The organism is Persicimonas caeni, assembly GCF_006517175.1.
Lineage (GTDB): Bacteria > Myxococcota_A > Bradymonadia > Bradymonadales > Bradymonadaceae > Persicimonas > Persicimonas caeni.
The window spans coordinates 1,152,873-1,200,000 of record NZ_CP041186.1; the positions used below are offsets into that span (position 1 = coordinate 1,152,873).

Genomic DNA, 47,128 nt, shown 5'->3' on the forward strand with positions numbered 1-47,128 from the left:
GTTGTCGCGCACACCGTTGCAGTCATCGTCGACGCCGTTGCACACCTCGGGCATCGGCTCGAGTGGATCGCACTGCCAACTGCCACCGGAACAACTGCGTATCCCGATATTGCAACGATTGACCTCGCGTTTCATCGCCGCTTGCTCGGCCGATCCAGGGTTGTCTTCGTAATCGACGTGGCACAGCGAGCCGTCGCTCAACCCCTCGTCCACCAGACCGTCACAATCATCGTCGATGCCGTTGCACGTCTCGGGAGACGGATCGCCCGGGGTCGCATCGCAGGCGATGGTGCCTTGGTTCGTGCAGTACTCACCTCCCTGACGCTCACATGCGCCCACACCCGCCGAGCAGGTGCCGCCCTCGCCGACCAGATCGGTTGGGCAATTGCGTTCCGGACGACAGATGTCCATGCCCTGGTTGCAACGCCAGCGGCCCACCGGGCACTCGCATGTGCGCGCCGGCGGATTCATGTCCGAGCCGCTGCAGCCCGAGTTGGGCTGCTCACGGCACAGACACGCCAGCTGAATGGAGACGTCGTTGCCATTGGGGTTGGTGACCAAACCGTCTCGAATCAACTGGCAATAGTCTCCCGAAGCCCCATCCGATCGGTCCAGAATTCGGATCGAGTTGTGCGCAGGAGACGCAAAATCCCAGCCTCGCGGACCACGCGGCGAGTCGATGTGGTAGACGCGCGTCGTCCCTCCCAGGTTGATCTTGAGGCAATCGTAGTCCGAACTCTTGCAGCCCTGCCATTGTTCGTCCCACGGCTGCGGACTGGTGGGCTCGGCGAACGCCGAGAGACTGAACGTGCACGAGATTTCGCGGGCAATGCCCGCCAGTGCCACCTTCAGAGCAGCCTCGTTGTCGGCTTGGTAGCTGCCGTCGCAGTTGCCGTCGAAGCTGCTCCAGTTGCCGGGATTGCTGCAGGGATCGCCGTTCGAGCATGTGCCGGTACCACCAGCCGCTGCGACCACGTCGTTGAACTCCTCGTCGGTGCCACCGCCAAAGCCCACCACGTACAACGGCGCGATGGCTCGGTGCTCGCAGGCTTTCTGGATCGTCTCGGTGTGGGCATCGGAGCCGAACGAAGCCGTCGTGGGTGCGCCGTCCGTAAGCAAGACGCCCGCCGAGCCTCCGGGAGCGTTCTTCACGGTCGCACTGTTCAGCATGCGGTGAATTGCCAGCGAAGTGGGCGTGCCCCCGGCGGGTCCGAGGCTGTTGAGCGTATTCATGATCCGCCAGTTGGCGTTTGCACTCGCCTCGTGACGAATATTGGCCTGCGTCCCCTCGTACGTACCCAACCCAAACTCGACGGTGTCGGGGCTACTCGCGGTCATATCGCGAGTGACCACGTCGATGGCGTCGACCGCAATGTCCCACTTCGAGCGAGTGACATTGGAGCACCACCAACTGCTCTCACGGTAATAGTCGACGCTGTCGAGCGAGTAGTTCGAGTAACGGGACGACAGGTAGTTGTCTAGACGGTCCCGGCACTGGTTGTCATTCGAGCAAGTATCGCAGTCGACATCACCGCTGATCGATTTCGTGTTCGAGTAGGACATCGACCATCGCCTGATACCGCAGTAGTCGCCCCAGTGCTTATCCTCTGCGTAGTCCTCCAACAGACCATCGGCTGCATTGCGGCAGTCATTGCGACTGCGGCACCAACTGCAATCAAAGGTCTTGGTCAGGCTATGCCAATCATCCCACCAGCCATCTTCCTCACAATATTGTCCGCTGAATCGGCACGTGTGCTTGCCATAGAGCGTGGCGTCGTAATCGCATTGATTACAGGTGTTGCCCACCGTGACCTGACCGCCCATCGAGCCCGAACGGTCGAGCATCAACATCGCCTGGGGCGGAGGCAGCGTCTGAATATCGCTACCGGAGTCCGGATTACACATTTGGCCGCCGGAGTTGGTCCAATGCCAGGCGTGAGCTTGCTGCCCTCCCACCATCAGCGCGGCGACTCCCAGACAGGCTGCGAGCAGCACATGAATTCGTTTTGTGGGTTTCATTGGCTATCTCTCATGCACAAACAAACAAGGAAATTACAAGTTCGTCTGGCTCTCACATGCCGATCGAGGGCCGTTCTACTTATACTCGAAGCTGTACTGGAAGGTCTCTCCACCGCTCGTCAGCTTGTCGACGACCACATAGTAGGTACCGTCTGCCGGAGCCACCCAATCGCCTTTCTCTGGAGACACGAACACGTCCACGCACTGGTAAGGATTCGCCCCACATCCGTTGAGAATGAACACGGCGTTGACATTGGAGTCGCCCGTCTGGGCGTCAATGTTGATGGTCTGGCCTTGAACCAAATTCGGGAAGCGAAAGACCACCTCACGCCCCGGCGTGGGTACCGTCGAGCCGTCGCCGAGCGCGCAGAACGTCTCGCCGTCGAAGTCGATGCTATTCGTGTAGGCTTTGAGATCGCCGGTAAACGTAGCCGTTGCGGTGACATCGATTGCTTGGTCGCAGAAATCGCCCAGGCAGGCCGATCCATCCGCACAACTATCGGCGCACGCAAATACCTGGCTCTGATTGCCTCCGGTGCAAATCTCCATCTCGCCGTTGGTGCACACACTTTGGCCCAATGGGCAGGATTCACCTGAAGCACTCAGCTCGATCGTAAAATCTGAGCTTCGGCCCACGTCTTGCTCGACGACCATCCATACATCGGTATTCGCCGGCACGAAGAGGCTCGATCCAGCGTCATAGCAGCGCTGCTGCGATGCCTGTTGGGTGCACGTGCTGCGAAATTCAATCTTGCCATCGGCCTGGCCCACCCACGTCTCTTGGAACTGAACGAGGCTATCCTCGGCCACGGTGAACTTGAAGATCTTTTCGGGCCCCGTATCCCCCGAGCATGAGGCGGCCAAGACATCGGATTCGCCCAGAAAAGAGCCTGTGGCGGTCAACGTGTTCGAAGTCGTCAGCGTCCCCAGATCTTCGGCCAACTGACACTTGTTCTCCGCGGTGGCTTCAACGCATGAACCATCCATGCACAACTCGCCGACCGCACACGGAGTCTCCGGACAAGTGGTCGGAGTATCACCGCCGTCACTGCCGTCAGAATCCGCGGCGTCTCCAGCGTCATCGGGGGTGTCCCCGTCCGTGCCGTCGGTGGCATCGGAGGCATCCGGAGTCGTCACATCTCCTGCGTCGGTCGCGCCTCCATCACTCGCGCCCCCATCGGTCCGGGAGTTGTTCCCGTTGTTATTATTGCCGCCCACAATGTTACTGGCGCCCCCCTCGGGACCGTCGTCGGATCCGCAACCGGCGACCAGTGCCATCGCGAGGAGCGTTGCGGTAATGACCTTCCAGTTTTTCTTCATGATATTCACTCGAGCTTCGTCCGAGGTGCAAAGCGTTGAGGAGACGAGAAAGAGGCTCCCCCGGCGAACGCCGTTGACCATAAGGAACAACCTTTCGGTCAAACAGCTACATTAAGCTTACAAAATCGCACATCAATCTTCAACATAATGCCTGAGAAAACCTGCGCTGTATTCTCACGCCGGAGTCTCTTGATTTCGTCGAGATGAGGCGCCATGACGCCTGTGAGTAGACTGAGCCCCCCTCCTCGACGCTGCCCTTCAATAAAAAACCGGGAACGGACATCCAGTCCGCCCCCGGTCGAGGTGATTAGTTATACAGACCTGTAATCACGGCCGAAGCCCCTCCCCGCACACGCAGGTGGGATCGGGAGGGTTACTGCCGTTGGCCCAACCGGCCACATAGCTCGAGAAATCGGTCCCCTCGATATCGTCGCGAGCGCCGTTGGGACACGAGCACACGTCGCGCTCGTAACAGGCCGCGGCAGCGTATTCTGACGGCAGCGTGTAGGGGTCGCCGTTTTCATCGACGACGAGATCCCAACTCGTACTCAGGTTGTCGACGCTGCCGTTGCAGTCGTCGTCGAGGCCGTTGCACACTTCGGGCATCGCGCCAAACGGCGCGCACGCGGGCGTGCCGCTGTCGCACAAGAACTCGCCCAAATTGCACCGATTGACCTCGTTGGAAATCATCAACTGTTCATCTGCGCATGCACCACCGACGCAGTCGACGTGGCAGAGTCCACCGATATCGAGCCCGCCCGGTGTGTTGTCATCGGCGCCGATCGCCTCGTCGGCTGCGCCGCCGCAGTCATTGTCGAGCCCGTCGCACACCTCCGGCTGCGGCGTGCCGGCCACCGCGTCGCACTCGGGTAGTCCGTCGATGCACTGGATGGTGCCGGTATTGGCGCACTCTCCGACGCCCACAGTGCACGCATCGCCCTCGCCGGTCTTGTCGGCCGGGTTGCCGTTGTCGTTGACGCAGGGCTCGCGCGGCTCGCACACGTCCGTTCCCTGTACACATACCCAATTGCCAACCTGGCAATCACACGCCCCCGGCGGCGGGACCATATCGCCCGCCGAGCAGTTCCCACCCGCCGTTTGAGTGCACATGCACGCACGCGTAATCGAGATGTCGTTTTCGTCGGGATCGCTCAAGTAGCCACTCTTGAGCTTCTGGCAGTAATCGTCGGCGGCGCCGTCGGCCATGTCGAGCAGTCGGATCTGGGTGTGATTCGTCGACGCCCAGGCCCATCCCACGGGCGCGTTGGTCGAACTGGTGTGGTAAATGCGTTGGTTGACCGCTCCGTTGAGCTGAATCTGCAGACAGTCATAGTTGGCGCATCCCTGATTGGGATCGTCCCACTCGGGATTTGCCGGATCGGTCGCCAGCGCACTGATATCGAAGGTGCACGCGATCTGGTTGCTGATCTGGTTGAGCGCGTTCTGAAACTCGGTCTGGTTTTCCGCCTGGTAGCTGCCCGTGCATTTACCCGTCCAGTAGGTCGCATCGTACTGGTAGGTGCCGCTCGCACAGGGGTCGCCGCCATTGGTGCAACTGCCGGTGCCGCCGGCCCCCGCCAAAACGTCGTTGAACGCCTTGTCGGTGCCTCCGCCAAAGCCAATCACGTACAGCGGCGCCGTCGCGCGGTGCTCGCACGCAGCCTGAATCACAGCGCTGCGTGCGTTGTCGGGCTCACCGTCCGTCACCAGAATACCGGCCGCACCGGTGGGCGCGCTCTGAATGGTGGTGCTCAAGTGCGCGGTGTCGATCGCCGTAGCCATGGGCGTGCCGCCCCCCGGCGACGTGTTGTTGAGCACGGCCATGATGTCGGGGTGGCGATCCTCCGCCGCCTCCAGATGAATCGTCGCCCCAGTGCCGTGGAACAATCCCAACCCAAAGCGCACGTCGTCGGGAAGCGCTTGCGTCAGATCGAACGTAATCGCGTCGATGGCCGCGACGGCAGCCTCCCAGAGCGATTGGACCCCATCACAACTGCGCCAACCCAAATATGCGGTGCTGTTGATGGTGTATGTCGAACCCGAACCGCTCAGGTAGTCGGACAGCATCGTCTCGCACATCAGCGCGTCGGTGCACCCGTCGCATACATACTCGTAGCCAACATAGGTGCGCCCATCGATGGAGCCGTCGAAGCTGCAAATATCTCCGCCGCAGGTCTGCGACGGGTTATCCATCGAGCCGCTGCGGTCGAGCATGATCATCGACTGGGGAGGCTCGGCCACGCCGGTCTCGAAGCCGGCCGCCGGCGCACATGTCCCGTCGTCAAAGTTCCAGCCCAGCGCCGGCGAGACGACCAAGAATGCAGCCACCAACGAGAACCAAAAGATCTTTGTGTTCGCTTTACGCCTCATACCGCCACTCCAAGCCTTCGAAAATTCACATTCACTCATCACTCGACACAGGCACTTGCGGCCGCGACCGCCGAAGCTCAGGGCCCGGTGATATCGAACCCGTAGCTAAAGCTGCCGGCTGTGGTCGATTGCTTGTCGATGATGACGAAATAGCTCTCATCACTGACGCCACTCGGCACCGTCCACGCGACCGAACTGTTCGTCCCCGACGCCACGAAGGCTTCTTCGCAGACGATCGACTGCGAGCAACTCGGAGCGATGAAGATGCCGACGTTGGGCCCCGTGTTGATCGTCACCGTCTGACCGGCGTCGAGTCCCTGCAGCTCGAAGATCACTTCACGTCCGGGGGTGGACACCGTGGAGGTATCGACGGTGCACAAACTGTTATTCGAAAAGTCGATATTGGCCTGGTAGGCGCCGAGGTCGCCGCCGAAGCTCGCCGAGCCCGAAACCGCAATGGCGTTCGAGCACAGGCTCCCGGAGCACACTTCGGCGTCGGCGCAGGTGTCGGCACACGCGAATGTCTGGCTGCTCGTGCCGCCGGTGCACACCTCGAAGGTGCCGGCATCACAACGCTCGACGCCCGCCGGACACGTCTCTTCGGCCGCGCTCAACGTGAAATCAAAATCGTTGCCGCGCCCGAGCGTCTGCTCGACGACGAGGTAGACGGTCGTGCCAGCCGCCACTGACAAGTCGTTGTTGCCATCGAAGCAACTGACATCCTCGTCCGCCGGGCTCTCACAGGCGTTCTGGCGGAACTCGAAGACCGCGTCGAACTGTTCGGGGAAATCGCTCTCGAAGCTGACCAGGCTGTCCTGGGCGACGTCGAACTTGTAGACGACCTCGTTGCCACCGCTCGAGCAGGTTGCCGTCAGCACATCACTCGCCTCGGCGGTCGTGCTCGAGACGACAATCGGTGAGTCGAGCGTAAGCGTGCCGAGATCTTCGGCGAGTTGGCATTTGCGCGCAGGCGTCTCCTCCAGGCAGGTGCCGTCCACGCAGACCTCTCCGGCTTGGCAGCTAACCTCTTGACAGCTCGTATCGCCGGGGTCAGCGTCGGCGTCGGGCGCATCCGTCGCAGCGTCACCTTCGCTCAAATCACCGTCGGTGACCGAAGCATCGGCGTCGCCGGTATCGCCGACATCGGGCGCATCGGCATTCCCGGCGTCGAGGCTGACGTCGTTCTCGTTATTCGGCCCTTGCACGCCGCCATTGCCGGGACCGTCTTCCTCACCGCCACATGCGGCTGTACTGCCGACAAAGAGCAACGCCGCAGCGACGATCATCCACCTTCTCGTCATGGATTTCACTCGAGCCTCATCCGAAGCAAATATCTGGTTAGCCGGCAACGCCACGCCGGCGACACTGAGCAACCGCTTTCTCAGAGCAGAACAAACACTCAGGCTCTACTAAACAATTTGTCGAGAACGGGGGTCGACCCCACAAACGAGTATACAGATCTGCCAGTCGCAATGCCAACCTTTGAGGCAAAATATCCCGCCCTGAAGGCCATACAGGGCCACTTCAACGCATCTCCCGCCCCTCTAATTTGAAGAAAAAATTTTATCTTCAGCTAACAACCAAAGACGGCCTTGTATACTACTACAAGATTAGAGGCCAACAATGTGATTCGTGAAGAAAAGGTTCAATTGGAGGTGGGATCGACGTCGAAGAACTCGAACGTTTCACCGGCCCAGTTACGGAAGACGACGTGCTGTCCCCCGTCGGCCGCCTCGCGCGACACGATATATTGGGGCACCAACTCGACCTTTCCGCCGCCGCCGGGCAAGTCGACCACGAAGTCGGGCACGCCCATGCCTCCAATGCGGCCGCGCAGATGGTCGAGGATGGACAGGCCGGTCTTCAGGGGCGTGCGAAAGTGTGTGATCCCCTCGGACATGTCGCACTGCAGGATGTAGTAGGGACGACAGCCATGGGTGAGGAGCTTTCGGTTGAGCTCGAGGACCGTCTCGGGGTCGTCGTTGACGCCTTTGAGGAGAACCATCTGATTGCCGAGCACACAGCCGGCGCGCACGAGTTTGTCGAGGGCGCGACAGGCGTCCTCTCCCAACTCACGCGGATGGTTGAAGTGGGTATGCAGGTAAACGGGCGCGACGTCGGCCAACAACTCGCACAACTCGTCGGTGATGCGCTGCGGCAGCGTCACCGGATTGCGCGTGCCCAGCCGAATGACCTCGACGTGCTCGATAGCGCGCAGGGCGCGCAGAATCTCGGCCAGGCGCGCATCGCTCAACGTCAGCGGATCTCCGCCGGAGACGAGCACGTCGCGCACTTCGGGGGTGTTTCGAATATAGGTCAGCCCAGCTTCGATCTGCGCACGGGAGGCTGCGGTGGTCGGATCGGAGACTTTGCGCTTTCGGGTGCAGTGGCGGCAATAAACCGGACAGTTGTGGCTCACATAAAAGAGCACCCGGTCGGGGTACCGATGAGTGAGCCCCGGCACCGGCATATGGGCCTCTTCGGCGAGGGGGTCTTCGAGCTCGAAGGGCTGCGTTTCGAGCTCTCCCGGCTGCGGCAAGGCCTGCAGACGCACCGGACACCCCGGGTCGCTCGGGTCGATGAGCGAGGCGTAATGCGGCGTCACCGCCACCCGGAACGCCCCACAGCTGTCGGCAAAAGCTCGACGCTCCTCATCGGTCAGCTCGACGACCTGCTCCACCTGCTCGAGCGTGCGCAGGCGGTTTCGCTGCTGCCAATGCCAGTCATTCCACTGCTCACGAGTGACCGACTTCCACAGGGCAGCTCGATTGTCGTAGGTCGAATTCGCCATGAGGCTCAACTCAATGCACGATACGCACACTCGCCACGGTGGGGACGAGCTGTGAGCGAAGGTGGAAGCGCAAGTCGACGTGGCCGACGACCTCTGCGTCGTGGCCGGTGATCGGCCCGTCGACATGGGTCACCCACTCGACCGGGTGCAGCGGGTCGACCTTGCTGCACAACCGGATGCGGTGGGGCGTGCCATCGGCAGCGTCGAAGCCCATCTCGTACTCGATGCCGTCCTCGGAGAGCAGCCGCACGCGGATCGTTCCGCGCACCTCGGCGTGCTCGACCAGGCCCTCGAGGGTGAGCGTGCCGTCGATATTGCCCTCGAGATCGCGCGCCAGGCGCCCCACGTTGGGGAACTCGGCTTGCAACGTCAGACGTGCGCGCCCCGCCTTGCCACTCGTGTCGTCTCGCTCGGCGTCCCGCCACTCCCCTTCGAGCACCTGGCGGAACCCAAAGCCCACGTTTTGCTTGCGGTCCTTGAGGCGTACGCGCGTCTCGGTGTCGAAGCGCGGCGCCCAGCCGTGATCTTGATACCAACGAATCGTCTCGACGATTCCCTGGCGAAAGTCGGTGTATTTGGCCTTCCAGCCGAGCGCCTTGAGCGCGTCTGCGCCCAGGATATTGTCCTTCTCCACATAGAACAGCGCGTTGCGGTCGACGCGCGGGCGCAGCGGGCTATGCAGCTCGTACTGGTGCTGGACCCGATTCCACAGCCCGCGCAGCAGCTGCCGGGCCAGATCGAAGATCCACTCCCGGTCGATCAGCGGCGACAGCGCCGTCCACAGCGCCGTGTTGGGAAACGGCACCAGCGGGCCGACTTCGAGGCCGTAGGCTTCGGTGATCGAGGTGATCACCTCGCCAAAGCCCAGCGGCGTGTCGTCGGCGACGTTGAAGGTGCGCTCGAACGCCTCCTCGTTGCCCAGCACCCACAGCGCGGCGCTGGCCGCGTCTTCGACGTAGCACCAGTTCGTGCGCGGCCCGCCGGTAATCCCCGGAAGGTAAGGCATAAACCCGCGGACCAGCGGCGGAAGCGTGGCGATGCTCGCCCCCATCTTGGCGCAGTGCGGCCCGTAGATGAGCGCGGGGCGCAGCACCGTCCAATGCGTCTCGCCCGACGTCGAGGCGAGCACCTCTTCGCTGTCGATCTTGGTCTGCTCGAAGGCGTTGCTCGCCTCGACGGGGTCGTCTTCGCTGCGCAAGCCCGACTGCGGCCGATAAATCGCCCCGCAGCTAAAATGAACGAAGTGCTCGAGCCCGGCGCGATCGGCGGCTTCGTACAGCTCGCGGACCAACTCGACGTTGACCCCGGCCAATTCCGGATAACTTTCCGACAGGCTGACCAACGCAGCGGTGTGCACCACCGCCGCACAGCCGTCGACGAGCGCGTCCAAGTTGGCCGCCGACAGCTCGGCGTAGCGCCAATCGACGTCCTCGTGGGGGTCAAACAGACCGTGCAGCTCGACCTCGGTGGCCGCCACCCGATCGATGGCGCGCACGCGCAAGCCTGCGTCGAGCGCCTTTCGCACCACGTGGCGCCCCACCCCGCCGGCGGCGCCGGTCACCAAGACCAGCGTTCCCGGCTCGAGATTCGTTTTGAGACCCTCTTGCGTACTCATGGCGACACCGATTCCTGTCTATGTCCTGACACTGCGCGATGGCTAGCACAGTAGAACGGCGTTTGTCAGCTTTCGGTGTCGCCATGCTCGGCGTCAATTACAAAGACAGATTTGGCGCGATGACGTTGTCCAGCGCAGGGTTGAACCGCACGCGCACACTCCCGACACCGGCGAGCGACGACAAATCGACGGTATGGAGCAGATCGTTATTCTCGATGAGGAGCCTCATGTCGATCGAGACGAGCTGCGCTGCCGAGACCATCAGCAGCGCGTCGTTGCCCGCGATGAGCAGTTCGCCGGCCGATACCAGCGCCGGAAGATCGATCTGCTGCAATGAGGGGTTTCCAAAAATATGGATGACCCCGTCGACCGTCTCGAGCGACCCGAGATTGTCTAGCGCCACCAGCGATGGGTTCCCCTCGACGACCAAGCCCTCACCGATGGACTCGAGCTCGTCGAGCCCGGCCAGGCTACGCAGATTGGCGTTGTCGGCGACACCGACGAAGCCGCCGACGGAGCGAAGCCCGCTCAAAAACCGAAGGTCGGTGACGTCGTCGGTGTTCTGAACGAAAAGACTCCCGCCGATCTCGACACAACCGTCGGAATTGCCGATAGCATCCGCATCACTCGCGCTATTGATGACCACGTCGCCTTCAATGATAGCGCAGGGCTCGTCACCGCCATCATCGCCGTCGCCGTCGTCGACACGCTCGACGAGCTTGGCGATGACAGAAAATTGAGCGGCATAGATCGCATCTCCATCAACGGCGACAGCCGCCCCGAAACTGAGGGGCGCGTCCCCGAAGAGAAACGTCCAGGATTCAGCCCCGCCCGCTGTGTATTTTCGAATATAGGTGCGTTGCCCAGTCGCAGGGTCTTCTCCCCCGAGTGTGGGTCCGGCTTGGAGGGCTACATAGATGTCGGACATTCCCGCCGCGATCGCGTCGGCCGTATCTGCGATTGGGGTCCCGAACTGAGTGGTCCACTGCTCGGCGCCGTCAGCGCCGTAAGTCCGCACGAAGGCGTCGCGATCGCCCAAATTACTCTGGCCGGAAAGCGCCCCGTCGGTCCATCCGCTCACGTGGACACGTCCCGCGGTCACGGCCACGTCGGTCGCCAGGTCGTTGGCCGTGCTGCCGAATTGGTCGAGCCAGACGCGTGTCCCGTCGGTGTCGAAGTGAGCCACGAACGCGTCACGGGCGCCCAGATTGCTCTGGCCGGAGAGCGCCCCGTCGGTCCAACCGCTCACGGACAGGCCGTCATCGTTGATCGCGATGCCGGTCGCCTCGTCGTCGACGTCCGGATCGCCGAAGCGCGAGCTCCACACGAGGTTGCCATCGAGGTCGAACTTGATGACGAACGCATCGAAGGGCAGCGTCTGCCGGCCAGGTGCGAAAGGACTGCCTGTGGAACCGCTTACGTAGATGCCCGTGTCGTCGATGACGGCATCGCTCGGGTCCGTGACCCGTTGATCCGCGAACGCGAATTCTTCGGTCCAGAGCACTGTGCCATCGTGGGTGTACTTTCGGATGAAGAGCCCAGCTCTCGCCCCCTGCATCGCCGAGGCGAAACCAGCCTCGCCGACGGCATATACACCGGTCGCGTCCACCAAGATGGCGTCGACAAACTCGAGCTGGCGCAGGGCGAACGCATCGGACCACAGCTCGTTTCCATCCGCATCGTAGGCGCGAATGAAGGCATCTGGCCCTCGACCGACGTCCGGAAAGCCCGGCAGTACGCCTCCCCCGCCGAGCAAGCCGCCGACGTAGACGTTGCCGTCGGCGCCCACCGTCCTAATGCGCGCGTTGGCACCCGCTTCGATCTGTCGTGTCCACTCGAGTTGCGGCTCATCGCCTGCCGTCTGCGCACTTGCGGCTGTCCTCGACGCTCCGGGGCTCGTGCCCGGTGTGTCACCTGGGCTGACATCGCCACATGCGATCGAGCAAACGAATGATAATACGATTGGAAAGAGCAATCGTCTCGTCATGAGGTCCCCCTTGTCGATTTGCATCCCCCACAACTCCGACCAAGTCGGGCCAAACGGCACCCGGCGTCAGTCACCAATACGGGGCCCCTACTCACGAGGAGCTGCGCAATCTACCCTAACCCCTTCAAGATTAGTCATTTTATGAAGGCATCAAACACTCCTTGAGACGAACACCTGCGCAGTTAGACTCGAGCCCGGGCAATGCGACTCGTCGAGGTTCTTTTCAAAACGTCGACAAGAGCCCCCTATCTTGCAGCGAGGTTAGGGGGCGTGCTAATCGTCGCCCTTGTCTGAATGCTGTTGATTGAAACACTACATCAAGGAGCCACACGCCATGGCCGAACACGTATACATCGAAGACATCGCCGACCACGTAGGCGAGACCGTCACCATCAAAGGGTGGCTCTACAACATGCGCTCGAGCGGCAAGCTCCACTTCTTGGAGCTTCGCGACGGCACCGGCTTTATGCAGGGCGTCATGTTCAAGGGCGACGTCGATGAGGAGTTGTTCGACAAGACGAATTACCTGCGCCAGGAGACGAGCATCATCGTCACCGGCACCGTCAAAGAGGACGAGCGCGCCCCGTTCATCCCCTTCGAGATGGGCATCTCCGATATCGAGGTCGTCGCTGAGCCGACCCAAGAGTACCCGGTCACCCATAAAGAGCACGGCGTGGCGTTCCTCATGGAGAACCGCCACCTGTGGATGCGCACTCCGCGCCAAGTCGCGATCATGAAGGTGCGCCACGAGATCATCAAAGCGATCCGTGGCTTCTTCGACGACCGCAAATTCCAGCTCGTCGACGCGCCTATCTTCACCCCGGCGGCCGTCGAGGGCACCACCACGCTCTTCGAGACCGAATACTTCAGCCAGAAGGCCTACCTGACCCAGTCGGGCCAGCTCTACATGGAGGCCGGCGCGATGGCCTTCGGCAAGGTCTACTGCTTCGGGCCGACTTTCCGCGCCGAGAAGTCCAAGACTCGCCGTCACCTGACCGAGTTCTGGATGGTCGAGCCGGAGGTCGCCTATATGGAGCTCGACGAGGACATGGACTTGGCCGAGGCCTTTGTCCAGCACATCGTCAGCCACGTGCTCGAGCACTGCAAAGACGAGCTCGAGACCCTCGAGCGCGACACCGCGCCCCTCGAGAAGATCGCCCAGCCTTTCCCGCGCATCAGCTACGACGAAGCCGTCGAGATCATCAAAGAGAACGGCGGTGACATCGAGTACGGCGCCGACTTCGGCGCGCCCGACGAGACCATCCTGGGCGAGCACTTCGACACCCCGGTCATGGTCCACCGCTACCCGGCGGACATCAAAGCGTTCTACATGCGCAAAGATCCCAACGACGAGACCAAGGCGCTGTGCGTCGACGTGATCGCGCCCGAAGGTTACGGCGAGATCATCGGCGGCGGCGAGCGTGAGTGGGACGTCGAGAAGCTCGAAAAGTCCATCGAGGAACATAACCTGCCGATGGAAGCGTTCGAATGGTACCTGGACGTTCGCCGCTACGGCTCGGTGCCGCACGCCGGCTTCGGTCTGGGCCTCGAGCGGACCGTCGCCTGGATGTGCGGTCTGCACCACGTGCGTGAGACGATCCCGTTCCCCCGCATGATGGACAAGATCATCCCGTAATTCCCGTAGGACCGGTTCAAACGTGTCCGAAGACGGAAAAAAACCATCGGGCTCCTCCGAGAGCCCCGAAGAAGCGCCACAGGATTCACTGCGCGGCAGCGTCGAGCTGCCGCGCGTGATCCTGGGCAGCGACGACGGCGACCGCGCAGCCCCTCGTAAACGGGTGTTGCCGGGACTGGTCGACGTTCGCTGGCTGGTCTACCCGGCCTATATCACCTGCTTTATCGCCGGGGGACTGGCCGTCGACTTCGCCATCGAGGGCGGCGAATGGTCGGCCGCGCCCGTGGCGCTCGCCTGGCTGATGCTCTTCTTCTGGGAGTGGATTTACGGCGTCGCCTACCGCTACCGACGCACCATCCTCAAATACTTCTCCTTTCTGCTCGTCGCCGGGCTCAGCGCCGGCCTGGCCGCTCTATGCTGGGAACGCGCCGAGCCCCAGCTGGTGGCCACTGCCGCCGAGCTGGTCGACCGCGACCACGCCACCATCCTCGACTATGCCGCCATCACCACCCTCCTGAGCGGCGCCTTCGTCACGATCCACGTCGTCGTCGCGGGTCGTGGCTATCGCGAGAAAAAAGTGCGTGGTAAACCTTGAGCCATGAATATTGACGCAATTTACTGGATGGGAGCTGCGTTCGCCTTCGTCTTCGGGGCGGTGGTCGGCAGCTTTTTGAATGTGGTGATCTACCGCGTGCCCGCCGGCCTGAGCGTGGTCAGCCCGCCCAGCCGCTGTCCGGTCTGCGAGAGCCAGATTCGATGGTACGACAATATCCCGATCATCTCGTGGGCGCTCCTGCTGCGCGGCAAATGCCGTGACTGCGGCACGCCCATCCCGGCGCGCTATGCGCTCGTCGAGGCGCTGACCGGCGTGTTGACCGCCGCCTTGTGGTTCAAGGTCGCCCACCCCTTCTTTACGAGCGTCGAGGTCTTCACCCAGACCCCGGCGATCAACTACCTGTTGCCCTTCGGCCTCTACTTCTTCTTTTTGTGTCTGATGGTCGTCATCACCTTCGTCGACCTCGACCACACGATCATCCCGCACAAGTTCACGCTGCCCGGCATGGCCGTGGGCGTCGCCGTCCCCTTCTTGTTCAACTGGCTGCTCGAGCCGGGCGCTCTGGCCGACTTCTGGCCGAAGGTGACCGTCTTCGAGAGCGTCGTCGGCCTGATCGCCGGCGGCCTGGCGGTCATCGTCATCTTCTACGCCTACTTCGCTCTGCGCGGCATCGCCGGCATCGGCGGCGGCGACGTCACCCTCATGGCGGTCGTGGGTGCGTGGCTCGGCTGGCCTGCGCTGATCTTCGTCTTCTTCGCCGCCAGCATGCAGGGCACCTTGGCCGCCGTCGCAGCGATGATCTTCGGGGGCAGCAGCCTCCTTCGCGACCACGGCGAGTTGCTCGCCGACGAAGAGGAGCAGGAATTGCGCGAGGAGGCCGCCGAACGATTCGAAGCCGACACGGTCGCCGAACTCGAAGAGCCGAGCGAACCTGCTGTAGAATCGCCTGATACAGAATCGCCTGCTGCAGACGAACCGGCCGAGGACGAACCGGCCGAGGACGAGGCGACCGACGAAGACCAGACCGCCAGCCCCATGGCCGTCCCCTTCGGCCCGTTCATCGCGCTGGCGGCCGTCGAGCACTTCTTCATCGGCGACCTGCTCCCCTCGGCCCTGTCGATGAGTTATCTGTACGAATTCGGACACTGGTAATGGTCGGCCCGCCCACTCAACGACGAGGCATCCCCGGAGGCCTGCGCGCCCAGCTTTTGATGGGCCTGTGCCTGCTCATCGTCGCCGCCTTCATTCTGGCCGGCGTCGTCGCCGAGCACGCCATCCAGCGCCAACTGCCCATCGAAGACACCCGCCGTCTGCTCGTCGTCTACCTGGGCCTCGACGCCCTGTTCATCTTGCTGGTGGGCTACGCCTTTTTGACCTACGTGGTCATGCGCCCCTTGCGCGCCATCGGCGTCGCCAGCGAGCGCGCCGCCCGCGGCGACCTGGCCAGCCCCATCACGGTCTTGCCCCCAACGAGTTCGGCCAGGTCGGCCGCCAATTCAACGGCATGCTCGACGAGCTTCGCCAAAACCGCGAGGAGCTCGAAGCCCGCCTCGACGAACTCGACCAGGCCAACAAGCAACTGCGCGAGGCCCAAGACTCGCTCATCCGCTCGGAAAAGCTCGCCAGCGTCGGCCAACTCGCCGCCGGCGTCGCCCACGAGGTCGGCAACCCCCTGGCCGCCATCTCCGGCTACCTCGAACTCCTCGACGACGGCGACCTCGACGACGACCTCACCGCCGACATCCTCCAGCGCTCTCAAAAGGAAGTCGAGCGCATCCGCACCATCATCCGCGACCTGCTCGACTTCAGCCGCGAAGAGGCCGAGCCGGCCATCGAAGCGGTCGCGCTGCCGCGATGCGTCGAAGAAGCCAAAAACCTCGTCAAAGCCCAACCCAAATCGCGCAACGTCGACATCGTCGACCACACCCCCGCCGACCTGCCCCAGGTGCGCGCCGTCGGCTCGCAGGTCGTCCAAATCCTGGTCAACCTCTTGATCAACGCCGTCGACGCGATGGAGGGCGAAGCCGGCGAGATCGCCATCACGGCCGAAACCCGCGACGACCAGGTCGCGCTCATCGTCGAAGACAACGGCCCGGGCATCCCCGACGACAAGCTCCAGCGCGTCTTCGACCCGTTTTTCACGACCAAGGATCCGGGCGAAGGCACCGGCCTGGGCCTGGCGATCTGCCTGCGGATCATGCGCCGGCTGGACGGCGATATCCGCGTGGAGAGTCGCGAGGGCGAAGGCGCCCGCTTCGAGCTCGTCTTCCAGCGTTGATGCTCTGGCCAGATGTTGGGGGCTGTTGCGAGGGGCGCTGGCATTCGGAGGCAGCGCTTCCAGCGCTGGTCGCAGGACCGTACGGTCTTGCTACGAGGGCAAGATGCCCTGCCTCCAAAGGTGTTTGCGACAGCCTCTCTGTCCCGCCCGGTGAATCAGCCTGTGCAGCTAACCGAGGCGCCCAACTCCTCGAAGACCCCGGCGGGTTCACCCCGCCGGTGAACGAGCCTGTGCAGCTAAGCCGAGGCGCCCAACTCCCCGAAGACCCCGGCGGGTTCACCCCGCCGGTGAACGAGCCTGTGCAGCTAACCGAGGCGCCCAACTCCCCGAAGACCCCGGCGGGTTCACCCCGCCCGGTGAACGAGCCTGTGCAGCTAAACCGAGGCGCCCAACTCCCCGAAGACCCCGGCGGGTTCACCCCGCCCGGTGAATCAGCCTGTGCAGCTAACAGGCCGCCATTGGCCGTCACGGCGACACACCGGTGCGTCTACCGGCGAAATTCGCCGGCATGGGCGCTGCGGATTTGCTTGTGATTGTGTTCGGCTCACGGGCTAGGCCCGCCCCGTTTTGAAGCCACCTCGGATAGGTCATACGCTGGGCGCATGCCCACCCCGACGCCACGACCTACGAATTACAACGACGTCGCTGCGGCACTCCCATGGCACAGGCTCATCTTCACGCCACATCTGAACTTCGACGCATCAACAAACCCGCACCGGGCAAATCCGACCGTTTCGCCACAAGGACGAAACCGCCGGCTCGGCCTCCGCCGAGCGCGTCGAAGAGGTACGGGCCGACATCACCTCGAAGATACGCTCGCTACGAAAGCTCTGTTTTGCGGATCGGGAAACCGTTCCGCCGCAGGCCAGGTTCTGCTCGACAACTCCCGACCGAGCCGAGGCGAGGGGATTCGGTGCAGATTCGGACGCCGTCTGACGCAGGCGATGTGCTGGTCGCGAAGCGACCGAATGCCCTTGGGGTGCGGAGCATCATCGAGGAAAGACGGCGCCGAAGATGCACGAATCAACCGCCTTCGGCGACGGGAGTGAGTTGTCGAACAGAACCTTCTGAGCCCACCGGCTCAGCCACCAGGCGGTGGGTTAACGCTGACTACGACCCACCCGCCCGTTTCAAATTTGTGGGGAAACTCGTGGCCACGATACATCCACCCCTCATTACGGTTTTCGGCAAAAATCGAAAATCGTTGCGTACTTTTTGAAAAATCGACCCGCAGCGTCCTTCTAGGCCGGATTTCTTCTAATGCGATCTACGCCGTTCTTTCCCGACGTTTCGATGTTTCCGCGCCCCGGCTTCGCGCCAATTACAGCGCGCCCCCCGTCGACCTACTGTTCGACCGGTCGTTGAGCTCGAAGCCGCACATATCGACCGGGGAATCGAGGTGATCGCTCGTCGGACTCGCCGCCGAGCCGAGGAATGAGGTCGGGCCTCGAGGGGAGCACAACGAAAGGATGTGGAGCGACGTCTCGACGTGTCCGGCGGGGAGCTCCGCGTCGGGTGCGGCGAGGCCCTCGCCCCGCCGCACTGATGGAGTCATGACTGGGGGAGTTACTCGCCGTAGACGGTCACGTCATCGGCGTTGGCCTCCAGCGTGGCGCGATCGTCTTCGATCTTGCGCGGCTCGGCGCGGTTCCAGATCTCCACTTCGCTGTCGTAGTACGGGCTGGCCGGGTTGGCCGAGTAGCCGCCGGGCACAGCGTTGTAGGTGACCGGCCCGTTGGGGTCCATGTCGTGGACCATGCGCAGCGAGGAGCCGCTCGAGCAGGTGAAGTTGAAGTCGTCGTAGCCGTGGTCGCAGGGGGTGACGGCGAACTGGCCGCCGGGCCGCTCGTAGAACGGCAGGCCGCGCTCCTCAGTGGGGCGCTGGAAGGCGTTTTGGCCCACGGGGATGAGCCCGTCGAGGCGCAGGCCGTGCATGTTGCCCCAGACCCAATCGGACGGGTCGCCCGAGCCCGGCGAGGGGATCGCGCGGCCGAAGACCTCGGCGAGGGTCTGGCCGCTGGCCAGCCGGTCGCGTGCGGCGAGCACCGAGCGCACCAGGAAGGTCTGGCGGGTCTCGGTCTCCTCGGTGGACAGGTCGTCGAAGATCGTCGAGTCGCCCGCCGTCGCGTCGTAGGTCTCGGTCTGCTCGGTGTTGTCGAGCAGGTGGATGAGTGAGCGCACCAGCACCTGGGTCGACGAGGGCAGCTTGAAGTCGCCGTCTTCGAAGAAGCCGATGGCGGCGAACTCGTCGCCGTAGACGTCGGGCAGCAGGTAGACCATCGAGGCGTTGAACAGGGCGGCCGCGGCGCTTCGGTCGACGTCGTCGCCCTGCGGGGTGCGCGTGGCCGGCGACTCGAAGTCCCAGTTGGCGAGCAAGTCGCGCAGCTCGGCCAGGTCGGTCTCGCGCCCGGCGATCTCGGCGCGAAGCGCCTGCAACTCGGGGTCGTCGGAGTCGTCGATCGAATCGTCGAGCGCGCGGTCGATCGCGCTGACCATATGCGGCACGACGTGCTCGGCGACCTTGTCGTAGCCGTCGTTCTGGATCGCGGTCTGATGCTCGAGGGTCAGTTTCTCGCCGCTCGCGCGCTCGCCGGTGGCGTTGGTGATGCGCTCGGTGATGCGCTCGGCGCGAAGGCCCAGGTCGTAGAAGCCGCCCAGATAGTAGGTGTCGTTGACCGGGTTATTGTCGAGCGTGGTGCCCACCTGGTCGTTATTGGCGGTGACCACATAGCCTTCGGCGCGGTTGTAGGCGTGGGGGATATATTGCTCGTCCAGATAGCCGTCCCACTCGGCGGTGCCGTCGCTCGGCAGCACGAAAATCGGCGCGTTGCCCGACGGGTTGTCCACCGGGTCATAGGTGAGCGCTCCGTCACCGCGCACCGGGATCTTCGACTGGCCGGAGTAGAACGTCTCGCCCGAGGCAAAGCCGAACACGAAGTTGCTCGAGCCGACGGTGTAGTAGTCGAGCGCCTCCTCGACGTCTGCGGGTGCCTCGGCACGCCACAGGCGCATCAGGAATTCGAATTCGTTGTTGGCCTCGAGGCCGACCCACTTGATGGAGAGCGCCTCGTCGCCGGTACGCGCGACGGGCTTTCCGTCCTGGGTGGGCGGCAAGATCGGGCCGTGGTGGGGCACGACCTCGAGGGTCAGGTCGACCTCCTCGGTGATATTGCCGAAGGCGCCCACCTTGATCGTCTCGGTGATGCGCTCGACCTCGACCTGCTGGTCGCCCAGCTCGACGGTCGCCGGGTTGGCGTCGTTGGAGTTGCCGGTGATCTTCTCGTGATAGACGTCGACGTAATCGTAGAAGCCGACCGTGGTGCCCCAGGCGACCTTGTCGCTGCGCCCGATGACGATGCCGGGCACGCCCAGAATGCCCACGCCGACCATCTTGAGCGGCTCGCGCCCGTCGATGTCATTATTGAGCTCGAGGTGGATGGGATAGAAGATCGTCGGCAGCGACAGGCCCAGGTGCGGGTCGTTGGCCACGTTGGGGTAACCCGAGGCGGTCAGATCTCCGGAGAGCACCCAGTTGTTGCTGCCGCGGTCGAACATCTTGCGGTGGCCGAACAGGTCGATGTCGGCAAAACCAGGCAGATCGGTCAGGCCTTCGTGCAGCGACAGGGCGTTTCGCAACACGTCTTGGCTGATGCGCGGGGCTTTGGAGTCGGACTGGTTGGGCATCTGCAGCGCGCGGGTGCCGCCGCCGGGGAAGCCGTCGAGATGCGTGGTGTCCGAGGCGGGCGCCGAGCGGACGACGTCGGCCAAAAACCCGGCGCGCGCGGCGAACTTGGGGTCAGAGGCGTCCGCGGTGAACGTATCGAGGATATTCTGGCGCGCTGCGTGCGCGTCGATCCACATGGGCGCGGTGTAGGTCAGCTGGACAGCCAGAAGTTTGCCCACGGCGAGCACGTCCGAGGGCTCCCAGTCGCGGATGGCCGACGCCGGCATCACCTGCGCCAGAACGCCCGGCTGGTTCACCTCGCCGGCGCGGTATTTGGCGATGTAGGCGTTGACCCCGGCGCAGAAGGCGTCGAGCGCCTGGTACGACTCGTTGTCCGGGTCGTAATTCTCCTCGACGTATTTCTTGGCCGAGCGCTTCAGCCCCAGCGTGCGCATGAGCACGTCCGTCTCGACCGCGCTGCTCGACAACCCGCCCATTAGTTCGCCCAGGGTGCCGGTGGCGATACGCCTGTAGAACTCCATCTGCGCGAACCGATCGGTCGCGTACATGTAGCCGTTCATAAAGAAGAGGTCTTCGAGCGACTCGGCGTACACGTGGCGCATGCCGTATTCGTCGGTGATGACGGTCACCGGCCTGCGAAGCTGGGCGAAGGCGTCTTCGGTGCCGGCATCCGCGTCAGTCGACGCGTCGGCGGCGTCCGAGTCACCATCGGGTGTGTCGGCCACATCCGTTCCGGTATCGGCAGGAACCGGGTCCTCCTCATCGGGTGAAGTACACGCCATCAAAGTGAACACAAAGAACACGCACAGAACTACAGGCAGTCGTCGTCTCATCGGGTCCTCGCGCAGGTGGGCAGCGGCATCGAACGATGGGTAAATTGTCGTGATCGGCGGGTAGTCTAACCGATCGGTTGCCCAAATGCGAGACGGGGGCAATTGACTGCCACGCGGCGATGGCGGAACATGGCCCCGTTGGTCACTCCCCTGCCCTGCAGCCGCGCTCATGGACAAGCTTCGCATACTGGTCATCGACGACGAGGAGAGCATCCGCCACATGCTCACCGTGCTGCTCGAAAAGGAGGGCTACGCGGTCAAGACCGTCGGTGACGGCGAGGAGGGCCTCAAGGAGTTGCTCACCCGCGAGTACGATCTGGTGCTCACCGACGTGCGCATGCCCAAGATGGACGGGCTCGAGCTCATCGACGAGGTCCTCGAGCGCAATATCCCCACCACCGTCATCGCCATGAGCGCGTTCGGCAACCGCGAGATGGCCATCGACGCGCTCAAGCGCGGCGCCTACGACTATTTCGACAAGCCGTTCAAAAAGGACGAGGTGCTGCTGACCTTGGCCAAGGCCGAGGAGCGCCTGCAACTCAAGCGCGAAAACGACGCGCTCAAGGGTTTCAGCGCGGACGGCGAGTTCCAGAATATCGTCGGCGACAGCGAGCCGATGCAGGCGGTCTACGGCACGGTCTCGAAGGTCGCCGGCTACAAGTCGACCATCCTGCTCACCGGTGAGTCGGGCACGGGTAAGGAGCTCATCGCCCGCGCGATCCACAACCTGTCGCCACGCAAGGACGAGGCGTGGGTGCCCATCAATTGCGGGGCCATCCCCGAGAACCTGCTCGAGAGCGAGCTCTTCGGGCATGTGCGCGGCGCGTTCACCGACGCCACTCAAGACAAGGTGGGACTCTTCGAGGAGGCCCACAAGGGCACCCTGTTCCTCGACGAGATCGCCGAGCTTCCGATGAACCTGCAGGTCAAATTGCTGCGGGTCTTGCAGGAAAACGAGATTCGCCGCGTGGGCGGCAACAAGTCGATCCCGGTCGACGTGCGCATCGTCGCCGCCAGCCTGCACGACCTGGGCGAGCGCGTCGAAGAGGGCTTGTTTCGCGAGGATCTGTACTACCGCCTCAACGTGATCAATATCCAGCTGCCCCCGCTTCGCGAGCGCCGCGAGGACGTGCGCCCCCTGGTCGATTTCTTTATCGCCAAGCAGAACCAACGGCTCGGCACGTCGATCACCGGCGTGGAGCCCGAGGCGATGAAGCTCATGCTCGACTATCACTGGCCGGGCAACGTGCGCGAGCTGCAAAACTGCATCGAGCGCGGGGTCGTCTTGGCCAACGGCCACAAGATCGACGAGTCGGTGCTGCCCGACCGCATTCTGGACAGCAACGACGAGCTCAAGCAGCTTTTTAACAGCGACGAGCTGTCGATCAAAAAGATGAGTACTGCGCTCGAGCGTATTCTGATACGACGTGCTCTCGAAAAGACTGGCGGCAACCGCACCAACGCCGCCAAGCTCCTCGAAATCAGTCACCGGGCCCTGCTCTACAAGATCAAGGACTACGGCCTCGAGACGGTGGGTATGGAGACCTGATTTAGGCCACATCTCAACTTGCGCAGTCGCGCCGAATGTGGAACTCTCGGTGCGCTTTTATTACAAGCCACAGAGCACCGATGCTTAAGAAGTTCCTCAAATTCTTAAAGGGGACCACCCAGGAACAGGCGTTCGAGGGAAGTTACCTCGATCACCTCCTCGAACAGGTCCGTCCGAGTGTCGAGGCGCAGCTCGAAGAGTGTCCCGAGCACGATCCCCTTCTGGTCGTGGTCACCGAGATCCTTCGACTGAGCAAACCCGAGCAGTGGACCGAAGCGATCGAATGTCCGCTGGCCGACGAACAGAGCCCCGAACTCGCCGCGCCCGCGCCGCCTCCTGCGCCCGCAGACGAGGCGGACGAGGCTGACGATTCTGGTGAGGGTGATGAGCCTGTCGAGGCGGACGCCGACGCGTCGAACGAGTTCTTTGAAATCCTCGAGGAAGAAGAACTCGAAGACGACGAGAGTGAAGAGAAAGCATCGGACGAATCTGACGAGGCTGACGAGCAGCAAGAGGACTCGGACAGCGACTCTGACGACGAACAAGAAGAAGAGCATGAAGACGACAAGACGGCTGCCGACGGCGGCGAATCGACCGGGCTCGACGAAGAATCCGAGGCTGTCCACGTCGACGCCGAGGGCGACCTGAGTGCAGCCCAGACGCGACCAACCGCTCCGCTCCAAAGCGGTGACGCCATCGCGGCGGCGGAGATCGTCGAAGAAATCGCTCAAGAAGCGATCTTGGAGAACTCGCAGAGCGCTGACGACGAACTCGAGCAAGCCGCCGCCAAGGCCACGCGCCTCGACTCGCCGGAGGTCTTGAAGGCCGGCCGCATCTTCTTGGGCTTGCTCATCGAGAACGATCGCCTGCCCGTCGACATGCAGTTGTCGATCGCCGAAACGATGCTCGCGCGCGACCTCCTGCTCGGCTACTTCGTCCACGACGAGCAGTTCGAGGCGAAGGCCAAGGAGTTGTTGAGCCTCGTCGAGCAGAAGTTTAACGAGGGCGCTTTCAGCCAGGCGCGCATCCTGTTGCAGCTCTTCCAGACCGACCGCCCCACCCGCATCAACAACGATCGCAACCTCTTTTACGAGGACATGATCATGCGGCTGGGCATCCGTCGGCGCCACCTGCTCAACCACAACCTTTTGGCCGAACTCGAGGCGAACAGCGACGTCGAAGACCTCGACCAGGGCCTGGCGCAGACGTGCCACTGGCTCGAAGAGAACCTGCACATCAAGTTTCACCTGTTTACGCGCGAGACCGAAGACGTCGACGCCTGGCGCGCCTTCGCCCAGCAGTCGGCGCGTCGAGACGCCGAAGACGTCTTCTTGCGCTACATTCCGCCCAAGCGCTGGCGCCCGCTGCACGCCTCGGCGCAAACGCCGAGCGACCGCATGGTCGCCCACATCTCGGCTGCCACGGTCAAGCGCTACCTCCTGCGCCAGATCAAGGCGTGCTACTTCGTGCTGCGCGCGGTCGGCGACACCGGACTCGAGCCCTACCTGGACGTCTTTTTCGACTGGTGCGAGACCAAGTTCGAATTCAACAGCGTGCGCCTAATGCCGCTCATCTACCGGCGCACGATGTCCGACACCCAGCTCATCGACAAGATCTTCGAGGACGCCTTTCGCCGCTTCTTCCAGAAGAAGGCCGCCGAACTTCTCGAGAGCTTCGACGAAGAGACCATCCGCGAGGCGACCCAGGCCACCTTGGACGCCATTGCCGGCCTCGACTTCAACCACGTGCCCCCCGGCAACTACGATCTGGGCGGGCTGGTACTCGACCGCCTCTTCGGCCTGCAGTACCACGAACCGGAGTTCGCGTTTAAGCTGCACCGGTTGTCGTGACATCGCGTCTCCCAAACCCCTACCTGTGCGCCGCGCTTCTGGCGGCGTTGGTGGTCTTTGCCGCCAACCTCGCCACACCGACCACGGCCTACGCCCAAGAGGCGGTCGCCTCGCTCGACGCGCACCTGCTCGAACAGAATGCCGACCGCCTGGCGATCAATCAGACCGGCATGAGCGTCTTGCTCGGCTGGTCAGCGCTCAACATGGGCGTGGGCACTTGGGGCTATTTCGCCAGCAAGGGTCGCTGGAAATATTTCCACCAGATGAACGCGGCTTGGAACGTCGTCAACGGCGCCATCGCCGTCGGCAGCCTCATCGGCGCGGGCGGCGAAGACCCAGCGAGCTTCGGGCTACTGGCGACGATCGAAGAGGCGCAGTTCATCGAAAAGGTTCTGCTCTTTAACGCCGGCCTCGACATCGGCTATATCGCCGCCGGCGCCTACCTCAACGAGCGCGGCCTGCGCAAAGACTCCGACCGCCTCGTCGGCTACGGCCGCTCCGTGATGCTGCAGGGAGCATTCCTGCTGGTCTTCGACGGCGTGCTCTTCTGGCTGCACAACCAGAACACCTCCGACTTTCTCATGCGCGTCGAGCCGCTCGTCGGCGATGCAACCGGCGCCGCGCTGACGATTAGCTTCTAATCATCTCCCCCGCTTCGCCTACGCGTCGGGTTTGTCAAAACGATTGTGAAACCCTGCGCCATCAACTGCATCTCACGTACGACACACACCGACTGTGCCGTTTCCTAAGGTCCCCATGAGCACCACCACCTTTATTATCGTCGCTGCGCTGACGCTCGTCGCGTTCTACATTCTGCGCAAAACACAATCGCTGGATCCCGAGAAGCGCCGCGAGATCCTCGACGCCCTCGAAAAGGGGGCGACATTGGTAGATGTGCGCACTCGCCAGGAGTTCGACTCCGGCCACCCCGAGGGCGCCATCAACGTGCCGCTGCACCAACTGCAGCAGGACGTCAAAGGCCTGAAGCGAAAGCCACGACCCATCGTGGTCACCTGCGCCTCGGGCATGCGCAGCGCGCGGGCTGCCAAACTTCTTCGCCGATCGGGTATCGAAGTGCTCGACCTCGGCGGAAGAGCCAACTGGCCGCGCTGAGAGGTTTCGAGTTGTGAACTGAGGAGGATCCGATGCCTACCCCGGAACCGACCAATCCCAAAAAACTACCCGGTACCGAATGGACCGCCGTCGAGCCCGAAGAGCGACGCAAGCACTGGCAGGTGCTTCGCTTCGAGAAGAAGGCCGGCGAGGTCGTGCTCGAAGCAGTCTTGGACCACCACCAGCTACGCCTGCCCTGGCGAGAGCTTCGCAACCGCGACGAGTGGCGCCCCGGCTGGACGCATTAATGCCGATTACTTCGTCGACATCTCGTGGCCTTCGCCGGTGATGTCTTTGACGTAGGCGTCGAAGTTGAACTGCGGGGAGTGCTCGGGGACGTGGCACTCCATGCAGTCGCTCTCGACCGGGTCGGCCTTGATGTGCTGGGGGTTGCCGGAGGCGTCGATGGGCGCCTGGACGTGGTCGGAGCCCGGGCCGTGGCAGTTTTCGCAGCCGACGTCCTCGAGGTTTTTCTGGATGGTGCGCTCGCCGAGCTTCGCCTCGTAGTGCAGCTTGCCGATGACGCTTCCGCCCGGCTTTTCGTAGCCGACGACGTGACAGCCGATGCAGCTCTGGTCGAAGAGCTTGTTGCGCTCCTCGAGCGTCTCGACGGCGGTGGCGTGCTCGGTCTTCTCCCAGAACGCCTGCTCTTGGACGTGACAGCGGGCGCATTCCTGATTGCCCACGAAGAAAGCTTGGCCCTCTTCGACCGGCGGAACCTCGCGCTCGACCTTCGACTGCAACTCCTGCAGGCTCTTGTTGTACTCGTTTCGAAGATTGTTGAGCTTGTCGTTGATCGGAAGCCCCGGCTCCATCGGCACGGGTCTGTAGATAAAGGCGTTGCCCGCTTCGGGCACTTTGACATCCTCGGTGCGAAGCTTCTCGAGCTTGGCCTCACGCTCGGCGATATCGTCTCTCAGACGCTGGAGGATGGGCGGGTTTTCGCGGCGCTTCGACGGAGGAAAGCGCTCGAGTTGCTTCTTTTTGTGCTCGATGAGCCGCTGGAGCTTCTCGATTTCGGTCTTGCTGCCGGCGCTGGCGTTCGTGTACGGCTCGCCTTTGTCACGCTGGAGAAGCTTGAGCACGCCCAGATAACGGCCCTGGTCGTAGGCTTCGAGCGTGTGCCCCCCGCCCACCTCATAGACCTGATCGGTCTCGCGCGGGCCGTGGCCGACGACGCCAAAGTCGATGCCGTCGACGGCCTCCAACACATTCTGCGTCGCCTCGAGATCGCCGTGCATCAACAAGACGATCGTCTGGGCGCCCTGCTCTTTCAACGAGGCGACGGCGGCCTCGACCGCCGGCACCGGCTCGCTCGCGCTCACCCCTTCGACGTCCTTGTAGAGCTCGGGATTGACCGCACCGACGACGCCGAGCTTGATGTCTTCGAGGTCGAGAACCTCCGTCGCGGCGAGTGCTTTGCCGCCCAACTTCAGGTTCGCGGCGATCGGCTCGACGCCCGCCTGCTCGAGGGTCTTCTGGTAAAAGTCGACGCCCATCGCGAAATCGAGCTCGCCGGGCACGGTCACCTCGGTGCCGAGGGCCTTCTGTGCGGCGACGATGACGTCGGTCTTGGCCTTTTCCTGGGGAATGGCGTGCTCTTCGAGCTCGGCGAATTCAAAGAGCATGTCGCCCGCGTCGAGCATGGCCACATCTGGGTAGAGCTTCTGGGCGGCCGCGACATAACCGGTGATGCGGTCGATACCGCCGAGCAACACCTCGGCGCTGCAGCCGCACGGCTCCAGATAACCTTTGAGTCCGGACAGGAAGAAGACGCCCGGCCCTTCCGGGCCCGGCGACTTTGGCTGGACCGTGCCCGGCTTGGCCTCGCCCGGGAGCGTGGTCGGACCCTCGCCCACCTCGTCAACCTTGGCGCCGCCCTCCTCGTTCGAGTCGGACTTGGCGACCGGGCCGTCGGTATCGGCGCGCTCGGCGTTGCGCTCGCACGCCTGCGCCATCACCACAGCCCACAGGCCGAGAATTGCAAGAAGGACCCACCAGCGCCGAGAGATTTGGGACGAGGATTTCATTTATTATCGAGTATCCGTCGAAGATTAGCGGCTTCCCAAGCCATCGCCTTTTCGTAGTGTGGAAACTGCTTTTCCATGGCGCGAAATTCCGGCGTATGTACTTCGCGTCGCGTTTGGCCCTCGCGCGGCGGAAAGATCGCGTGCAATAGCTCGTGGTAGACGATGAACTCGACAAAATAATCGGGAACCCACCTCCGGTCGAGCGCCGGGTGGATGCGGATCAGCTTGCGGTCGAAATCGTAGCTGCCAAAGCGGATGCTTTTGGTGCCACGGCCGCGTCGCCCCCAGGTGATGTGAATGCCGTCGAGCTCGTCTCGCACGGGTTCGGCGAAGATCTTGAGCACCTTGCGCAACACGACGCCGAGGTTGAAGTGCTCGCCGCGCTGCTGCAGCTCGTCGTCGCTGGGCGCGAAGCTGATCGCGTCGCGGTTGTCCTGGATAAACTGCTGGATGGTTTGGCGCGCGCCCTTTCGCCCGCTGGCCAGGTCGGCGATGGCCGACACGGTCGCATCGCAACTGTTCACGAACATGTGGTGAGCGCGAATCTCCTGGCGGTTGCGCCGCCGGCGCGATGAGAGCATGCGCCGGCGGTTGTCCGTCAGGATGAGATCGACGATCCCGAGAAGCTCCTCGAGGCGCACGTGTAACTTGTGCGCCCGAGGGCGACAGCCTCGCAACTCCGACGGCAACTCCGACATGTCGAGCGTGCCGCGCGTGGTGCGCGGCTCGTCGTCGACGTCTTGCCAATCGAACAACGTGGATTGATTGTTGTTACTGCCGTCGGTCATACGTCACTGCAACTTGCGAAGCTCCTCCATCGAAGCTTCGAGGGTCGCCTTCTCCTCCAGATACTGCTCCCGCTTGTCCCGCTCCTGCTGGACGATGTGTTCGGGTGCGTTGTTCACAAACCCGTCGTTGGCGAGCTTGCCTTCGACATATTTGATGTCGTCTTCGACGCGCTCGAGCTCCTTTTGGAGACGAGTGAGCTCTTCGTCGAGGTCGATAAGGCCGGCCAGTGGGATGCGAATCTCGACGCCGTCGCGCACAGCGGTCGCCGCGCCTTCGACCTCGGGGGCCGCGTCGGTGCTGACGACCTCGATCTTGTCGGCCTTGGCCAGCCGCTGGATATAGCTCTCACAGGCCTCGATGGCGGCCTTGGCGTCGGCATCGTCAGTGACAAAGAAGACCTCGTCGATCGTCTGGCCCGGCTTGACGTTCGTCTCGCCGCGGATGCCTCGAATCGCCGAGATAAGCTCGATGACGCGATCCATCTGGGTGGCGGCCTCTGCGAAGTCCTCGGCGCCTCGGCTCTCGGGCCACGGCGCGACCATGATGCTCTCGGGAGCATCACCGGCGTGCGGCAACGCCTGCCAGATATCCTCGGTGATGAACGGTGAAATCGGGTGCATCAGCCGAAGCGTGGCGTCGAGCACGTAGGTGAGCGTGTCACGCGCGGCCTTGCGCTCTTCGGGCGTGGCGCCGCGGTCTTCGTGCAGCACCTCTTTGCTCAGCTCGATGTACCAGTCGCACAGCTCGTGCCAGACGAACTTGTAGATGAGCTGGGCGGCGTCGTTGAAGCGGAACTCGTCGAGCGCCTGTTTGACCTCACCGACGACCTGATCGCTTCGCTGCAGGATCCAGCGGTCGGCTACCGACAAATGCTCGGCGTCGAACGGCGTCTGCGCGCTATCTTCCCAGGAGCTCGTGTAGGTCTCGTAGGCCGGTGCTTCGTAGTCTTCGAGGTTCATCAGCGCGAAGCGCGCCGCATTCCACAGCTTGTTGAGGAAGGCGCGGTAGCCCTCGATGCGCTTGATGTCGAGTTTGATGTCGCGGCCCTGCGCGGCGTAAATCGCCAGCGTGAACCGAAGCGCGTCGGCGCCCTGCGCGCCCAGACCTTCCGGATACTGGTTCAGGAGCTCTTTGTGCAGCTCCGGGTCGAGCTCGTCGGACTCGGCGCCGTAGATCATGTGCAACGGGTCGATGACGTTGCCCTTGGTCTTCGACATCTTGTTGCCCTCCTTGTCACGCACCATCGCGTGCAGGAAGACCTTCTCGAAGGGGACGTCGTCCATGAACCACAGGCCCATCATCATCATGCGCGCGACCCAGAAGAACAGGATGTCGAAGCCCGTCTCCATGACCTGGGTGGGATAGAACTTCTCGAGCGTCGGCGTCTCGTCGGGCCAGCCCATCGTCGAGAACGGCCACAGCGCGCTCGAAAACCACGTATCGAGAACGTCCGGGTCACGCTCGAGATCGTCGCTGCCACACTCGGGGCAGCTATCGGGCGTCTCGCGGCGCACGATCACCTCGTCGCACTCCTGGCAATACCAGGCCGGGATGCGGTGGCCCCACCACAGCTGGCGGCTGATGCACCACGGGCGGATATTGTACATGAAGTGGTCGTAGGTCTTCTTCCACACCGCCGGGATGATCTCGGTGTCGCCCGACTCGACCGCGTCGATCGCCTTTTTGGCCATCGGCTCGGTGTTGACGAACCACTGGAGCATCGGAAGCGGCTCGACGACCACGCCGGTGCGCTCGCTGCGCCCCGGCGAGTACGGGCGCTCCTCGGTGCCCTCGAGCAGGCCGGCTTCGTCGAACTTCTCGACCACGAGCTTGCGCGCGTCGTATCGATCGAGGCCGACGAACTCCTCGGGGCCGTTGTCGTTGATCGTGGCGTCGAAGTCGATGACCTGGATAACCTCCAGATCGTGGCGCTCGCCGCACTCCCAGTCATTGGGGTCGTGGGCGGGTGTGACCTTGACCGCGCCGGTGCCCTTCTCGGGGTCGGGCAAAATCTTGTCGGCGATGATCGGAATCTCGCGGCCGACGATCGGCAGCTTGATCTTTTTGCCGATCAGGTCTTGGTAGCGCTCGTCGTCGGGGTGGACGGCCACGGCGGTATCGCCGAGCATCGTCTCCGGACGCGTCGTACCGACGATGATATGCCCCGAGCCGTCAGCCAGCGGGTACTTGAGGTACCAGAAGCGCCCGTTCTCCTCTTCGCGGTTGACCTCCAGGTCCGACAGCACCGTCTGGCCCTCCGGGTCCCAGTCGACCATGCGCAGGTCGCGATAGATCAGCCCGTCTTCGTACAGCTTGACGAACGCCTCGCGCACCGCCTTGTTCAGCCCCTCGTCGAGGGTGAAGCGCTCGCGGTCCCAGTCGCAGGAGGCGCCCATGCGCTTGAGCTGGTTGATGATCTGGCCGCCGTGCTCTTCCTTCCAGTCCCAGGTGCGCTCCAAGAATTTGTCGCGCCCCAGGTCGTGGCGGGTGCGGCCCTCTTTGGCCAGCGATCGCTCGACCATCACCTGGGTGGCGATGCCCGCGTGATCGGTGCCCGGCAGCCACAACGCTTCGTAGCCCTCCATGCGCTTCCAGCGGATCAGCAGATCTTGGAGGGTCACGAACAGCGCGTGGCCCATGTGCAGGCTACCGGTGACGTTCGGCGGCGGAATGACGATGGTGTACGGCTCTTTGTCGCTCGTCTCGTCGGCGTGAAAATAGCCGCGGTCCACCCAGAAATCGTACCAGTCGGACTCGACTTCAACCGGGTCGTAGCTCTGATCGATCTTCATTTCGTCATTCCTTGTCGGGCTAGTAATCCTTGGGGGCCAAATCGGCCTGCAATTTATACACTCGGTGGGTTGTATCCATCACTGCGAAGTTGGGTCAAGCCCAACAAAAAACCCGCCTTTCGGCGGGTCCTTGTGAGCGGGTTTGAGCGAGGAGATTACTCCTCGGCCAAAAGCCGCTCGATCTCTACGCGTACTGCCTCGCGGATCTGATCGCCCAGGCGCTGCTGGACAATCGTGTCGACGCGCTGCTCGCCGTGTTCGAGAAGCTTGGGGAGGACCTTCTTCTGGAAGACCTCGCCCATGATGTTGCGAAGCAGGCCGGGAAGCTGCTCTTTGACCGAGCGCTTGACCTCTTCTTTGACCATCGTCTCGATCTCGGCGCGGCTCATACCGATATTCGACACGCCCGAATCGCTGGTCGGCCCGGAGGGGGCGGCGGTGGCGCCGCTGCTCGAGACTTCCTGAGCGCGGGTCGAGGCGTTGACGTCGGGCGTCGAGATGCGCGGCTGGCTTCCGCCGATGCGCGGCTGGCTGCCGGCGTCCGGAATGCGCGGCTGGCTGCCGCTGTCCGGGCGCATGCGCGACTGGCTTCCGCCGTCGTTGGTGCGCATACGCGGCTGACTGCCGCTGTCGGTGCGCATGCGCGGCTGACTACCGCTGTCGGTGCGCATGCGCGGCTGGCTTCCACCCGTGCGAAGACGGGACTGGCTGCCGGCGCTCTGCTGCTGTTGCGGCGACGGATGGCGCGGGTTGCTGTTGTCTTCGACCGGAATGCGCGGCCGACTCTCGGCGGCCGGCTGCGGCGGCGTGCTCGTCGGCTTCGACGGCGGGCCCGAAGGCGCGCTCGGCTGCGACGAGGGCTGGCTGATCGGCGGCGGCGCCGGCGTAGCGTCGTTCGCCATCGGGGCCGGTTGCGCCGGTTGCGCCGGCTGAGCCGGTTGCGCAGGCTGAGCCGGTTGCGCAGGCTGAGCCGGTTGCGCAGGCTGAGCCGGTTGCGCAGGCTGAGCCGAGGCATCGGCCACCGAGTCGATTGCGTTCAAGAGCGTGTCGGTCTTGAACGGCTTCATGATGACGTCGTCCGCACCGGCATCGCGAGCTTGCTCTTCGCTAAACTCGCGGTGATTGCCGCCGATCATGATGACCGGGATTTGAGCGGTGTTGCCGTTATTCTTGAGCGCCCGGCACACCTCGTACCCACTGCCGTCAGGCATATGGTAATCGAGAAGAATCACCGAGGGGGAACGCTCGGCGGCCTGCATGGCCTCCCGCGCGCTTCCGACACCGACAACTTCGAACGGAGCGGCTTTGAGCGCCATCTCGACGACTTTGCGGATTGTTCGGCTGTCATCGGCGACCAGAACCGTCGGACTCATGCATACTCCTTGCAGCGAGTGAGTGGGGTGTCTTGCGCCGCCTACAAACGGCCGCAACCACGCCAGATTTGAGCATGATCATACCGCCTTCTGGAATAACACGGGCCGCATACACGGTCAAGATTCCCGGTCCGTAAGAGTCGCTTACATGCGCCCCAACTCGAACAACGCGCCTTGAATCGATCCTCGAATCGGGTCATCATCGGCGAGTGACCCGCCACAGACCGTGGGCGCGACGCTCCTTTTCCGACTCTTCCCTGTACCGTCTGTGCTATATGGGCCCCGACCCAACTTCTACAGAGACGCCCCAAGCGTCGACGTCTGAGAGCCTGGCTGCCGGTGACGTGCTCAACGAGCGCTACCGCATCGTCGAAGAGCTCGGCAGCGGCGGCTACGGCCAGGTCCTCGCGGCCGAAGATCTACAGGAAGGTCGACGCGTGGCGATCAAGATTCTCCGCGCCGACGCCGGCAGTCGCGACCCGGCAGCCATGGCGCGCATGCGCCAAGAGGCCGAAATCCTCGAGGCCATCGACCATCCGAATATCGTCGAGATTTACGACGTCGACGAGGCCGACGCCGGCGAATTCATGGTCATGGAGCTTCTCGAGGGCCACTCGATCGACGCGTTGCTCGAGACGGAGGGCGCCGCGGATCCCGAGCGTGTACGCCCCTTGGTCAAGCAACTGCTCGACGCGCTCTCCGCGGCGCACCGAAAGCAGGTGCTCCACCGCGACCTCAAGCCCGAAAATATCATCTTGGTCCCCGCCCCCGACGAGCCCGGCGGCGAGCGCGCCAAGCTGCTCGACTTTGGCATCGCCAAGGCGAGCGAGATTCTCGACGACGACCCCGACGAGGGGATTACGCTCGTTAAGACCCGCGGCGGCGGGTTCGTGGGCACGCCCCGTTATTGCGCTCCCGAGATCGCGGTCGGGGATCCGGCTGGCCCCAGCGCCGACATGTTCAGCCTCGGGCTGGTCATGGCCGAGTGGCTCACAGGCAAACCGCGCATCGAAGCCGAAAAGCAAAACCGGGTGCTCTCCATCCTCATCCAGCCCACCCCGCTGGACGTCTCGGACTGCCCGCAGGCATGGCAACCATGGCTTTCTCGGATGATCGCCAAGGACCCCGACCAGCGCTACCCGAGCGCCCAGGAAGCCCTCGATGCCTTCGAGGCGCTCGTCGAGGGCGGCGGCGCCGACGTCGACCTCGCCAAGACCGAGCGCCAAAAGCCGATCAGCAACGATCAGGCCTTCGGCGGACAGGTCTTTGGCGACGACGACGTCTCCGAGACCGCCGCCACGCAAGTGCGCGAGCCGCTCGAACTCGCCGACATCGACGACGAGCCGACCCAAGACTACGAGGAAGCACCGGCATTCGAGGACCACGGCAGCAACAACGTCGCCATGTCGACCGTGCGCTTTGTGATGATCGCCGCCATCAGCTGCGGCGTCGTCCTGCTCCTCTTATGGCTCGCCCGCCTCTTTCTGGGCGCCAACTGATCCGCAGCGCTCCCCTAAGCAGCGATACACGAAGGCCTTCCCATGAAGCTCGCCATCTTGTCACGCGGCCGCACCCTCTACAGCACACGACGCCTGGCCGAAGTCGGCCGCAAGCGCAAACACGACGTGCGCATCATCGACCCGGTCAAATGCACCGTGTCGATGGGCGCCGGCCATCTGTCGACCCAGCGCGACGGGATGAACTTCGAGGGCTACGATTGCGTGATCCCACGCATCGGCGGCGGCTCGAGCAGCTGGGGGCTGACGCTCTTGCGCCAGATCGAATTGCAGGGCATTCGCGTGCTCAACCCGGCGTTTGGCACCATGGTCGCCGCCGACAAAGTCCAGGCGATGCAAGAACTCGCCGCTGCCGGCGTCCCCACCCCGACCACGCTGCAGACCAAGAGCACCGACGATCTGCCCGCGCTCATCGCGCAGGTCAACGGCCCGCCGGTCATCTTGAAGTTGTTGAAGGGAACCCAGGGCGTGGGCGTCATCAAGGTCGACACCGTCGAGTCGGCCGTCTCCACCCTCGAAGCGCTGTGGAGCCTGCGCGAAGACGTGCTCATCCAAGAATTCGTCGCCGAGAGCACCGGCGTCGATATCCGCGCCTTCGTCGTCGACGGCAAGGTCGTCGGCGCCATGGAGCGCACCGCCCGCGAGGGCGAGTTTCGCGCCAACGTCCACCGCGGCGGCTCGACCCGCAAAGTCGACCTCGACGACGAAGCACGCGAGGTTGCTCTGCGCGCCGCCAACGCCCTCGGCCTGCGCGTCGCCGGCGTCGACCTACTGCCGAGCACCCGCGGGCCCCTCGTCATCGAGGTCAACGCCTCGCCCGGCCTCGAAGGCATCGAGGGCGCCACGGGGCGCGACATCGCCAAAGACATCATCAAGTGTGTGGAGCGGCTGGCTGATTAGCGTGCGAATCTCGACGTCTTTCAGGCGCCACGACCCTGCAAGGCCACTGCCCTCGAACACCTACCGAATCCCCTCCACATTATCCTCCCAATTGCGCCCGTCGAACGGCGTGATCTCGAGCTCGCCGATCTCCACGCCCTCCAACGCCCGCACGTTCACGTCGACGTCGTCCGGATGGCTGCGCGGCGTATAGAAAGGATGGACGCCGCAGGTCCGGCAGAATTTATGGACCGCCTGCTTCGTTCCGAAACGGTATTCGCTGATCGCATCGTCGCCCTGGAGCAGCCGAAAGTGCTCGGGCGGGACGATCAGGTGTAAGAAGCCCTTTTTGGTGCAAATGGAGCAGTTGCAGTCGAGGATCTCGGCCGCGCCGAGGTCGACGTCGATTTCGAAGCGAATGCGACCGCAGTGACAGCCGCCCTCGTAGGTTTGTAGAGTCATGTATCGGGCTTGGGACAAGGGTCTGAACAATGGTATGAGAGGGCAAGGTGCTCCTCCCCGCGGTGTTTAGCCGGGGGGAGGTGTCGCGCGTTCGAGCGCGACGGAGGGGCCCCGTCAGCAAGCAAGGGATCTCATGATGAAACTCATTTGGCCAGCAGTCCTCCTGACAACCATTCTCCTGACGGCCTGCGACAACAGAGTCGAGCCGCCGTCGGCCGAAGAACGCCAGGCGATCTTGAAAGACGCCCCCGAGGTCTTCGCCACCCGCGACGATCACGCCACACTAAAGGGTATCGAGACGCTCTACCTGGGACAGCCCAAAGACGACGCCCTCGACGCCCTCGCCGAGTTCTGCCCCAAGACGATGGAGTATAAGGGCGGCGACTTTGCCCAGAACGCCTGGTTCCGCGGCTGCGTCTTTCGTGAGCCGCGCGGTGCGCTCATCTCGGTACGCGTCGGTTTCTGGCCCAAGCTCGACGACCAGGTGGCCACCCTCGAGGTCAAACGCACCGACGTCAAACTCGAGGCCGTACGCGAGCGATTCCGCGACTTCGTCGACGAGGTGACCTTCGACGTGCCCCGCGCGGGCATCCTCGAGATGCGCTCGGAGAAGTATCAGATCCACGCCGACATCGATGAAGGCGCGGACGGTCCCACGCATATCACCATGGGCTACACCCAAAACTGGGCCGAAAAGCTCGAAAAGCAGTGAGCCTCTCCGAGAGCAACCGAGATCTGCTGCCGACGGCGCGTCGGTTGTTCGGCACGTTGGCCGGCACGTTAGCCGGCCTTGGCGACGCCGAGCTGCGCCCGCTCGACCGAGGGCTCTCGGCCGACCTGTTCACGGTCCACCCGGAGCCCAGCGCAGCACCCGCTGCCGTCGTCAAGTTGCAGCGCGGCTTCGCCGGCAAGGTCTGGGCCGAAGCCGGCGCCCTCGCCTTCCTCGCCGACAAAGAGATCCCCGACGTCCCGCGCCCCCTCCTCGCCGAGCCCAAACACGACCCGCCGGCGCTGGTCCTGTCGTGGGTCGGCGACGCGCACGCCGCCCGCGTCGAACTCGACCGGCTCGACGAGCCTGCGCTCACAGAGTTCGCCCACGCCTTCGGCCGCTGGCTCGCCGTGCTCCACCACCTCGAGGTCCCCGCCGGCGACGTCAAGATGTCCTCCGACCCCCTCGCCCTCCCCGACCGCCTGCTCACCCAGGCCGAAAACGCCCTGAAGCGCTTCGAACGCGACTTCGGCGAGCGAGAACCGGACCTTCTCGACCTGCTCGAACGCGGCCTGCGTTGGCTCGACGCCCACGCCGCCTCGCTGCTGCCGGGCGACACCCCGCGCCGCATGATCCACCGCGACCTGCGCGCGCCAAACGTGCTGGCCGACGCCGACCACCGATTCTGCGGCGTCGTCGACTTCGAGCACGCCGCCGCCGCCCACCCCGCCTGGGACTTCGCCAAGCTTCGCTGGTGGTGGTTCGACCGCCTGCCCGCCCTCGAAGCGCCCTTTCGCCAAGGCTACGAAAGCAAAAGAGCCTGGCCGGACCGTGACGTCCGCAGGCTCTTTCGCATCTTCGAGGCGACGACGCTGGTCGCCTATTTTTGGGAGCGCCACCCGGTCTACCCGGGCCAGGCACGCCTGCAACTTGCCGCCGAGCTCGACGACGAGCCGCGTCCGCGGTGGCGCTGAATTCGGAGGCTCGGAGGCGCTGAATTGGGAGGCGCTGAATTGGGAGGCGCTGAATTGGGAGGCGCTGAATTGGGAGGCGCTGAACGCTGGAGCGCTAAAGATTCATCTGAAGTTCGCTGAAAACGCTGCAGAAGGCAGCCCCATTGGCAACCTGTCGGCACACCTCGACGTTGGATTCTACAGCGCCTTCCGCGCACAATCAGATGAATCTCCAGCGCCTTAGCGTTCCGCGACTCGCTGCTTCCGAGCCCTCCGAGCCTCCGAGCCTCAGCGCCTCCGAGCCTCAGCGCCCTCAGCTCTGAGGCGCCCGAAGAGCTTCGCGATGGACGCCGACCAAACCCGACCTTCTCCAAAGTCCTTCGCGATGGTCTCCCGATCGACCTCCGCCTCACAAAAGTCCTTCGCGATGGTCTCCCGATCGACTTCGGCCTCACAAAAGACCATCGCGATGGTCTCCCGATCGACCTCGGCCTCAAAAAAGATCATCGCGATGGCCTCCCGATCGACCTCGGCCTCACAAATGTCCTTCGCGATGGTCCGGTCACGAACCCGAGCCGCAAAAAAGACCATCGCGATGGTCTTCGACCAAACCGAGGTGGCCGGCGAGTCTATCGCGATGGTGTCGGCTGCGACCGGAGTTTCGTCGAGCATCATCGCGATGGTTCGCGACACGACTGCGGTCACAAAAAAGTCCATCGCGAAGGACCGGCGCGCGCCTCAGGCTCGCGCGGCATCTTCGCGATGGACTCGGGAGTGAATCGGGTTGGGCCAGCGGGCTTACGCCTCGGTCGGCTCGGGATCGACGTCGGTGTCGACATCTACGCCCGGCTCGTCGGCGTCGTCGAGCGGCGCGCCGCCGTCATCGTCGACGGGTTCGCCGGTGTTCGGGTCGACGTCGGGCATGCTGCCATGGCGCTCGTAGTACAGCGCCGCGCGCTCCTGCTGGTCGGCGTACTGCTCGAGCAGCTTGTCGAGGATGTCGGGCTCTTCGCAGTAGTCGGCCAGGATGGTCACAAAAACGCGGTTGAACGCCTCGGTGAACTGCGCTTCGGCAGCCTCGACGTCGCTGTGCTCGACCTGGTCGCGGTTGCGCACGTCGAGCTGGCGGCTGAACTTGGCGTTGAGCCGGTCGAGCTGGTCGACGAGCACCGTCAGCCCGCAGGCGGCGACGTGGTCGGCGAACGGATCGCGCAGCAGCTCGAGCATCTCGGTGACCGTTTGTTGCTGCTCCTCGAAGGTCAGCCCGCTGACCGGGCGCACCCCGTTGGCAAACAGGGCCTTGCGAAGGGCGCGGGCCTTCTTCTGGATGTCCGGGGCCTCGTCGTTGCGGGCGAGCGCGCCCAGCGAGGTGTCCATGCTCGTCAAGGTGTTGTCGATGATGGCGTCGGTCTTGCGCGCGCCGCTTCGGCCCTGGCTGACCGAATGGTCTTGGTTGCGCCAGCGGAAACGCAGCGAGCGCGCGTTGCGGCCGAGCTCGCGCGCGTCGGTCGCGCGCTTTTTCAGGCGCGGGTTGGGCGTCTGCAGCGTGTCGAGTTGGACGATGATATCGAGGATGATGAACAGCAAGCTGCTCGGCTTGAGCTTGTAGCCTGCGACATGAGGTGAGACGACGACTTCCGACATAACTCGGTTCTCCTTTCTTGCAAAAAGGACAATCCCCCACTGCTCGGGATCGTCGGTCACGCGGCGAACGAAGCGCTCCGGGCTGCCGCGAAGTCCCCGGGCGCGGTGTTGATGGTGCGAATGCAGCTAGTTTGCCGCAATGGAGCAACGGAGGCAAGGAACGTTCGAGCGTGATTAGCCCCACAAAAAAAGCGCCCCCAGCGTTCGCTGGAGGCGCTTCCATCATCTCGACGATGCAGCCGAAGGCTACTCGACCGTCTCGATGTGATAGCGGTAGCCCTGCTCGGTCAAGAAGAGCTGGCGCTTATTCGAGTAGTCCTGCTCGGTGGTGTCGCGGGTGACCACGCTATAAAAGTGCGCCTCGTTGCCGTTTTCCTTCGGCCGAAGGATGCGGCCCAGACGCTGCGCCTCTTCTTGGCGGCTGCCGAACGTTCCCGAGACCTGAATGGCCACGTTGGCGTCGGGCAGGTCGACCGCGAAGTTGGCGACTTTGCTGACCACGAGCACGGGGACCTCGCCGCTCCTGAACTTTTTGTACAGGACGTCGCGGTCGGCCTGCTTGGTGCGGCCGGTGATGATGGGCGCGCCGGTGAGCTCCTGGATGTCGTCGAGCTGGTCGAGGTACTGGCCGATGATGAGCACCTGGTCGTCGGTGTGCTCCTCGAGCAGATCTTCGATGACCTGCAGCTTGGCCGGGTTGGTCGCGGCGAGCTTGTACTTCTCGCGCGGCTCGGCCAGCGCGTAGGTCAGGCGCAGGTCGTCGTCGCGGAAGGGCACGCGGATCTCTTTGCACTGGGCGGTCGCGATAAAGCCCTTCTTCTCGAGCACGCGCCACGGCACGTCGTACTTTTTGGGGCCGATGAGGCTGAAGACCTCGTCTTCTTTGCCGTCCTCGCGCACCAGCGTGGCGGTCAGACCGAGGCGACGCCGGCTCTGCAGGTTGGCCACCGCGCGGAACACGGGCGCCGGAAGCAGGTGGACCTCATCGTACACAATCAGGCCCCAGTTCGACTCGTTGAACAGACCGAAGTGCTTGAACTCGTCTTCTTTGCTCTTGCGGTAGGTCAGGATCTGGTAGGTCGTGATCGTCAGCGGCTTGATCTCTTTGTTGTCGCCCGAGTACTCGCCGACCATGTCCGGATCGATATCGGTCTTGTCGATGATCTCGTCTCGCCACTGGCGAAGGGCGGTGACGTTGGTGGTGAGCACGAGCGTGTGCTCTTTGACCACGTCCATGGTGCCGATGGCCACGATCGTCTTGCCCGCGCCGCAGGGCAGCACGATGGTGCCGCTACCGCCGCGCTCGGTGCCGCCGGCCCAGAAGGCGTCGACCGCCTCGCGCTGGTAGTCGCGCAGGCCGAAGTCTTTGCCCTGCAGGGTCGTGTCGCGCAGCGCGATGTCGAGCGGGTCGCCCTCCACGTAGCCCGCCAAGTCCTCGACCGGGTAGCCCACCTGGATGAGCGCGTGCTTGATGAAGCCGCGCTGGTCCTTGGTGACCTTGACGCGTCCGTTGCGCACATCGCCGTCGATAAACGGCTCGACGCGGCGCTGGCGCACGACTTCTTCGAGCAGCGTCAGATCTTCGGAGACCAACCAGTGATCGCCGGCGTCGGAGATGAGCTTGATGCGCCCATAACGCGACATGAAGTCGTTGATGTCGAAGATGAGGTTATCCGGCACCTCATACTTGCTATACTTGGTCAGCTGATCTTTGACTTGTTCGGGCGTATAACCCAGCGCCGAGGCGTTCCATAGCGACAGCGGGGAGATACGATAGGTATGTATATGCTCCGGGGATTTGACGATCTCCGCGAACACGGACAGCGCATCGCGCGCTTCCTCGAACTTGTCATTGGCCGTCTCGAGCAAAACGGTCCGGTCCGATTGGACAATGAGCGGATTCGACGGATTGTACGACATCTATGGAAACCTTGTTGGGAAGGAGGAGAGCGGATTTTCTTGTCGAGTGGCCCTCAGCGGACACATTGTGTAAACAGAAATTCAGCAGCCCTCGCTGCGAGGCGCACAAACTAGTGCAACGATTGGCAGATGGCAACCGTTGCGGTTCTACGGTCTGTCCCGGTAAATCAACCCCTATGATCAATCCGTTAAAAGAAGTCGAGGTCAATCGGTTCGTGTTGCGCCACCCTCGGGTCACCGAGGCGCTGGCCGACATGTGTATCGCCCAGATCACAGATATCCACCTGGGTCGCTGGGTCAAACCACGTCACCTGCTCCAGATCGTCGAGTTCGTCAACGAGCACGAGCCGCATCTGGTCGCGTTGACGGGCGATTATGTCGGCTACAACACCGACGATATCGCCCCCTGCATCCAGACGCTGGGCGAGCTCGAGCCGCCGACCTACGCCGTACTCGGCAATCACGATCACTGGGCCAGCACGGAGCAGACCCAAAACGAGTTCGAGCGTGCCGAGATTCCCCTGCTGACCAATGAGCGGGTGCGCTTTGCTCACGGGGACACCGAGATCACCGTCGTCGGCGTCGACGACCACGTCACTCGCCACGCCGACGTCGAAGCCGCCTTCGACGGCCACGAAGACGAGGGCTTCTGCCTGACGCTCAACCACGTGCCCGCCGTCGCCCCGGCGTGCGCCGAGAAGGGCTCGCACCTGATCTTGAGCGGCCACACCCACGGCTTCCAGTTCAACGTGCCCGGCGTCACCCACAAGATCGCCGAGTCCTTCGGCACCGAGTACTACGCCGGGCCCTATCGCCTGGGCGAGAGCTACCTATATATCAGCAGGGGGCTCGGCTCGGCGTCGTGGCCGTGGCGCATCCGCGCCAAGCCAGAGATCACCTTCTTCGACCTGCGGCCGAGCAAGGAGATCCATCTGGAGTTGGTGGAGAGTGAGACGATGAGCGTCAAGCACCGTCCCTGAGGCAAGAACGAGAGGCAAGAACTACGGACGCACCTCGAAAGAGACCTCGGCGCGTGGGTCGATCGTCTTGTCGACCGCCGCGCGCGCCTTGAGGATCCAGTGGCCGCCCTCCTGGGTGTAGACGGCATCCTCAGGGATATGCAGCACGATGGGGATGACGAACTCGTAATCCGCCGGCAGCTTGATGTCCTGGGCGACCTCGGCGGTCTTGACGAAGTCTTGCCACTCGCCGTCGCGCTGGACCTGCCCTTCCAAGCTGATCGTCACGTAATTGATCTCGCGGGCCTTCTTGGGGCAATGCAGCGTGGCCCAGGCTTCGAGCTCGTAGCCGGCTTTGATCGCCTGCTTACCCAAGCTCAAGTCGAGGCCGAGTTCCCCACCAGTGATGGTGTTGATACGGCCCGTGAGAAATTTGAGGGTTTCACTAAGTTTGATCTTGGTCATAGCGCGGAATCAATCCCGGAACATCATAGCCCGAACAACACAACCCCATTCACAACAAAACAAGGCAGGCTTTTGGGCAGTGTACCAAAATTGCGCCGGTTTCAAATCCCGCATTGAAATCTTTGGTTCGTGCGCGCTGGCTGATAGATTGGGGCCAACCGATGCCGTCTTCCCGCCAAGGGTTGCCCTGGATGACTTCAAGCAGTCGAAACAACCGTCTCGTGCTCGCCGGGCTCCTCGCCCTCGCCGCGGCCACCGTGGTCGTCGTGTTCGTGATGATGAATGCGGACGACGACGAGCCCACGGCGCCCACGCCCGCCGAGTCGCAGCACAAACCCGCGCCGCTCACTGCGTGGCAGGCGTCTGATGACGCCCGGACGGTCGACGTGCGCGTCGATGACGCCACCGGCCCCACCCTGCAACTGGAAGGCGCAGATCCGATCACACTCACCCCGACGCTGATCTCGCCGCGCGCGATGTCGTTCGAGTGGACGAGTTGGGAGGTGCATCGTGGCCAAGACCACACGCTTGTGGTCGGCGAAGGGTCGGCAGGAAAGGCAACGCTCAGCGCGACGTGGAGCTTCTTCGACGGCAACCCCCAGGCCCACCTCGCTCTGGCGATCACCGCCCTTCCCGCGGCGCACTTGGCCGACGAAATCACCCTGGCGGTGTCGTTTCCGTCGGGTGAACTCGCCTTAGTGTCTACGTCCCAAGCCGACGCAGCAGTCTCCGGTCCCGCAGGCGTGGCTCTCCCTGCAACCTGGCGCGGCGGCGAGCAGACGTTGACCTACTCGAATTTTAGCGGCCCCCGCGTCTCGAAGGACGACTCGACCAACACTTTGCAATTCGAGTTGTGGCAAAAGGCAGGCAGCCGCCAAGACATCGACTGGTCCGATTGCATCGAAGCCCCGGCCGATCTCACCGTCGATTTGGAGCTCGACCTGACCGTGACCGTCGGCAGTCGCGCTACGGTGTCACGCTGGCCGCTGCCCAATGCCCAGGAGGCGGTGCTCGTGCCCGTCTTTGACGTCGCCTCGCACCACCCGGACGCGCAGGTCGCCCAGGGCGTGGCCAAATACGCCGACCGGTGGCTGTGGCGAGCGCGCACGCTGCTGTATGGACATTCGTCGCCCGAAGACCCGCGCTATGGCACCGGCGGGCTGTTGGGGCATGGGCTCGGCGGCACGCTGGTCGTGCCCGAGACGTTCGTCGCAGACGAGGCGATCCAGCAACTCGCCGCCGAGCTCGAAGGCACACACGCCGAACTTGCGCCGCGCTCGGCAGTGGTCGAGGGATACACAGGGAGCAGCCGCCTAGTGTCGAGCCCGAGCTGCAGCAAACTGATCGAGTTGTCCCGGGCCGGCGTTCCCGCCGTCATCACCGGAAGCTCGAACGATGCCGCGTTGGCCGATATCGGCTTCAACACCGGGCCCCCGGGACTGACCACGACGGTCGGTCCGGTGCAACTCGACGGCAGCCGAAAGACGCTCCTCGCCCAGGGGATGTCTCCCGAGAGCCTCGAGCCGATCTGGAAGAGCGGACAGACGGCAACCTTCGTCACCCCGTTTGTAGCGACACGAAACCCGCTCATCGGTGCGTTCAAAGAGGGACTGCTCGTCCCCGAGCGGGACGGCCACTGGACTGTGGCGCCGGAGGTGGCCGGCGCGATGACGAATCTGGAGCTATGGCGAGAGGAGACCCCCCTGCTCGTCACGAGCCTCGGCGCCGCCGCCGGCCATGCCGAGCGGATGCGTGGGGTGCGGTGGTGGTGGAGTGAAAAAGGCGAGGTCGAGTTATACAATCCGCACGGCGAGCCCCTGCACGGCGCAACCTTCAAGGTTTGGCCGAGCGAGACTGGCGGGTCGAGCACCACGCTGCACCTGAAGCCGGGCCGCAACTCCCTCGACGTGGGGGCTCCCACGGGCGAGGAGAGAGAGGGGCTAGAGCCCCCCGGGCCGGTCGACTGGCAGTTCGCAGGCGGCCAATCAGCCGACTAAAAGTCAGCCGACCAGTGAGACGTGGTCGATCTTGAGGCAGCGGTCTTGGACGACCGCGATCCCCGCCTCTTCGAGTCGACGCGCAGCCTCGTCGTTGCGAATGCCGAGTTGCAGCCAGACGGTCTTCGGAGGTGGGTCCATCGCCAGAATCTCGTCGACGTGGTCGCCAACAAATTGGGAGCGACGAAAGACGTTGACCATGTCGACGGGACGGTCGATCTGATCGACCGAGTCGTAGACCTCCAGGTCGTCGATTCGGTCGAGCGTCGGGTTGACCGGCACGATCTCGTAGCCGGAGCGCTCCATATACTTCGGCACGCTATAAGCGGCCCCAGAGCGCTTCATCCCGATCACCGCGATACTCTTGGTCGACTCGAGAATCTCACGCAACTTTTCGCGCTCATTCGCCATAGTGGCCCGTCCTCGCGAGGCTATCGCGCAATCGACTCAGTGATGATGGTGGTCGCCGGTGTGGGCGTGACCGTGATCGATCTCCTCTTCGGTCGCCTCACGCACGTCGACCACTTTGCCGGTAAAGTGCAGGCGCTTTCCTGCCAGCGGGGCGTTACCGTCGAGCACGACCTGGTCGCCGGCGACCTCTTTGACGAAGAAGACCATGCCTGCCCCCCCTTCCTCGGGGATGAGCTGGATGGGCAGCCCGGGCTTCAGGTCGAGGTCCTCGGGGAACTCGTCCTTGGAGACGCGCTGCTGGAGGTTCGGGTTGTACTCGCCGTACGCCTCTTCGGGCTCGAACTCCACGTCGAACTCGTCGCCCGGCTCGAAGCCGCTCAGCGTATCCTCGAGACCGGGGATAATATTTCCGTGCCCGTGGAGGTAGTAAAACGGCTCGCCTTCTTCACGGCGCTCGAGCTCCTCGCCTTTGCCGTCGCGAAGAATATAGGTGACACCGACGACTCGATTCTTGAGAACTTCCATGGTTGGTCCTGTTAAGGGGTTCGCCTCTGATTAGCGTTAATCGCGCTGCGGCGAAGCAGTGATGCGTTCGCGCACGCGGCGGATTTCGTACTCCGAGCGCGTATCTTGGGGGACCTCGTCGGCGAATGCAATCGTCTCGCGGGCCTCGTCTTTGCGCCCCAACTCCCAGAGCAACTCGGCTCGACACGCTAAAAGCTCTCCCTCACGCCGGGGCACGTCGGTGACCGCGGGCGCAAAGGCCTGTTCGAGCAGGGCGAGCGCCTCGGTCAACTCCTCGTGCGATGCCCCGAAGCGCAGAGCGCCGAGCACCTGACAGAGACGGACGCGTGGATTGTCGGACTTGGCCCAAAGGCCCTCCTCGATCGACTCGTCGAACTCGCCACGCTTGCCCTCTCGAACCGCCAACTCCGCACGACAGCCTAGAAGGTATGCACGCGCCCCCTTCGGACGAGTGAGCTCGGCGGCCGCCTCGTAGGCTTCGTGGCACTGGATGAGGTTCTCCTTCCGAAGCGCCACCTCCATACGCCAACGCGCGATATTGACGGCTTGCGCGCCTTTGTCGGGTTTGGCATAGCCCGCCGAAAGCGTCTCGTATGCGCGCTCGTATTCTCCCCGCACAACCAGCGCGCGTGCGAGGTTCACCCGATGGATCAGTGCTTCTTTGCGGCCACGCATCAAGTTGCTGCTCAGACGTGCCGAGCAATAGTCGATCGCTTGGTCGACTGCGCCACGTTTCAGCAACCAGGCCCCCAGATGGGTTCGAAGATACAGGTGAGACAACAACAACACGTACGGGACGATAAGAAGAGGGATCGCTGCAGGCACGAAGAAATCGGCCCAATCCTGCCACTCGGGCTGGAATGCCAGATAGACGCCCACGAAATACCCAAGCGAGCAAGCCAAGCCAAGCGCGCCCAGAAGCGATACGAATTTTGGGTAAAGCCGTTCGAGCACGTATGCCTCGTTGCCGACGCTCCATCGGTGCTATGTTGCCAGAGCCACTGTGACCCGATGTGAGCTGATCAGTTGGGCCGTGATGATATATGGTGTTGATGAACTGTCGAGAGGCCACCGGCGCTCGCGTTCTCTGCTACCGCCACGATCGCGCTGATCGACACCATAACTTGAATAAGTCCACGAACTGCGAGGCTCCCCATGGCTGCCGACCCGAAGGGTACGACCGAAGCCGAAACTTCCGAGAATCTCTTAGTACACTTCGACGCCATCGAGGCGGCGCGCGAGCGTATCCGCGATTCAATTCACGTCACGCCCTGCCACAAGAGCGAAAACCTGAGCAGTCAGCTCGGCTGCCAGGTCTTCTTGAAGCTCGACAATTTGCAGCGCACGGGCAGCTTCAAAGAACGCGGCGCGGCCAACAAGCTGATGACCATGCCCGAGGAAGAGCGGCGCCGCGGTGTCATCGCCTCTTCGGCGGGCAATCACGCCCAGGCGGTCGCCTACCACGGAACCAAGCTCGGCATCGACACCAAGATCGTGATGCCCGAGGGAACGCCGCTGGTCAAAGTCACGCGCACCAAACGCTTTGGTGGCAAGGTCGTCCTCCACGGCGCAAACTACGACGCGGCCTACGCCCACGCGATGGAGCTCGCCGAAAAGGAAGGCCGCGCCTTCGTACACCCGTTCGACGACCCGGCCATTATCGCCGGCCAGGGCACACTTGGCCTCGAGGTGCTCGAGCAAAATCCGTATCTCGACGTCGTCCTCGTCCCCATCGGAGGGGGCGGACTCGTCTCGGGCATCGCCGCCGCGCTCAAGCAGACCAACCCCAAGATCCGCGTGATTGGAGTCGAGCCGGAGGTCCTGCCCTCGATGCAAGAAGCGGTCAAAAAGACCTTTCCCTTCGAGATGCCCGCCGCTCAAACGCTGGCCGACGGTGTCGCCGTACGCAAAGTCGGCAAGATCACCCACGCCAATGTGAGCAAATACGTCGATGAGATTGTCACGGTCGACGAAGAGGAAATCGCCAACGCGATTCTGGTCTGTCTCGAGGAAGAGAAATTCGTCGTCGAAGGCGCCGGTGCCGCTCCCGTCGCCGCCCTACTCGCCGGAAAGGTCGACAACATCCAGGGCAAGCGTGTCT

At 63.3% G+C, this 47,128-nt stretch carries 38 protein-coding genes (2 of these 38 only partly in view); 16 read left to right on the forward strand and 22 right to left on the reverse strand.

Annotation, left to right across the window (positions count from 1 at the left end; genetic code table 11):
- The 7 genes from FIV42_RS04325 to FIV42_RS04355 all read right to left on the reverse strand — a co-directional run.
- Positions 1-2,019 carry the 5' portion of a vWA domain-containing protein gene (locus FIV42_RS04325; RefSeq protein ID WP_141196488.1) on the reverse strand. The gene continues 225 nt to the left of window position 1, outside the view, so only the first 2,019 of its 2,244 coding nucleotides appear in the window; its start codon is at positions 2,017-2,019; the stop codon falls past the left edge of the window.
- Positions 2,020-2,094: 75 nt separating this feature from the next.
- Complete coding sequence (locus FIV42_RS04330) at positions 2,095-3,339, reverse strand: hypothetical protein (RefSeq protein WP_141196489.1); 1,245 nt, start codon at positions 3,337-3,339, stop codon at positions 2,095-2,097.
- Between the two features lie 327 nt (positions 3,340-3,666).
- The gene (locus FIV42_RS04335) at positions 3,667-5,709 is read right to left on the reverse strand and encodes a vWA domain-containing protein (protein ID WP_168210400.1); all 2,043 of its coding nucleotides are present in this window, start codon (positions 5,707-5,709) and stop codon (positions 3,667-3,669) included.
- 77 nt (positions 5,710-5,786) lie between these two features.
- Complete coding sequence (locus tag FIV42_RS04340) at positions 5,787-7,010, reverse strand: hypothetical protein (protein ID WP_141196491.1); 1,224 nt, start codon at positions 7,008-7,010, stop codon at positions 5,787-5,789.
- Between the two features lie 344 nt (positions 7,011-7,354).
- Positions 7,355-8,500, reverse strand: a complete 1,146-nt coding sequence (locus FIV42_RS04345) for a KamA family radical SAM protein (RefSeq protein WP_222615373.1) — start codon at positions 8,498-8,500, stop codon at positions 7,355-7,357.
- Positions 8,501-8,510: 10 nt separating this feature from the next.
- Positions 8,511-10,115, reverse strand: a complete 1,605-nt coding sequence (locus tag FIV42_RS04350; protein ID WP_141196493.1) for an NAD-dependent epimerase/dehydratase family protein — start codon at positions 10,113-10,115, stop codon at positions 8,511-8,513.
- A 97-nt stretch (positions 10,116-10,212) separates the two neighbouring features.
- Positions 10,213-11,904: a receptor L domain-containing protein gene (locus tag FIV42_RS04355; protein WP_168210401.1), complete on the reverse strand. Its 1,692-nt coding sequence runs from the start codon at positions 11,902-11,904 to the stop codon at positions 10,213-10,215.
- Positions 11,905-12,436: 532 nt separating this feature from the next.
- On the opposite strand from FIV42_RS04355, the gene asnS reads away from it, so the two are divergent.
- From asnS to FIV42_RS04370, 3 genes are read left to right on the forward strand one after another with little or no spacing between them, the layout of a single operon-like run.
- Positions 12,437-13,738, forward strand: coding sequence for an asparagine--tRNA ligase (gene asnS / locus FIV42_RS04360; protein ID WP_141196495.1), 1,302 nt, complete (start codon positions 12,437-12,439; stop codon positions 13,736-13,738).
- Positions 13,739-13,760: 22 nt separating this feature from the next.
- A complete protein-coding gene (locus tag FIV42_RS04365; protein ID WP_141196496.1) occupies positions 13,761-14,333 on the forward strand; it encodes a hypothetical protein in 573 nt (190 codons plus the stop codon).
- A 3-nt stretch (positions 14,334-14,336) separates the two neighbouring features.
- The gene (locus FIV42_RS04370) at positions 14,337-15,446 is read left to right on the forward strand and encodes an A24 family peptidase (RefSeq protein WP_141196497.1); all 1,110 of its coding nucleotides are present in this window, start codon (positions 14,337-14,339) and stop codon (positions 15,444-15,446) included.
- On the opposite strand, the gene FIV42_RS29995 is transcribed toward FIV42_RS04370, so the two are convergent.
- Positions 15,419-15,580, reverse strand: a complete 162-nt coding sequence (locus tag FIV42_RS29995; protein WP_168210402.1) for a hypothetical protein — start codon at positions 15,578-15,580, stop codon at positions 15,419-15,421. The two genes, FIV42_RS04370 and FIV42_RS29995, sit on opposite strands and share 28 nt — an antisense overlap.
- 89 nt (positions 15,581-15,669) lie before the next feature.
- Complete coding sequence (locus tag FIV42_RS30000; protein WP_168210403.1) at positions 15,670-15,819, reverse strand: hypothetical protein; 150 nt, start codon at positions 15,817-15,819, stop codon at positions 15,670-15,672.
- Between FIV42_RS30000 and FIV42_RS04375 the strand changes: the two genes are divergently transcribed.
- The gene (locus tag FIV42_RS04375) at positions 15,799-16,572 is read left to right on the forward strand and encodes a sensor histidine kinase (RefSeq protein WP_141196498.1); all 774 of its coding nucleotides are present in this window, start codon (positions 15,799-15,801) and stop codon (positions 16,570-16,572) included. The genes FIV42_RS30000 and FIV42_RS04375 overlap by 21 nt on opposite strands.
- Positions 16,573-18,138: 1,566 nt before the next feature.
- On the opposite strand, the gene FIV42_RS04380 is transcribed toward FIV42_RS04375, so the two are convergent.
- Positions 18,139-21,090 carry a penicillin acylase family protein gene (locus FIV42_RS04380; RefSeq protein ID WP_168210404.1) on the reverse strand — a complete coding sequence of 984 codons (2,952 nt, stop codon included), beginning with the start codon at positions 21,088-21,090 and terminating at the stop codon, positions 18,139-18,141.
- A gap of 169 nt (positions 21,091-21,259) precedes the next feature.
- Between FIV42_RS04380 and FIV42_RS04385 the strand changes: the two genes are divergently transcribed.
- The 5 genes from FIV42_RS04385 to FIV42_RS04405 all read left to right on the forward strand — a co-directional run bounded on the left by FIV42_RS04385 (position 21,260) and on the right by FIV42_RS04405 (position 25,850).
- Positions 21,260-22,639 (forward strand): sigma-54-dependent transcriptional regulator, encoded by a 1,380-nt coding sequence (locus FIV42_RS04385; RefSeq protein ID WP_141196500.1) that lies wholly within the window; start codon positions 21,260-21,262, stop codon positions 22,637-22,639.
- Between the two features lie 80 nt (positions 22,640-22,719).
- Complete coding sequence (locus tag FIV42_RS04390; protein ID WP_141196501.1) at positions 22,720-24,489, forward strand: hypothetical protein; 1,770 nt, start codon at positions 22,720-22,722, stop codon at positions 24,487-24,489.
- The gene (locus FIV42_RS04395; protein WP_141196502.1) at positions 24,486-25,130 is read left to right on the forward strand and encodes a DUF6992 family protein; all 645 of its coding nucleotides are present in this window, start codon (positions 24,486-24,488) and stop codon (positions 25,128-25,130) included. Before FIV42_RS04390 ends, FIV42_RS04395 begins: the two co-directional genes overlap by 4 nt.
- Before the next feature lie 115 nt (positions 25,131-25,245).
- Entirely contained in the window at positions 25,246-25,602 is a 357-nt protein-coding gene (locus FIV42_RS04400) for a rhodanese-like domain-containing protein (protein ID WP_141196503.1), read from the forward strand.
- 32 nt (positions 25,603-25,634) lie between these two features.
- Positions 25,635-25,850 (forward strand): TIGR02450 family Trp-rich protein, encoded by a 216-nt coding sequence (locus FIV42_RS04405; RefSeq protein WP_141196504.1) that lies wholly within the window; start codon positions 25,635-25,637, stop codon positions 25,848-25,850.
- 6 nt (positions 25,851-25,856) lie between these two features.
- On the opposite strand, the gene FIV42_RS04410 is transcribed toward FIV42_RS04405, so the two are convergent.
- The 4 genes from FIV42_RS04410 to FIV42_RS31060 all read right to left on the reverse strand — a co-directional run bounded on the left by FIV42_RS04410 (position 25,857) and on the right by FIV42_RS31060 (position 32,586).
- Positions 25,857-27,632, reverse strand: coding sequence for a multiheme c-type cytochrome (locus FIV42_RS04410; protein ID WP_141196505.1), 1,776 nt, complete (start codon positions 27,630-27,632; stop codon positions 25,857-25,859).
- The gene (locus FIV42_RS04415) at positions 27,629-28,420 is read right to left on the reverse strand and encodes a M48 family metallopeptidase (RefSeq protein WP_141196506.1); all 792 of its coding nucleotides are present in this window, start codon (positions 28,418-28,420) and stop codon (positions 27,629-27,631) included. The genes FIV42_RS04410 and FIV42_RS04415 overlap by 4 nt, the downstream gene beginning before the upstream one ends.
- A gap of 3 nt (positions 28,421-28,423) precedes the next feature.
- Positions 28,424-31,213, reverse strand: coding sequence for a valine--tRNA ligase (locus FIV42_RS04420; protein WP_141196507.1), 2,790 nt, complete (start codon positions 31,211-31,213; stop codon positions 28,424-28,426).
- Positions 31,214-31,368: 155 nt separating this feature from the next.
- Complete coding sequence (locus FIV42_RS31060; RefSeq protein WP_141196508.1) at positions 31,369-32,586, reverse strand: response regulator; 1,218 nt, start codon at positions 32,584-32,586, stop codon at positions 31,369-31,371.
- 275 nt (positions 32,587-32,861) lie between these two features.
- Here FIV42_RS31060 and FIV42_RS04430 point away from each other — a divergent pair, with 275 nt between their 5' ends.
- Together FIV42_RS04430 and FIV42_RS04435 are read left to right on the forward strand one after the other, a co-directional pair.
- Positions 32,862-34,085, forward strand: a complete 1,224-nt coding sequence (locus tag FIV42_RS04430) for a serine/threonine-protein kinase (RefSeq protein ID WP_141196509.1) — start codon at positions 32,862-32,864, stop codon at positions 34,083-34,085.
- A 42-nt stretch (positions 34,086-34,127) separates the two neighbouring features.
- The gene (locus FIV42_RS04435; protein ID WP_141196510.1) at positions 34,128-35,003 is read left to right on the forward strand and encodes an ATP-grasp domain-containing protein; all 876 of its coding nucleotides are present in this window, start codon (positions 34,128-34,130) and stop codon (positions 35,001-35,003) included.
- A gap of 60 nt (positions 35,004-35,063) precedes the next feature.
- Here FIV42_RS04435 and FIV42_RS04440 read toward each other — a convergent pair whose 3' ends face one another.
- A complete protein-coding gene (locus tag FIV42_RS04440) occupies positions 35,064-35,444 on the reverse strand; it encodes a GFA family protein (protein ID WP_141196511.1) in 381 nt (126 codons plus the stop codon).
- A gap of 136 nt (positions 35,445-35,580) precedes the next feature.
- On the opposite strand from FIV42_RS04440, the gene FIV42_RS04445 reads away from it, so the two are divergent.
- Both FIV42_RS04445 and FIV42_RS04450 read left to right on the forward strand, forming a co-directional pair.
- Positions 35,581-36,156, forward strand: a complete 576-nt coding sequence (locus tag FIV42_RS04445) for a hypothetical protein (RefSeq protein ID WP_141196512.1) — start codon at positions 35,581-35,583, stop codon at positions 36,154-36,156.
- A complete protein-coding gene (locus tag FIV42_RS04450; protein WP_168210405.1) occupies positions 36,153-37,127 on the forward strand; it encodes a phosphotransferase family protein in 975 nt (324 codons plus the stop codon). The genes FIV42_RS04445 and FIV42_RS04450 overlap by 4 nt, the downstream gene beginning before the upstream one ends.
- 267 nt (positions 37,128-37,394) lie before the next feature.
- On the opposite strand, the gene FIV42_RS04460 is transcribed toward FIV42_RS04450, so the two are convergent.
- The 3 genes from FIV42_RS04460 to FIV42_RS04470 all read right to left on the reverse strand — a co-directional run bounded on the left by FIV42_RS04460 (position 37,395) and on the right by FIV42_RS04470 (position 40,670).
- A complete protein-coding gene (locus tag FIV42_RS04460) occupies positions 37,395-37,811 on the reverse strand; it encodes a hypothetical protein (protein WP_141196514.1) in 417 nt (138 codons plus the stop codon).
- A gap of 93 nt (positions 37,812-37,904) precedes the next feature.
- Positions 37,905-38,750 carry a DUF6261 family protein gene (locus FIV42_RS04465; protein ID WP_141196515.1) on the reverse strand — a complete coding sequence of 282 codons (846 nt, stop codon included), beginning with the start codon at positions 38,748-38,750 and terminating at the stop codon, positions 37,905-37,907.
- Positions 38,751-38,996: 246 nt separating this feature from the next.
- Positions 38,997-40,670, reverse strand: a complete 1,674-nt coding sequence (locus FIV42_RS04470; protein ID WP_141196516.1) for a DNA repair helicase XPB — start codon at positions 40,668-40,670, stop codon at positions 38,997-38,999.
- Positions 40,671-40,846: 176 nt separating this feature from the next.
- Here FIV42_RS04470 and FIV42_RS04475 point away from each other — a divergent pair, with 176 nt between their 5' ends.
- Positions 40,847-41,650: a metallophosphoesterase gene (locus tag FIV42_RS04475; RefSeq protein ID WP_168210406.1), complete on the forward strand. Its 804-nt coding sequence runs from the start codon at positions 40,847-40,849 to the stop codon at positions 41,648-41,650.
- A 21-nt stretch (positions 41,651-41,671) separates the two neighbouring features.
- Here FIV42_RS04475 and FIV42_RS04480 read toward each other — a convergent pair whose 3' ends face one another.
- A complete protein-coding gene (locus FIV42_RS04480; RefSeq protein ID WP_141196518.1) occupies positions 41,672-42,094 on the reverse strand; it encodes a sporulation protein in 423 nt (140 codons plus the stop codon).
- Positions 42,095-42,285: 191 nt separating this feature from the next.
- On the opposite strand from FIV42_RS04480, the gene FIV42_RS04485 reads away from it, so the two are divergent.
- Positions 42,286-44,091, forward strand: a complete 1,806-nt coding sequence (locus FIV42_RS04485; protein WP_141196519.1) for a hypothetical protein — start codon at positions 42,286-42,288, stop codon at positions 44,089-44,091.
- Between the two features lie 3 nt (positions 44,092-44,094).
- Here the strand turns inward: FIV42_RS04485 and FIV42_RS04490 are convergent, their stop codons facing one another.
- The 3 genes from FIV42_RS04490 to FIV42_RS04500 are packed head-to-tail and all read right to left on the reverse strand — an operon-like array spanning position 44,095 to position 45,981.
- Positions 44,095-44,502: a CoA-binding protein gene (locus FIV42_RS04490; RefSeq protein WP_141196520.1), complete on the reverse strand. Its 408-nt coding sequence runs from the start codon at positions 44,500-44,502 to the stop codon at positions 44,095-44,097.
- A gap of 36 nt (positions 44,503-44,538) precedes the next feature.
- Positions 44,539-45,027, reverse strand: coding sequence for an FKBP-type peptidyl-prolyl cis-trans isomerase (locus tag FIV42_RS04495; RefSeq protein WP_141196521.1), 489 nt, complete (start codon positions 45,025-45,027; stop codon positions 44,539-44,541).
- A 36-nt stretch (positions 45,028-45,063) separates the two neighbouring features.
- A complete protein-coding gene (locus FIV42_RS04500) occupies positions 45,064-45,981 on the reverse strand; it encodes a tetratricopeptide repeat protein (protein WP_141196522.1) in 918 nt (305 codons plus the stop codon).
- Positions 45,982-46,182: 201 nt separating this feature from the next.
- Here FIV42_RS04500 and FIV42_RS04505 point away from each other — a divergent pair, with 201 nt between their 5' ends.
- Positions 46,183-47,128: the 5' portion of a threonine ammonia-lyase gene (locus tag FIV42_RS04505; protein WP_141196523.1), read on the forward strand. It continues 320 nt past the right edge of the window; 946 of the gene's 1,266 nt are visible here — the first part of the coding sequence; it begins with the start codon at positions 46,183-46,185; the stop codon falls past the right edge of the window.

Excerpts from the sequence above, each read along its gene's own strand:
- FIV42_RS04330 (WP_141196489.1), bottom strand. The coding sequence starts at position 3,339 with ATGAAGAAAAACTGGAAGGTCATTACCGCAACGCTCCTCGCGATGGCA.
- FIV42_RS04335 (WP_168210400.1), bottom strand. The coding sequence starts at position 5,709 with ATGAGGCGTAAAGCGAACACAAAGATCTTTTGGTTCTCGTTGGTGGCT.
- FIV42_RS04340 (WP_141196491.1), bottom strand. The coding sequence starts at position 7,010 with ATGACGAGAAGGTGGATGATCGTCGCTGCGGCGTTGCTCTTTGTCGGC.
- FIV42_RS04345 (WP_222615373.1), bottom strand. The coding sequence starts at position 8,500 with ATGGCGAATTCGACCTACGACAATCGAGCTGCCCTGTGGAAGTCGGTC.
- FIV42_RS04350 (WP_141196493.1), bottom strand. The coding sequence starts at position 10,115 with ATGAGTACGCAAGAGGGTCTCAAAACGAATCTCGAGCCGGGAACGCTG.
- asnS (WP_141196495.1), top strand. The coding sequence starts at position 12,437 with ATGGCCGAACACGTATACATCGAAGACATCGCCGACCACGTAGGCGAG.
- FIV42_RS04370 (WP_141196497.1), top strand. The coding sequence starts at position 14,337 with ATGAATATTGACGCAATTTACTGGATGGGAGCTGCGTTCGCCTTCGTC.
- FIV42_RS04375 (WP_141196498.1), top strand. The coding sequence starts at position 15,799 with ATGCTCGACGAGCTTCGCCAAAACCGCGAGGAGCTCGAAGCCCGCCTC.
- FIV42_RS04380 (WP_168210404.1), bottom strand. The coding sequence starts at position 21,090 with ATGAGACGACGACTGCCTGTAGTTCTGTGCGTGTTCTTTGTGTTCACT.
- FIV42_RS04385 (WP_141196500.1), top strand. The coding sequence starts at position 21,260 with ATGGACAAGCTTCGCATACTGGTCATCGACGACGAGGAGAGCATCCGC.
- FIV42_RS04390 (WP_141196501.1), top strand. The coding sequence starts at position 22,720 with ATGCTTAAGAAGTTCCTCAAATTCTTAAAGGGGACCACCCAGGAACAG.
- FIV42_RS04400 (WP_141196503.1), top strand. The coding sequence starts at position 25,246 with ATGAGCACCACCACCTTTATTATCGTCGCTGCGCTGACGCTCGTCGCG.
- FIV42_RS04405 (WP_141196504.1), top strand. The coding sequence starts at position 25,635 with ATGCCTACCCCGGAACCGACCAATCCCAAAAAACTACCCGGTACCGAA.
- FIV42_RS04410 (WP_141196505.1), bottom strand. The coding sequence starts at position 27,632 with ATGAAATCCTCGTCCCAAATCTCTCGGCGCTGGTGGGTCCTTCTTGCA.
- FIV42_RS04415 (WP_141196506.1), bottom strand. The coding sequence starts at position 28,420 with ATGACCGACGGCAGTAACAACAATCAATCCACGTTGTTCGATTGGCAA.
- FIV42_RS04420 (WP_141196507.1), bottom strand. The coding sequence starts at position 31,213 with ATGAAGATCGATCAGAGCTACGACCCGGTTGAAGTCGAGTCCGACTGG.
- FIV42_RS31060 (WP_141196508.1), bottom strand. The coding sequence starts at position 32,586 with ATGAGTCCGACGGTTCTGGTCGCCGATGACAGCCGAACAATCCGCAAA.
- FIV42_RS04430 (WP_141196509.1), top strand. The coding sequence starts at position 32,862 with ATGGGCCCCGACCCAACTTCTACAGAGACGCCCCAAGCGTCGACGTCT.
- FIV42_RS04435 (WP_141196510.1), top strand. The coding sequence starts at position 34,128 with ATGAAGCTCGCCATCTTGTCACGCGGCCGCACCCTCTACAGCACACGA.
- FIV42_RS04440 (WP_141196511.1), bottom strand. The coding sequence starts at position 35,444 with ATGACTCTACAAACCTACGAGGGCGGCTGTCACTGCGGTCGCATTCGC.
- FIV42_RS04445 (WP_141196512.1), top strand. The coding sequence starts at position 35,581 with ATGAAACTCATTTGGCCAGCAGTCCTCCTGACAACCATTCTCCTGACG.
- FIV42_RS04465 (WP_141196515.1), bottom strand. The coding sequence starts at position 38,750 with ATGTCGGAAGTCGTCGTCTCACCTCATGTCGCAGGCTACAAGCTCAAG.
- FIV42_RS04470 (WP_141196516.1), bottom strand. The coding sequence starts at position 40,670 with ATGTCGTACAATCCGTCGAATCCGCTCATTGTCCAATCGGACCGGACC.
- FIV42_RS04475 (WP_168210406.1), top strand. The coding sequence starts at position 40,847 with ATGATCAATCCGTTAAAAGAAGTCGAGGTCAATCGGTTCGTGTTGCGC.
- FIV42_RS04480 (WP_141196518.1), bottom strand. The coding sequence starts at position 42,094 with ATGACCAAGATCAAACTTAGTGAAACCCTCAAATTTCTCACGGGCCGT.
- FIV42_RS04485 (WP_141196519.1), top strand. The coding sequence starts at position 42,286 with ATGACTTCAAGCAGTCGAAACAACCGTCTCGTGCTCGCCGGGCTCCTC.
- FIV42_RS04490 (WP_141196520.1), bottom strand. The coding sequence starts at position 44,502 with ATGGCGAATGAGCGCGAAAAGTTGCGTGAGATTCTCGAGTCGACCAAG.
- FIV42_RS04495 (WP_141196521.1), bottom strand. The coding sequence starts at position 45,027 with ATGGAAGTTCTCAAGAATCGAGTCGTCGGTGTCACCTATATTCTTCGC.